This is a genomic window from Brumimicrobium salinarum (assembly GCF_002844555.1).
GTDB classification, from domain to species: Bacteria; Bacteroidota; Bacteroidia; order Flavobacteriales_D; family Crocinitomicaceae; genus Brumimicrobium; species Brumimicrobium salinarum.
The window spans coordinates 1-57,671 of the sequence record NZ_PJNI01000016.1; the positions used below are offsets into that span (position 1 = coordinate 1).

52 protein-coding genes and 1 tRNA gene (1 of these 53 running past the window's edge) are annotated in these 57,671 nt (G+C 34.7%); 23 read left to right on the forward strand and 30 right to left on the reverse strand.

Annotated elements, in window-relative coordinates; genetic code table 11:
• The 4 genes from CW751_RS12425 to CW751_RS12440 all read right to left on the reverse strand — a co-directional run.
• Window positions 1-513, reverse strand: a 513-nt coding sequence (locus tag CW751_RS12425; protein WP_101335354.1) for a carboxypeptidase-like regulatory domain-containing protein, incomplete at its 3' end; no start/stop codon positions are given.
• A gap of 46 nt (window positions 514-559) precedes the next feature.
• Window positions 560-1,192 carry a carboxypeptidase-like regulatory domain-containing protein gene (locus CW751_RS12430; RefSeq protein ID WP_101335355.1) on the reverse strand — a complete coding sequence of 211 codons (633 nt, stop codon included), beginning with the start codon at window positions 1,190-1,192 and terminating at the stop codon, window positions 560-562.
• Window positions 1,189-1,305, reverse strand: coding sequence for a T9SS type A sorting domain-containing protein (locus CW751_RS16010; RefSeq protein WP_101335356.1), 117 nt, complete (start codon window positions 1,303-1,305; stop codon window positions 1,189-1,191). The genes CW751_RS12430 and CW751_RS16010 overlap by 4 nt, the downstream gene beginning before the upstream one ends.
• 35 nt (window positions 1,306-1,340) lie before the next feature.
• Window positions 1,341-1,976: a carboxypeptidase-like regulatory domain-containing protein gene (locus tag CW751_RS12440; RefSeq protein ID WP_133122213.1), complete on the reverse strand. Its 636-nt coding sequence runs from the start codon at window positions 1,974-1,976 to the stop codon at window positions 1,341-1,343.
• A gap of 394 nt (window positions 1,977-2,370) precedes the next feature.
• Here CW751_RS12440 and CW751_RS12445 point away from each other — a divergent pair, with 394 nt between their 5' ends.
• Together CW751_RS12445 and CW751_RS12450 are read left to right on the forward strand one after the other, a co-directional pair.
• A complete protein-coding gene (locus CW751_RS12445) occupies window positions 2,371-2,703 on the forward strand; it encodes a PadR family transcriptional regulator (RefSeq protein WP_101335358.1) in 333 nt (110 codons plus the stop codon).
• Window positions 2,700-4,238: a PspC domain-containing protein gene (locus tag CW751_RS12450; RefSeq protein WP_101335359.1), complete on the forward strand. Its 1,539-nt coding sequence runs from the start codon at window positions 2,700-2,702 to the stop codon at window positions 4,236-4,238. The genes CW751_RS12445 and CW751_RS12450 overlap by 4 nt, the downstream gene beginning before the upstream one ends.
• A 90-nt stretch (window positions 4,239-4,328) precedes the next feature.
• Here the strand turns inward: CW751_RS12450 and CW751_RS12455 are convergent, their stop codons facing one another.
• The 9 genes from CW751_RS12455 to CW751_RS12495 all read right to left on the reverse strand — a co-directional run bounded on the left by CW751_RS12455 (window position 4,329) and on the right by CW751_RS12495 (window position 11,433).
• A complete protein-coding gene (locus CW751_RS12455) occupies window positions 4,329-4,946 on the reverse strand; it encodes a leucine-rich repeat domain-containing protein (RefSeq protein ID WP_101335360.1) in 618 nt (205 codons plus the stop codon).
• 548 nt (window positions 4,947-5,494) lie between these two features.
• Window positions 5,495-5,569 (reverse strand) — tRNA-Val (locus CW751_RS12460).
• A gap of 94 nt (window positions 5,570-5,663) precedes the next feature.
• Window positions 5,664-5,897: a hypothetical protein gene (locus tag CW751_RS15575; RefSeq protein WP_133122214.1), complete on the reverse strand. Its 234-nt coding sequence runs from the start codon at window positions 5,895-5,897 to the stop codon at window positions 5,664-5,666.
• The gene (locus tag CW751_RS12470; RefSeq protein WP_101335362.1) at window positions 5,882-6,865 is read right to left on the reverse strand and encodes a bifunctional folylpolyglutamate synthase/dihydrofolate synthase; all 984 of its coding nucleotides are present in this window, start codon (window positions 6,863-6,865) and stop codon (window positions 5,882-5,884) included. Before CW751_RS12470 ends, CW751_RS15575 begins: the two co-directional genes overlap by 16 nt.
• 1 nt (window position 6,866) lies before the next feature.
• Window positions 6,867-7,589: a hypothetical protein gene (locus tag CW751_RS12475; RefSeq protein ID WP_101335363.1), complete on the reverse strand. Its 723-nt coding sequence runs from the start codon at window positions 7,587-7,589 to the stop codon at window positions 6,867-6,869.
• A gap of 12 nt (window positions 7,590-7,601) precedes the next feature.
• Window positions 7,602-8,036: an ExbD/TolR family protein gene (locus CW751_RS12480; RefSeq protein ID WP_101335364.1), complete on the reverse strand. Its 435-nt coding sequence runs from the start codon at window positions 8,034-8,036 to the stop codon at window positions 7,602-7,604.
• A gap of 8 nt (window positions 8,037-8,044) precedes the next feature.
• Window positions 8,045-8,749: a MotA/TolQ/ExbB proton channel family protein gene (locus tag CW751_RS12485; RefSeq protein WP_101335365.1), complete on the reverse strand. Its 705-nt coding sequence runs from the start codon at window positions 8,747-8,749 to the stop codon at window positions 8,045-8,047.
• Between the two features lie 30 nt (window positions 8,750-8,779).
• Entirely contained in the window at window positions 8,780-10,171 is a 1,392-nt protein-coding gene (gene nhaD, locus CW751_RS12490; RefSeq protein WP_394335964.1) for a sodium:proton antiporter NhaD, read from the reverse strand.
• A 191-nt stretch (window positions 10,172-10,362) separates the two neighbouring features.
• Entirely contained in the window at window positions 10,363-11,433 is a 1,071-nt protein-coding gene (locus CW751_RS12495) for an anhydro-N-acetylmuramic acid kinase (protein WP_101335367.1), read from the reverse strand.
• 149 nt (window positions 11,434-11,582) lie between these two features.
• Here CW751_RS12495 and CW751_RS12500 point away from each other — a divergent pair, with 149 nt between their 5' ends.
• The 5 genes from CW751_RS12500 to crtD all read left to right on the forward strand — a co-directional run bounded on the left by CW751_RS12500 (window position 11,583) and on the right by crtD (window position 18,850).
• Entirely contained in the window at window positions 11,583-12,725 is a 1,143-nt protein-coding gene (locus CW751_RS12500) for an acyl-CoA dehydrogenase (RefSeq protein ID WP_101335368.1), read from the forward strand.
• Window positions 12,726-12,952: 227 nt separating this feature from the next.
• Window positions 12,953-13,504 (forward strand): cob(I)yrinic acid a,c-diamide adenosyltransferase, encoded by a 552-nt coding sequence (locus CW751_RS12505; protein ID WP_101335369.1) that lies wholly within the window; start codon window positions 12,953-12,955, stop codon window positions 13,502-13,504.
• A gap of 112 nt (window positions 13,505-13,616) precedes the next feature.
• Window positions 13,617-13,838: a DUF2795 domain-containing protein gene (locus tag CW751_RS12510; RefSeq protein ID WP_101335370.1), complete on the forward strand. Its 222-nt coding sequence runs from the start codon at window positions 13,617-13,619 to the stop codon at window positions 13,836-13,838.
• Between the two features lie 191 nt (window positions 13,839-14,029).
• A complete protein-coding gene (gene secA / locus CW751_RS12515) occupies window positions 14,030-17,362 on the forward strand; it encodes a preprotein translocase subunit SecA (RefSeq protein WP_101335371.1) in 3,333 nt (1,110 codons plus the stop codon).
• A gap of 6 nt (window positions 17,363-17,368) precedes the next feature.
• Window positions 17,369-18,850 (forward strand): 1-hydroxycarotenoid 3,4-desaturase CrtD, encoded by a 1,482-nt coding sequence (gene crtD, locus CW751_RS12520; RefSeq protein WP_101335372.1) that lies wholly within the window; start codon window positions 17,369-17,371, stop codon window positions 18,848-18,850.
• A gap of 24 nt (window positions 18,851-18,874) precedes the next feature.
• Here the strand turns inward: crtD and CW751_RS12525 are convergent, their stop codons facing one another.
• The 3 genes from CW751_RS12525 to folK all read right to left on the reverse strand — a co-directional run bounded on the left by CW751_RS12525 (window position 18,875) and on the right by folK (window position 22,503).
• Window positions 18,875-20,077: a sensor histidine kinase gene (locus CW751_RS12525; protein ID WP_101335373.1), complete on the reverse strand. Its 1,203-nt coding sequence runs from the start codon at window positions 20,075-20,077 to the stop codon at window positions 18,875-18,877.
• A 125-nt stretch (window positions 20,078-20,202) separates the two neighbouring features.
• A complete protein-coding gene (locus tag CW751_RS12530) occupies window positions 20,203-21,906 on the reverse strand; it encodes a tetratricopeptide repeat protein (protein WP_101335374.1) in 1,704 nt (567 codons plus the stop codon).
• A gap of 93 nt (window positions 21,907-21,999) precedes the next feature.
• A complete protein-coding gene (folK, locus tag CW751_RS12535) occupies window positions 22,000-22,503 on the reverse strand; it encodes a 2-amino-4-hydroxy-6-hydroxymethyldihydropteridine diphosphokinase (protein WP_101335375.1) in 504 nt (167 codons plus the stop codon).
• 141 nt (window positions 22,504-22,644) lie between these two features.
• Between folK and sppA the strand changes: the two genes are divergently transcribed.
• The gene (sppA, locus tag CW751_RS12540) at window positions 22,645-24,426 is read left to right on the forward strand and encodes a signal peptide peptidase SppA (protein ID WP_101335376.1); all 1,782 of its coding nucleotides are present in this window, start codon (window positions 22,645-22,647) and stop codon (window positions 24,424-24,426) included.
• Window positions 24,427-24,529: 103 nt separating this feature from the next.
• On the forward strand, window positions 24,530-26,896 hold the full coding sequence (locus CW751_RS12550) for an LTA synthase family protein (protein WP_133122216.1): 2,367 nt from the start codon (window positions 24,530-24,532) through the stop codon (window positions 26,894-26,896).
• On the opposite strand, the gene gldD is transcribed toward CW751_RS12550, so the two are convergent.
• The 4 genes from gldD to mutY form a co-directional block, all read right to left on the reverse strand.
• Entirely contained in the window at window positions 26,866-27,435 is a 570-nt protein-coding gene (gldD, locus tag CW751_RS12555) for a gliding motility lipoprotein GldD (protein ID WP_133122217.1), read from the reverse strand. The genes CW751_RS12550 and gldD overlap by 31 nt on opposite strands.
• 2 nt (window positions 27,436-27,437) lie before the next feature.
• Complete coding sequence (gldE, locus tag CW751_RS12560) at window positions 27,438-28,781, reverse strand: gliding motility-associated protein GldE (RefSeq protein WP_101335380.1); 1,344 nt, start codon at window positions 28,779-28,781, stop codon at window positions 27,438-27,440.
• Window positions 28,782-28,793: 12 nt separating this feature from the next.
• Entirely contained in the window at window positions 28,794-29,246 is a 453-nt protein-coding gene (locus tag CW751_RS12565) for a single-stranded DNA-binding protein (protein ID WP_101335381.1), read from the reverse strand.
• A gap of 221 nt (window positions 29,247-29,467) precedes the next feature.
• Window positions 29,468-30,349, reverse strand: coding sequence for an A/G-specific adenine glycosylase (gene mutY / locus CW751_RS12570; RefSeq protein ID WP_240612581.1), 882 nt, complete (start codon window positions 30,347-30,349; stop codon window positions 29,468-29,470).
• A 40-nt stretch (window positions 30,350-30,389) separates the two neighbouring features.
• On the opposite strand from mutY, the gene CW751_RS12575 reads away from it, so the two are divergent.
• From CW751_RS12575 to CW751_RS12600, 6 genes are all read left to right on the forward strand, one after another.
• Window positions 30,390-30,746 (forward strand): HU family DNA-binding protein, encoded by a 357-nt coding sequence (locus CW751_RS12575; RefSeq protein ID WP_262484535.1) that lies wholly within the window; start codon window positions 30,390-30,392, stop codon window positions 30,744-30,746.
• Window positions 30,747-31,065: 319 nt separating this feature from the next.
• Window positions 31,066-32,613, forward strand: a complete 1,548-nt coding sequence (locus CW751_RS12580) for an Rne/Rng family ribonuclease (RefSeq protein ID WP_101335383.1) — start codon at window positions 31,066-31,068, stop codon at window positions 32,611-32,613.
• 1 nt (window position 32,614) lies between these two features.
• On the forward strand, window positions 32,615-33,097 hold the full coding sequence (locus tag CW751_RS12585) for a regulatory protein RecX (protein ID WP_101335384.1): 483 nt from the start codon (window positions 32,615-32,617) through the stop codon (window positions 33,095-33,097).
• A gap of 106 nt (window positions 33,098-33,203) precedes the next feature.
• On the forward strand, window positions 33,204-33,917 hold the full coding sequence (locus CW751_RS12590; protein WP_101335385.1) for a polyprenol monophosphomannose synthase: 714 nt from the start codon (window positions 33,204-33,206) through the stop codon (window positions 33,915-33,917).
• On the forward strand, window positions 33,911-35,251 hold the full coding sequence (locus tag CW751_RS12595; protein WP_101335422.1) for a dihydroorotase: 1,341 nt from the start codon (window positions 33,911-33,913) through the stop codon (window positions 35,249-35,251). Before CW751_RS12590 ends, CW751_RS12595 begins: the two co-directional genes overlap by 7 nt.
• A gap of 1 nt (window position 35,252) precedes the next feature.
• Window positions 35,253-35,609 (forward strand): DUF4296 domain-containing protein, encoded by a 357-nt coding sequence (locus CW751_RS12600; RefSeq protein ID WP_101335386.1) that lies wholly within the window; start codon window positions 35,253-35,255, stop codon window positions 35,607-35,609.
• A gap of 463 nt (window positions 35,610-36,072) precedes the next feature.
• Here the strand turns inward: CW751_RS12600 and CW751_RS12605 are convergent, their stop codons facing one another.
• From CW751_RS12605 to gap, 3 genes are all read right to left on the reverse strand, one after another.
• Window positions 36,073-37,623 carry an FMN-binding glutamate synthase family protein gene (locus CW751_RS12605; RefSeq protein ID WP_101335387.1) on the reverse strand — a complete coding sequence of 517 codons (1,551 nt, stop codon included), beginning with the start codon at window positions 37,621-37,623 and terminating at the stop codon, window positions 36,073-36,075.
• Window positions 37,624-37,797: 174 nt separating this feature from the next.
• On the reverse strand, window positions 37,798-38,256 hold the full coding sequence (locus CW751_RS12610) for a CYTH domain-containing protein (RefSeq protein WP_101335388.1): 459 nt from the start codon (window positions 38,254-38,256) through the stop codon (window positions 37,798-37,800).
• A gap of 1 nt (window position 38,257) precedes the next feature.
• The gene (gene gap, locus CW751_RS12615) at window positions 38,258-39,250 is read right to left on the reverse strand and encodes a type I glyceraldehyde-3-phosphate dehydrogenase (protein WP_101335389.1); all 993 of its coding nucleotides are present in this window, start codon (window positions 39,248-39,250) and stop codon (window positions 38,258-38,260) included.
• 273 nt (window positions 39,251-39,523) lie between these two features.
• On the opposite strand from gap, the gene CW751_RS12620 reads away from it, so the two are divergent.
• Genes CW751_RS12620 through CW751_RS12630 form a run of 3 tightly spaced genes read left to right on the forward strand, consistent with a single transcriptional unit; the run spans window position 39,524 to window position 43,292 of the window.
• Window positions 39,524-40,831 carry a Kelch repeat-containing protein gene (locus tag CW751_RS12620; protein WP_101335390.1) on the forward strand — a complete coding sequence of 436 codons (1,308 nt, stop codon included), beginning with the start codon at window positions 39,524-39,526 and terminating at the stop codon, window positions 40,829-40,831.
• Between the two features lie 13 nt (window positions 40,832-40,844).
• Window positions 40,845-42,944: an ATP-dependent DNA helicase RecG gene (gene recG, locus CW751_RS12625; RefSeq protein WP_101335391.1), complete on the forward strand. Its 2,100-nt coding sequence runs from the start codon at window positions 40,845-40,847 to the stop codon at window positions 42,942-42,944.
• A gap of 9 nt (window positions 42,945-42,953) precedes the next feature.
• Window positions 42,954-43,292, forward strand: coding sequence for a hypothetical protein (locus CW751_RS12630; protein ID WP_133122218.1), 339 nt, complete (start codon window positions 42,954-42,956; stop codon window positions 43,290-43,292).
• A gap of 102 nt (window positions 43,293-43,394) precedes the next feature.
• Here CW751_RS12630 and CW751_RS12635 read toward each other — a convergent pair whose 3' ends face one another.
• The gene (locus CW751_RS12635; protein WP_101335393.1) at window positions 43,395-45,161 is read right to left on the reverse strand and encodes an AMP-dependent synthetase/ligase; all 1,767 of its coding nucleotides are present in this window, start codon (window positions 45,159-45,161) and stop codon (window positions 43,395-43,397) included.
• A 164-nt stretch (window positions 45,162-45,325) separates the two neighbouring features.
• Between CW751_RS12635 and CW751_RS12640 the strand changes: the two genes are divergently transcribed.
• The 5 genes from CW751_RS12640 (at window position 45,326) to CW751_RS12660 (ending at window position 50,602) form a co-directional block, all read left to right on the forward strand.
• Complete coding sequence (locus tag CW751_RS12640) at window positions 45,326-45,808, forward strand: RNA polymerase sigma factor (protein WP_101335394.1); 483 nt, start codon at window positions 45,326-45,328, stop codon at window positions 45,806-45,808.
• Entirely contained in the window at window positions 45,805-47,505 is a 1,701-nt protein-coding gene (locus CW751_RS12645) for a type IX secretion system membrane protein PorP/SprF (protein ID WP_101335395.1), read from the forward strand. Before CW751_RS12640 ends, CW751_RS12645 begins: the two co-directional genes overlap by 4 nt.
• A gap of 16 nt (window positions 47,506-47,521) precedes the next feature.
• The gene (locus CW751_RS12650; RefSeq protein ID WP_101335396.1) at window positions 47,522-48,484 is read left to right on the forward strand and encodes a PorP/SprF family type IX secretion system membrane protein; all 963 of its coding nucleotides are present in this window, start codon (window positions 47,522-47,524) and stop codon (window positions 48,482-48,484) included.
• Window positions 48,485-48,633: 149 nt separating this feature from the next.
• A complete protein-coding gene (locus tag CW751_RS12655; RefSeq protein ID WP_101335397.1) occupies window positions 48,634-49,713 on the forward strand; it encodes a hypothetical protein in 1,080 nt (359 codons plus the stop codon).
• Window positions 49,714-49,960: 247 nt separating this feature from the next.
• Window positions 49,961-50,602 (forward strand): superoxide dismutase family protein, encoded by a 642-nt coding sequence (locus tag CW751_RS12660; RefSeq protein WP_101335398.1) that lies wholly within the window; start codon window positions 49,961-49,963, stop codon window positions 50,600-50,602.
• A 70-nt stretch (window positions 50,603-50,672) separates the two neighbouring features.
• On the opposite strand, the gene CW751_RS12665 is transcribed toward CW751_RS12660, so the two are convergent.
• The 6 genes from CW751_RS12665 to CW751_RS12690 all read right to left on the reverse strand — a co-directional run.
• Window positions 50,673-52,676: a TonB-dependent receptor plug domain-containing protein gene (locus CW751_RS12665; protein ID WP_165779306.1), complete on the reverse strand. Its 2,004-nt coding sequence runs from the start codon at window positions 52,674-52,676 to the stop codon at window positions 50,673-50,675.
• 55 nt (window positions 52,677-52,731) lie between these two features.
• The gene (locus CW751_RS12670; RefSeq protein WP_101335400.1) at window positions 52,732-53,529 is read right to left on the reverse strand and encodes a FixH family protein; all 798 of its coding nucleotides are present in this window, start codon (window positions 53,527-53,529) and stop codon (window positions 52,732-52,734) included.
• A gap of 156 nt (window positions 53,530-53,685) precedes the next feature.
• Window positions 53,686-54,054 (reverse strand): hypothetical protein, encoded by a 369-nt coding sequence (locus CW751_RS12675; RefSeq protein WP_101335401.1) that lies wholly within the window; start codon window positions 54,052-54,054, stop codon window positions 53,686-53,688.
• A 283-nt stretch (window positions 54,055-54,337) separates the two neighbouring features.
• The gene (locus CW751_RS12680; protein WP_101335402.1) at window positions 54,338-55,240 is read right to left on the reverse strand and encodes a DMT family transporter; all 903 of its coding nucleotides are present in this window, start codon (window positions 55,238-55,240) and stop codon (window positions 54,338-54,340) included.
• A 723-nt stretch (window positions 55,241-55,963) separates the two neighbouring features.
• A complete protein-coding gene (locus CW751_RS12685) occupies window positions 55,964-56,638 on the reverse strand; it encodes an outer membrane beta-barrel protein (protein ID WP_101335403.1) in 675 nt (224 codons plus the stop codon).
• 195 nt (window positions 56,639-56,833) lie between these two features.
• On the reverse strand, window positions 56,834-57,671 hold the 3' portion of the coding sequence (locus CW751_RS12690; RefSeq protein ID WP_101335404.1) for an MraY family glycosyltransferase. The gene runs 260 nt beyond the window's last position; only the last 838 of its 1,098 coding nucleotides appear in the window; its start codon lies off the right edge, out of view; it ends in the stop codon at window positions 56,834-56,836.

Genomic DNA, 57,671 nt, shown 5'->3' on the forward strand with positions numbered 1-57,671 from the left:
GAATGGCGAAGCACTTGTATAAGAATAACATCCTGTTCTAGGTGTTGAATAGGAACTTTCAAAACCCGTATAACCCAACCATTTATTTCTAAACCATATAGTGTCAGTTACTCCTTGACAATTAACGTTATTAATATCTAATTTCAACTCCCCATACGGCACCGCGTAAAAATCTGCATGCATGGTTTTGCCTTTATCTTTGACGGGTAACTGACCAGGTAGGATTTCACCATTTTGATACCAGCCTATGTTGTAATAACCTTCTTTATATACTGAAAAGTCATATCCTGACTTTTTAAATTCTAAGACAAAATCTCCATTTGTGTCTGAAGTGGTCTCTCCTACTGGTTTTGCGCCTCCGGGCAATTCCCAAGTGTCTGCGCTAACAGCAATGGTAAACCCTTCTATTCCTTGGTTGGTAACGGGGTTTAAGACACGTCCTTTTAGTGTAACTTTTTTGTTGCAACCTATCAAAATAATAGTTGCTAAAATAAATAATAATAACTTTTTCATTTGATCAATAGTTTTCTGTTAAACACTCTTCCTCCTGAGGTGATTTTTAATAGTCAATATTATAAATTGCCTGCCCATTACCAGGAACGCTTAAAATATGAGAATAGGTATTGCTGACACCACTTCTTATTACCGTCCATTCCAATTTGTAGTCTCCACTCGGAACTTTTGCAAAAGCACCATAATTATCATAACAACCTGTAAAAGTAAAAGGTTGAAATACAGAGTTATTTGGGTCGAGCTGATAAATTCGTTTAAAGATCAAAGTATCTGTTGAACCACTACAATTAATATTATGCACACTTGTTTTTATTTCCCCATACGGCACCGCATAAAAATCTGCGTGCATGGTTTTGCCTTTATCATTGACGGGTAACTGACCAGGAAGGATTTCACCATTTTGATACCAGCCTATGTTGTAATACCCTTCTTTATATACTGAAAAATCATATCCTGACTTTTTAAATTCTAAGACAAAATCTCCATTTGCGTTTGAAGTGGTTTCTCCTACTGGCTTTGCTCCTCCTGGCAATTCCCAAGTGTCTGCACTAACAGCAATGGTAAACCCTTCTATTCCTTGGTTGGTAACGGGGTTTAATACACGTCCTTTTAGTGTAACTTTTTTGTTGCAAGAAATTAATACAATAGTTGCTAAAATAAATAATATTAGCTTTTTCATTTGACTACTATTTTTTTGTTAAACACTCTTCCTTCGGAGGTGATTCTTATGATATAAATACCTGATTTCAAATCGCCAAGGTCAATCTCAATTGAAGTTTCCTGTCCCCCCAATTAACTTCTAGAAGCATTGACCATTTCCTCGAATATCAATAGTATATATTCCAAACTTCTGTTTCCCCAGCCCCTAAATAGATGCTATCCTTAATCGTTGTTTCAATACCATTTCTTATAACCTTACCTTTATATTTATACCAACCCATAGGAGATTTATTCATATTTCCTATGTTATCAATACATCCCACATAGATTGCAGGATTAGGTACATCATCATAATAGTCAGGTATAGAGTGTGTACGAAAAATACTCAAAGTATCACTCTGATTGAAACAATTTATGTTTTTAACATTTATCTGTAACTCCCCATAAGGCACTGCGTAAAAATCTGCATGCATGTTTTCGCCTTGTTGGACAGGTAAATAATATCCATTTTGAATTTCACCATTTTGATACCAACCGATGTTGTGATAATTACCTGTAGACACTCCAATACTTGAGGCAGATTTTTTAAATTTTAAAAGAAAATCCCCATTTGTATCTGACGTGGTTTGTTCAACTGTTTTATATCCTCCCGGTAATTCCATGGTTATTTTACTTGCTGAAATGGTTGCTCCTGCAATACCTTCACCAGTTATGGGATTCATAACCCGTCCTTTCAAAGTGGTTTTTCTGTTGCAAGACATTAAAACAATAACTACTAAAATAAATAATATTAACTTTTTCATAAGGCTATGATTTTTTGAGTTTCCGTGTGTATTCCATTTAGGATTGGCTTGTGAAAAGCCTGCATTGCTGTTCATAAAAATGGCGGTTTATAGCACGAGAGCTAATCGTTTAAGGGTTGGCATGTATGCGTGTTTCATAATAGTTGGTTTTTTAGTTTAAAGTAAATATAAAGCCATTTGTATTTAAAAACCAAATATTTAACAAATTAGACTTAAAGAGAAAACAGTTCGACCATAGAATATAGCGGTCAGAAAAAGAGGGAAATAATACATTTAAGTGATTTAAATCTGTTAACTCATTTTGGTTTCAATCCTAATAATTTAAAAAAATACAGTACCATGCATTACCTAGTACTATATAATTACTTATATTTGTGAAAAAATTTATTGAAATATGAAGATAGAAAACACAAAAGCACAAATGAGAAAAGGTATTTTGGAGTATTGTGTTTTATCTATACTTTCAAATAAAGAATGTTATCCTTCGGAGATTATAGCAAGTCTCAAGGAAGTCGAACTAATAGTAGTGGAAGGAACGCTCTATCCATTATTGACAAGATTAAAAAATGCAAAACTACTGAATTATCGCTGGGAAGAATCAAATACGGGTCCACCAAGAAAGTATTACGCCCTTACAAATGAAGGAATGAAGTTTTTAAAAGAATTAGAACAGACTTGGGGCATTTTAAAATTAGCAGTAGACAAATTAGAAAATAAAAACTTATGAAAAGAACAACGACAATAAATTTAGCTGGAATGGTTTACCATATTGAAGAGGAAGCATTTCAGATCTTAAAGCAGTATGTTACCGATATTAAAAAAGTTTTTTCAAAACAAGAAGGGGTAGAGGAAATGATTGCTGATATCGAATTAAGAATCGGTGAACTCTTTCAAGAACGTTTAAGTAAAAGCAAAGAAGTTATTACAGAAAATGACGTAAAAGAAGTGATGACTATAATGGGTTCACCTCATCAATTTGATGAGGATTATGAGCCTGAACAAGATTCTGACTTCTACTATAATTCCACAGAAAATAAAAATAAAAAACAGTTATTTAGAGATACAGAAGAAGGTATGTTAGCTGGAGTCTCCGCAGGTTTAGGGCATTATTTCAATATTGATCCTGTAATAATTCGGGTACTTTGGATAATCCTTGTAATTATGGGAGGCTCTGGTGTTTTGGTTTATATTATTGCCTGGATTGCCATTCCTGAGGCAAAGACTACAGCACAAAAACTTAAAATGTACGGTCAATCTGCTAATCTAGATAATTTTAAAGCCTTTGCTGATTCAGTAACCAAAGAGGCCAAAACAGGATTCAAAAGAGCATCAAATTCAGTTAAAAACACCTTTAAAAAAAAAGATAATACCTTCACAAAACTCGTAAGGGTCATTGCAAAAGTCTTTGGATTTATAATGTTCTTCGCTGGACTAATGGGAACTGTTGCTTTAGTGCTGATCTTTCTGACAGATTTGAGTTTTTTATTTTTTCAAAAGGAATTTCTAAACACAAATTTAGACGGAATACTCAGCCTCTTCTTTGTTGATTCCATTTTGGCTATTTGGTTGATTTTTACAATTGTGCTCATCCCTACTTTATTCTTAATTATTGCCGGTGGAATGTTACTATTTAATCAAAAGCCCAAATCACGCGGTTTTATTCTAACCTTATTAATCATTTGGTTTATCGCTTTAGTTGGCTTGTCGTTTCTGGGCGTAAAGACAGGTTTGGATTTTAAAGAAAGGTATCAAAAAGAAGAACAATTAATAATTGAGGATTCAATTCAGCGTTTAACGATTAATCTGCTTGACAATGATAATTTAATCAACAAAATGAATGACTATGATTACGATTCACATTTTTCAGTCCAAAACAACCGTGTAACAATGCGACACACTCCTATTCATGTTCACCCTACAGAAGATTCATTGTACCGTGTCATTATAAAAAAGAAAAGCAATGGCGCAACGATAAAAGAAGCGAAGCAACGCACAGAGAAAATAATATATAAATTTGAGAGAGATGGTAAGGTATTAAATTTACAAAGTCATTTTTCATTTGCAAATGATCAAAAGATACGGGGGCAACAAATTCATGTACATATTTATGTGCCAATCGGGAAGCAATTACAGTTAAATGACAATTTAGATGAATATCCAATTACCATTCAATCAAAATCAAAGTTCCCGAGTGATTTGCTGGAGCAAGCAACAATTTGGCAAGCAACAGAAGAAGGAATGAAGGTTTTAAAAACGCTTTAAAAAGGCAAGACTGCAGATTCATTTTTTTATATGGAGGATATACATCTACAAGTAAATCAACAAATAATTATCAGTTAAAACCGTCATTACCTACTTTATAACATGCAAATATTCGGCGTTTTTTAATTGCCAAGGAATATCAGAAATATTTGTATTTCTAATCACAATTCTACGCAAAGATGCGCAATGTTTTAACTCCCAAGGAAGCCTTGCTATTGGATTAGACGAAACATTCAAATAGACCAAGTGTGAAAGATACCTAAACTCCCAAGGTAGGTACTCTAGGTTGTTATTGCTGACATCAAGTTCTTGCAAGCTTTCCATATATCTAAATTCCCATGGCAATCTTTTAATATAATTATATGATATGTCCAGCTTTTTTAATTTCTTTAAATGCCTCATTTCCCATGGCAGAACGGTTAATTTGTTGTTTGAAAGAATTAAAACTTCCAGATTTTCAAGTTTTTTTATTTGCCATGGTAATCTGGAAAGGTTTTGATTACTTAGGTCTAGGACTACAACCTTTGAAGGATTTCTCAAAGCAAAATCAAGGTCTGTAAAATAATGGTCATAATAAGAGTTGTTATATTGACTATTAAAATCATTATTGTTGTGATTACAATGATGGCGAGCATCACAACAGTAATTGAATTGACCAATTCCGATGAATGAAATTAGAGAAAAGCAGAATAGTAAAATTGTTTTCATATTAAAGGTTTTTGCTCTGATTTACAAAATCGAGACCAAAAATATAAACGGAATCAAATTTATGTTTCTGCCTGTAGTTTAGAGGAGTTCGAAATGTTGAACATTTTTTATTCAGATTGACAAATATTTATGCTTAATCCCCAAAAATTAGTCTTGATCCACAAGATCCTTTTATATTTGAAAATTAAGATTTTCAAATATGATCAGGATGACAGTCGAGGGTGTTGGAAAGCAATCGAGAGAATAGAAGTAAGAACGATCTAGCGTTCTTACTTCTATTCTCTCGATTGAAATATACCCCTATTCTAATGTCATCCTGAAGTGAATTTCTCTTTTCAACTAGTTGGAAAGAGAAATTTGCGAAGGATCTTGTCAGTTAACCGTTTATTCACATGATTGACAGCTTAGATATATTTACCGGTAAAGTTTCCGATACGCATCTAGATTTAAACGAAATTGCTTATTGCGATTTAGTCTTAATCCAACAAAACCGAAATATTAGAATAGCAAAAAAGCACCTACATTTCTGTAAGTGCTTTTCATTTAAGTGGGCCCTACTGGATTCGAACCAGTGACCCCCTGCTTGTAAGGCAGGTGCTCTAAACCAACTGAGCTAAGGGCCCTTTTTTAATTGTTTCTGGAGTTTCGTTTAACCCCGTTGCGGGTGCAAATATACGTACAATATTTAAATCTAAAGCAACTTTTTAATAAAAAAATTTAAATTATTTCTTCTAACAGAAAAAAACTCCCAAAAACCAAAAGCATATCTTCTTTATTATTAAGTTTTTGCGCTGCTTCAAAGGCTTCTAAGGTGTCCGAAAAAAAATGTGATTTATTTTTTATCAGTTTTACTTTTTCCTTAAAAACATCAATTTTTGTTGAACGATTGTTTTTGAATTCCGTAAAAAAGTATTCCCATTCAAGCGGGAACAATTTTATAATTTGATCCAAATCTTTGTCATTTGAAGCGCCATATAGCACCCGTACATTTTTATCGAGGTATTTTTTTGAACATCCTCAATTAACCGTTCAATTCCCATTTCATTATGTGCGGCATCCATAATAATTAGCGGTGAAGTTGAATAAACTTGATTTCGGCCCAACAACCCTGTATTTTGATACAAGTTTTTAATTCCTTTCTTTTTAATAGTTGCTTTCTCTGGATAATCCTTCATAAAAATATCGACAGCTTTAAAAGCCAACCGCTGATTCTTCTCAAAAGTTGTTTCATTAGAATTTGGAGGAAGAAAATAAATATTTGAATGTAATTTATTCGCTACTTCATTAAAAACCTTCTCCGTTTCACTTGTATATTCACCAACAATCACGGGAGTTTTTGTTTTAATGATACCTGCTTTTTCTTTAGCAATTTGAACCATATCATTTCCTAGTATTGCAACATGATCTAGTCCAATATTTGTAATGACAGATAATTCAGGTTGAATGACATTGGTTGCATCTAAACGTCCACCTAATCCGGTTTCTACAACAACTACATCACAGTTCTGTTTGTAGAAATGTGACAAAGCTAAAACCCATGTTATCTCAAAAAAAGAAGGAGAGAAATCGAACTGTGCTTCTTGAATTTTCTGAACAGCATTTACCACCTCTGTTTCAGATATCATTAATCCATTTACTCTTATTCTTTCCCTGAAGTCTTTAATATGTGGAGAAGTAAAAAGTCCTACTTTTAAATCTGCACTCTGCAATGTACTCGCTATTATAGAACAAGTTGTACCTTTCCCATTGGTACCTGCAACATGCACAAACCTCATTTCTTGAAGAGGAACTTTAAATAGCTTGATTAAAGATAAAGTGTTTTCTAATGTCGGTTTGTAGGCTTTATCTCCTACCTTTTGAAAAACGGGGAATTGATTGAATAACCATTCAATTTTTCTTCTATACTCTTGATTGTCCATATTATCCAGGCTGAACAGTGACCGTATAAAAAGCTACCTCATTTCTTGCTCCCGGCTTTTCTTCATACCGCACTTCTTTTTTAACCAAATCTATTATTTCATCAATTAAAAGTTGATTGTTTGAGGTAGTTGCATTTCTTACTACATCTGCCCGAACGACTTTTCCTTGAGAATCGATTGTCAATTTCAAAGCAATCTGAACGCGTTCATCATTTTCTGTTGTTGGTTTAGATTGAATGTTTGTTTTTCTAATTCGGTCTCCAGCACCTCCTGTACCTTCTTCACCGTCTCCACTTCCAGGTCCTTGGTCATTTCCAAAGCCACCTCCTGAACCATTTTCACCTGTGCCTCCATCTCCATTATTTGAAAATGGATTCGAAGCAGCTTCTTCTTGCTCAGATGAATTTTCACTTTCTGTATCACCAGTCCCAGAAGCGGTCTCCACTGGCGACTCTTCTTGAGTGGGTTGTTCTTGCGGGTTCTCATTTGGAGTAGGTGTAGGATTAACAGTTTCGCTTGGCGAACCACCACCTGCATTATGTATTTCAAAATCTTCTATTCCACTCTCACTCATTGTTATCGGAATAGGAACAGTAACTTTGGGTGGATCTGGCTCACTGTATTTTATAAAAAATAATAGGAAAAGAGTAACCAATAGGAACGCAATAGCTGCGACAATTCCTTTACGATTATCCGATTTTCTTACTACAGGTACTTTTGCCATTGATAATAAAAATTAATCGTATGCTAATACTGGTTTCCACCCTTTGGCTTTTGACAGTGCTAGAATTTGAAAAACAGCTTCGTAGCTTGCTTTTCTCGCTCCTGCAATTTTAACTTTCATTTCAGGTGTTTTTTCAACTTCTTGAATTAAAAAATCACGCATTTCATCATAGCTCACGCCGTCTGTTTTCACTCCAAATGGATTATTCGAATTACTGGCGTCACTCAACATAATTTGATACAGATCATCTTCTGTAATAACTACAGTTGTCGTTGCATTCTCTTTTGAAGTATCCAATTTTTCAGTGGGCTGTGGCAATTCTACGGGCGTATTTTTCTCCGCCATGGTACTCATAATGATGAAAAACACCAACAATAAAAACACCAAGTCCGTCATGGAGGCCATACCTCCTTCAATTTTTACTTTATTTTGCGAACTAAATCCCATGTTTTAAATTATTTTGAAGGTTTATGAAGAATATCCATGAATTCCATGGCGTCATTTTCCATACGGTAAACCACTTTTGAAATCTGAGAAACTAAATAATTATAACCCATATAGGCAATAATCCCAACAATTAATCCTGCTACCGTTGTAATCATGGCAGTCATAATTCCTGGAGCGATCGTCCCTAAATCAAGAGAGTCTAGATTTTTCATATCGTTAAAAACCCTAACCATTCCAATTGTCGTCCCCAAGAAACCTATCATTGGTGCAACACCTGCTGCAGTAGCTAAAAAACTCAACCTTTGTTCTAAGCGCGAGATTTCTAATTTCCCAGTATTATCAATCGTTGAAGCAACAATATCAACAGGCTTTCCAAGGCGATCAATTCCTTTTTCTAGCATTCTTGCGGATGGAGAATCAGTTCGTACACAAAGTGTTTTTGCTTCATCTATCTTTCCTTCGGTGAGGTATCGTTTCACTTCAGAAAGGAAATTAGGACTTTTCTTAGACGCACGTTTTAACGCCAATAATCGTTCTACAAAAACATACACTGCATAAATAGACATGATGGCCAATGCCAGCAAGATTATGAACCCCATTACACTATCAGCTGCTTCAGCAATAGCTTGCCAAATGGCTACTTCTTTAAAATTCTCTTCAGCACCTACTGCTGTAGAATCTTGTACTACCTGTAATAAAAACGATCCTTTCATAGTTTCAATAACGTATTAATTTAAATTTTGTTACAATACTCTTTCTAATAAATAAAACCCTGCGCCGGCAAGATAACCAATTAATGCCAACCAAGATATATTTTTTAAATACCAAAAGAATGAAATTTTTTCCATTCCCATAGCTACAACTCCAGCTGCAGAACCAATGATCAGCATCGATCCCCCTGTACCTGCAGAATAAGCAATAAATTGCCAAATGTGATCGTCAACAGGAACATTAAACATTCCCATACTCGCTGCAACAAGCGGTACATTATCTATTACCGCAGATCCCGCTCCCAATAATATCACAAAGACATCGTCATGCATACTATTCTGAACTGATTGACCAAAGTTAAATACTAAACCGAGTGATTCTAAAGCTGCCACAGTCATCAAAATACCTAAGAAAAATAAAATTGATGGCATTTCAATTTTAGTTAACGCCCTAAAAGTAGGACTTTCATGTTTCTCAGCAGGCTTTTCTTGAATATAATCTGGATTTTTATCTTTTTTAACAATTCCTACATAGGCCATTTTAAATTGTCGAACACTTATTGTTTCAGCGAATAAAGCAACAACACCAAGCGATAACATCATTCCTACATAAGGCGGTAATTCAAAAATTGTTTTGAAGATAGGAACAAAAACAATCATTCCTAAACCTAAATACAACATTAAGGAAGCTTTAGAGTTTGCTGCCACCTCTTCTTTTGGCAACTCAAACGTTCCTTTAAACGGCTTCATAAAACTTGCAACAAAAGTTGGTATTAACATGCAAATCAATGACGGAATTAATAAATACTCCATCAGTTTTATTGCCGTTACCTTCCCTCCCATCCAAAGCATAGTTGTAGTTACATCACCAATTGGAGACCAAGCACCACCAGCATTAGCACAAACTACAATTATTCCTGCAAACCAAATGCGGTCTTCTGATTTACTCAATAACTTCCTTAAAATCGTTATTAAAACAATTGTTGCTGTTAAATTATCTATAATTGCTGAAAGAATAAAGGCCAAGAAAGAGACAATCCATAACAAAGTGCGTTTCTTATTGGTTCTAATAAAATTTTTAATGGCTGAAAAACCATGGAAATGATCAATTATTTCAACGATTGTCATTGCACCAATTAGAAAAATAAGTATTTCGGCTGTTTTCCCTAAATGATGCAGTAGCGTTTCATCCATCAAATCCCCTTTAGCTTCAATACTCATTCCAGATATATCGATTAATTCATGAGCAGCAGAGTTAAACCATGAAGTAAAATCATTCAAACCTATTGAAACTCCTGCCCAAGCAAAAGCCATCATCAATAAGGATGGAATTAACTTATCCACTTTCAGACTATGCTCTAAGGTAATTCCCAAGTACCCTAAAACAAATACAATAATAATAAATAGTTCCATAATAAATAGTATATACTCACAGCGTTAAAGTTACTCCCTGCAAGTTATTTCTTAGCATTTTTAGTTGTGTTAACATAACATTTCATAAACACAATAGACACCTTCAAAACTTATTAATGTTGAAAATATCACCAAACAAATATGAAATTCACAACAAAAGTAAAAAACTATTTAGAATCCACACTTTATCAAAAAAATTAAATTTATGGTCGTATGATTACTCCAGACGAAGAGTCACGTTTTGAACCAGTTACACTCGACCAAACATTGTTTTCCTTTCTCCACCTCAACACGCCCAAAAATGCAAATCCAATAGCTTCTTTAAAATCAATCAATTGTTCATCGGGAACAATTATTTCTTTTGAAGTGTTGTTTTTAAGGCGTTCTATGAGGAAATCATTCTTTGCTCCGCCCCCAGTAATCAAGATGCTATCTCCGTGAATATCGTTCAGTGCACGACCAATTTGAAAAGCAATATGTTCATAGATTGTTCTAACACGATTGACAATTTCTTTTTCTTTTTGAATTATTGGAACAACATTTTCTTTTACCCATTCCCATCCAAGTGAACGTGGCCCTGTAGATGTATAATAAGTCAAATTATTTAGCTCCTTAAACACCTCTTGATTAATTATACCATTTTTCCCGAAACCACCTTGATCATCATACGTTTGCCCAACCTGTTGCATTAAATCATTAACAATAATATTTACAGGACAAACATCAAATGATTGAACTACATCTTCGTTTTTATAAGACAAGTTACTAAACCCTCCTAAATTTAAGAATGCCTCAGCCTTATCAGAAAAAAGTAAATAATCTGCAACAGGAATTAAAGGCGCACCATTTCCACCAAGGGCTACATCTTTAGATCTGAAATCAGTTACAGAAGGTAAATTTGATACAACTGATAATTCAGGACCGTTACCAATCTGTAAGGTATATCCTTTATCCGGCTGATGAAAAATAGTTTGTCCATGACTCGCAACAAAATCAATTGTATTTCGTGGAATGTTAAACGCATCAATAAATGAGTTTACTGCTTCACCATAAAACCTACCCAAATCTGCACTTAATCTTGACATTTCTTCTGCTGTCAATGAGAAAGCTGAATTTAAACGCTTCTGCATTTTAGGATCAAAAGGAACGAGTTCTGAAGAGTTTACATTAAAGCTCCAACATCCCTGTTCGTTGCGTTCAAAATTCACATCAACGATATCTAACCCATCGAGTGAAGTACCAGACATTAGACCTATAACACGAAAAGATATCATTTCTTTAAATTTACCCTGAAAAATATGAATAATTACGTTAATTTTGCAACTTCAATTATAAGTAATTAAAATAAGATATTGTTTAATTAAAGCAGTTAAAACTAAAATGACTGTAAACTGTTTTTAATTCAATACTAAAAAAATAAAATATGAATTTTGAACTTACCGAAGAACAAATAGCTGTTCGAGATGCGGCAAGAGACTTTGCTCAGAATGTATTAAAGGAAGGCGTTATTGAAAGAGATAACGAACAACGCTTCCCGAAAGAAGAAATCAAACAACTTGGTGAATTAGGTTTTTTAGGAATGATGGTTGACCCCAAGTATGGAGGTGGTGGTATGGACACCATATCTTACGCCTTGGCTATGGAGGAAATCTCAAAAGTTGATGCTTCAGTTTCTGTATGCATGAGTGTAAACAATTCATTAGTTTGCTGGGGTCTTGAGACATATGGTACAGAAGAACAAAAACAAAAATACCTAGTTCCTTTGGCAAAAGGTGAAAAAATAGGTGCTTTTTGTTTATCAGAGCCTGAAGCTGGATCAGACGCTACTTCTCAAAAAACAACAGCAATTGACAAAGGCGACCACTATTTATTGAATGGAACAAAAAACTGGATCACCAATGGTTCAACAGCTTCGACATACCTAGTTATTGCGCAAACTGACGTAGAAAAAGGTCACCGTGGAATCAATGCTTTTATTGTTGAGAAAGGCATGGAAGGATTTGAGATTGGCGCCAAAGAAGACAAGTTAGGCATTCGTGGGAGTGATACACACACCCTACTATTTACTGACGTTAAAGTACCGAAAGAAAACAGGATTGGCGAAGACGGATTTGGATTCAAATTTGCCATGAAAACCTTATCGGGTGGTAGAATAGGAATTGCTGCACAAGCTTTGGGGATTGCTTCAGGAGCTATGGACTTAGCAGTGGCTTATTCAAAAGAAAGAAAAGCGTTTGGTAAGGAAATCAACAAGCATCAAGCAATTGCATTCAAGATAGCAGATATGGCTACAGCTGTGGAAACCGCTAGATTAATGGTGTTAAAGTCAGCTTGGGAGAAAGATAATGGCTTAAACTATGACCAATCTGGAGCAATGGCTAAATTATATGCCTCTTCAGTTGCCATGGCACAAACAGTTGAAGCTGTTCAGATTCATGGTGGATATGGATTTGTAAAGGAATACCATGTTGAAAGATTAATGCGTGATGCAAAAATCACTCAAATTTATGAGGGAACTTCAGAAATTCAAAAAATTGTGATTTCTAGAAGTGTATTAGATGCTTAAAACTTAAAATAAATTATAATCAAAAGAGGTGCGTTAGATTTTCGTTACCTCTTTTTTTTGAACTAATTTTTCAACTTTTAAAGAGGTTTAACTGATCTATACCACGCTTTATTTAATTAATTAAAACTCTAATTTGAAACCTTTTTTAATGATTTATGTTCATCATTAAAAATTGTTCAATATTTTTTATATATTCTATAATTAAACAATAAGATACAGAAAATAATATGAAAGTATATACAAAAAAAGGCGATGAAGGTCAAACTTCGTTAATAGGTGGTAAAAGAGTTTCTAAGAACGATTTACGAATTGACAGCTATGGAACGGTTGATGAATTAAATTCTTGGATTGGATTAGTAAGAGATCATGAAGAAATTCCTAAAAATCAATTTGAACAACTGATAATAATACAGGATCGTTTGTTTACTATTGGGTCACTTTTAGCTACCCAACCTGAAGGCACAAAGATGAAGCTTCCTTTAATTTTTGAGAAAGACATCGTTTTTTTAGAAGAAGCAATAGATGAAATGAACGAAAGCCTTCCCCCAATGAAACATTTTGTTCTTCCGGGCGGGAAACAGATCCTATCACATTGTCATATAGCAAGATGTGTTTGCAGAAGAGCGGAGAGACTTGTTGTTGGCTTGCATGATGATAGTGAGCAATACAAAATGGCGATGAAATATCTCAATCGATTGAGTGATTATCTATTTGTACTTTCTAGAAAGGTTGCAAATGATTTAAACATTGAAGAAATCAAGTGGAAACCAAAGGTTTAAGTCATGAATCTATCCTGATTTAAAATTAAATTTGGAATTACGAAAAATAAATCTACTTTTGCGCTTTGTAGAAACAAATTAGAAACAATAATAAAATTAAAATATATATACTATGTATTGGACATTAGAGTTAGCTTCATATTTAGAAGATGCCCCATGGCCGGCAGCCAAAGATGAATTAATTGATTTTGCTATTCGAACTGGAGCTCCCCTAGAGGTAGTGGAAAACCTTCAAGATATTGAAGATGAAGGTGAGATTTATGAAAACATTGAAGATATTTGGCCAGATTACCCCTCTAAAGAGGACTTCTTCTTTAATGAAGATGAATATTAATAATTAATTGATTATCAAAGCCTCGACAATTATGTCGAGGTTTTTTTATCAGTACACAACGACAGTTTGTCAGTTTTTCATAGATGGAATAATTTGTGATAAACCAATTTATCTGGAATACAACACCCCAAATAAAAGTATAAAGCTTATTTTTGGAGTATAAATAAGAGCATTATAATGATCGGAGGACTATTAAAAAAATACTAGGTGATAAATCGGTAAAAGACCGAAAGACTTTTCAACCTATTATAGATAAAGTAAACGAAATATACGCATCTATTCACGACATCAGTGATGATGAATTAAGAGGGAGAACAACTGAATTCCAAAAACGTATCAAGGAAGGAACTGCTGAAATTGAAAAAGAAATTCAAGCATTAGAAGATAAAGCGCACCATCCTGACACTGTTGTTTTAGATAAAGAAAATATTTTTGAAAAAATAGATCAATTAACGGAAGAGGTTGATAAAAAGTTGGAGGTTATTCTTGAAGAAATTATGCCTGAAGCCTTTGCAACCGTAAAAGAAACTGCTCGAAGATGGGCAGAAAATAAAGAATTGGTTGTTACTGCTACAGATTTTGATAGAGAAATAGCAAAAACCCATGATGGTTTAACCATTGAAGGTGATAAAGCCATTTGGAAAAACAAATGGACAGCTGCTGGAACTGATGTTGAATGGAACATGATTCATTACGATGTACAAATCATGGGAGGTGCTGTTCTACACGGTGGAAACATTGCTGAAATGCAGACAGGTGAAGGTAAAACTTTGGTAGCTACATTACCTGTATACCTTAATGCAATTGCTGGAAAAGGAGTTCACTTGGTAACGGTGAACGATTATCTAGCGCGTAGAGATAGTGAATGGATGGGACCACTTTATCAATTCCACGGACTTTCTGTAGACTGTATTGATAAACATAAACCAAATTCTGAATCAAGACGAAAAGCATATAAATCAAATATTACTTTTGGTACAAATAATGAGTTCGGATTTGATTATTTGCGTGACAACATGTCAAGTGATATTGAAAATCTAGTTCAAAAGAAACATCATTATGCAATCATTGATGAGGTCGATTCTGTATTAATTGACGATGCAAGAACTCCATTGATCATTTCAGGCCCAACACCAAAGGGAGATCAACAAGAATACGTAGCACTTAAACCGCTTATTGAAAAAGTGGTTAGTGCACAAAAAGCATATATCAACAAAGTTCTCGCTGAGGCTAAGAAAGACCTAGCAGTAATCAACGACCCCATTGAAGATAAAAAAGAACAAAAAAGGAGGTTAGATGAAGGAGGTCAAAAATTATTACGTGCCTTCAGAGGGCTCCCTAAAAATAAGGCATTAATTAAATTTTTGTCAGAACCTGGAGTAAAAGCACATCTGCAGAAAGTAGAGAACTTCTACATGGCTGAACAAAATAAGCAAATGCCAATTATTGATAACGAGCTTTACTTTGTTATCGATGAAAAGAACAATACCATTGATCTTACAGACAAAGGGATAGATTTAATGTCGGGTACAAATGATCCGAATTTCTATATCATGCCTGATATTGGAACAGAATTAGCTAAATTAGAAGAGGGTGGCTATGACAAAGAAGTTTTAGCTGATAAGAAAAATGAATTGATTCGTGACTACTCTGTTAAGTCTGAACGAATTCACAGTATTAACCAACTCTTAAAAGCATACACACTTTTTGAAAAAGAAGTTGAATACGTAATCGTTGAAGATAAAGTGAAAATTGTAGACGAATCAACAGGACGTATCATGGAAGGTCGTCGTTATTCTGATGGTCTTCACCAAGCAATTGAAGCAAAAGAAAACGTAAAAGTTGAAGCGGCTACACAAACGTATGCCAGCGTTTCCTTACAGAATTATTTCAGAATGTACCACAAACTTTCAGGAATGACAGGTACAGCAGAAACAGAGGCAAAAGAGTTCTGGGATATTTACGAACTAGATGTAGTTGTTATTCCGACAAATAAACCGCTTTTACGTAAAGACTTACAAGATAAAGTTTATAAAACGGGAAGAGAAAAATACAATGCTGTTATTGATGAAGTTGAGCGGCTTGTAAATGAAGAACGTCCTGTACTTGTTGGTACGACAACTGTAGAGATTTCGGAATTATTGAGTAGAATGCTTAAAATGAAAGGCATTAGACACAATGTGTTGAATGCGAAGCAACACCAAAAAGAATCTGAAATTGTAGCTGAAGCAGGTACAAAAGGAACGGTAACTATTGCAACCAACATGGCTGGTCGTGGTACGGATATTAAACTTCGTGAAGGCGTTAAAGAAGCTGGCGGATTGGCTATTGTAGGTACAGAACGCCACGATTCTAGACGTGTTGACAGACAGCTCCGTGGTCGTGCTGGTCGTCAAGGAGATCCAGGATCATCGCAATTCTTCGTTTCTTTAGAAGACGATTTAATGCGTAAATTTGGTTCTGAGAGAATCGCCAAGTTAATGGATAGAATGGGGCTAAAAGAAGGAGAGGTTATTCAACATAAAATGATCTCTAAGTCTATTGAAAGAGCTCAGAAAAAAGTAGAGGAAAACAACTTTGGTAATCGAAAACATTTGTTGGAGTATGACGATGTAATGAACGCACAACGTAAAGCAGTTTACCGTAAACGTAAAAACGCTTTATATGGTGATCGTTTAGATTTAGATATTGCCAACATGTTCTATGATACTGTAGAAAATATAGTGTCAAAATACAATGGAAAAGATGACTTTGAAGAGTTCGAATTAGAATTATTGCGAGTTGTTGGAATTCAATCTCCTGTAACTACTGATGAATTTGTTAATCAAAGTCAGGTTGACACAATTAACACAGTATATAATGCTGCGCTCGACCGCTATGAAGAAAAGAACAGTAAAATAGCCAACTTAGTTTTCGAAAATGTAAAACCACATTACGAACAACCTGAAAATAGAGTTCGTCACATGCGTGTTCCATTAACCGATGGAAATAAAGGAATCGAAATTTCAACAACCATTCAAGACGGTTACGAGACACATGGAAAGTCAATCATTAAAGAATTTGAAAAAGCGATTGTATTAGGACTTATTGACAATGAATGGAAAGAGCACTTGCGTGAAATGGATGATTTAAAACAATCTGTTCAGCAAGCAAGACATGAGCAAAAAGATCCTTTGTTGGTTTATAAGTTAGAGTCATTCAATCTATTTAAAAATATGATTGACAGGTTAAATCAGGATACGGTTGAGTTTTTAGTTAAAGCGAGTATTCCGGCACAACCAGATGCAGCTTCAGTACAAAACAAAGCTTCAAAACAAAATGACAATTATGCCCAAGCTCAAGTAAACGAAGGAGAGAGAGGTCAACAATTCCAAGGAAGTGAAGGTTACGATCAGGCGATGGCACAATCACAACAACAAAGCGCACCAAAACCGCAACCTGCTGTGGCAGAGAAAAAAGTAGGACGTAACGAACCTTGTCCATGCGGAAGTGGTAAGAAGTACAAACAATGTCATGGAAGATAAATAAAAGTGGCAAAAGTAGCAATCATTGGAGCTGGTGTTGGTGGTTTAGCGGCAGCTATTCGCTTTGCCAATGCAGGACATCAAGTCAATGTGTTTGAGGCCAATAGTCACCCTGGCGGTAAAATAAACAATTTGTCATTAGGAGATTATAGGTGGGATATGGGACCTTCCGTATTTACGGCACCTCATTACATTGAAGACTTATATGATTTATGTGGAGTAGACTTTAAAACTTTTAAATACAAGAGGCTTTCTAATACGTTTAATTACTTCTTCAATGACGGTCATTCATTCTCTTTACCTGCAAAAAAAGAGAAAATGCTCGATGTTTTTGAGTTTGAATTAGGAGAAGATAGAAAAACAGTTGAACAGTACCTAAAAAAATCGGGTGCGAATTACAATCATATTTCTCCTTTATTTATTGAGAAATCCTTGCACAGATTTAGGCACTTATTCACCAAGGATTTGTTTAAAGCACTGAGCAGGCTACCGAAATACAAGCTGAATTCGACCATGAATGATGAGAATACAGCGGTATTCAAAAACAGTAAAACAACGCAGTTATTTAATAGGTATGCGACATATAATGGGTCAAGTCCATTTAAGTCTCCAGCTATGCTGAACATGATTCAACATTTAGAATTAAATGAAGGCGTTTTTCTTCCTCAAAACGGGATGGTTCAAATTGCAAAGTCACTACACCAATTAGCAAAAGACCAAGGCGCAAAATTCTTCTTTAACACAAAGGTAACTAACATTTTATGTGACGGCACAAAAATCAAAGGCGTTCAAACAAAAGAAGGTACAGAAGACTTCGATGTAGTGGTCTCAAATATGGACGTCACTTATACATACGAGCGCTTACTTCCTAAGGAGTTACCACGACCAAAAAAGATTTTAAAACAAGAAAAGTCCTCATCTGCAATTGTTTTTTACTGGGGAATTAAGGACACGTTTCCCCAATTAGATGTACATAACATGTTCTTTTCCTCCGACTATAAGAGCGAGTTTAAAGAAATATTCGAAACAAAAACTTTAAGTTCAGACCCTTCGATTTATGTACATATAACTTCCAAAGAAAAACCTGAAGACGCACCAAAAGGAAAAGAGAATTGGTTCGTAATGGTTAATGCACCCATCAACGTTGGTCAGGATTGGGAGAAAATGGTAAATAAAGCAAAGCGAGACATTGTAAACAAATTAAATAAGCAATTAGACACACAACTTGAAGATAAAATAGAAGAAGAGTTTGTAATGGATCCTGTTTTTATTGAGAAAACTTACTCAGGAGCTCAAGGCTCAATTTACGGAAATGCGTCTAACAATAAATACGCTTCATTTTATCGTCATCCCAACTTCAGTAAAACAATAAAAGGATTGTATTTCACAGGAGTAACTGTGCATCCTGGCGGTGGAATACCTTTGGCGATTAATAGTGCTAAAATTGCGTTTGAGTGCTATAATGAAGATGTCAAAAAAGCAAAGTAAAACAAAACACTATATCCAATTCTTTTATTTGTTGAGCGGAAAATGAATACTAAAAAAAACGCCTACATTTTGCTTAATTTCAATCGATCCATCCAGTTGTTCCACTAACCCATGAACAAGTTGAAGTCCTAAAGAACTTGAAGTTTCTACATCAAAGCCTTTGGGTAAACCACAGCCATTATCCCCTATTTCTAATGTGCATTCACCATTATTTTGGGTAAAATTGAGATACAAAATCCCATTATTCATATTTGAAAAGGCATAACTTACACTATTAGAAACCAATTCGTTTACGATTAGTCCGCATGGAATTGCTTTTTGTAAATCTAGACTTACTGAATCAAGATTGTGAACAATATTAATTTCAAGCGTTTCATCACTTTGATAAGTAGTAATAATTTCACGGGTTAATTCTAGTAGATAATCAGAGAAATCAATTGAAGAGAAGTTTTTAGATTGATATAAAGTTTCATGTATCTTGGACATGCTTTTTATACGATTCACACTTTCATTGAGTACCTGAATTGTTGCTGCATCTGAAACATAATTTCTTTGCAGTCTTAAAATACTAGAGATGATCTGCATATTATTTTTAACGCGATGGTGTATCTCTTTAAGTAATGTATCTTTTTCTTTTAGGGATTGCTCAAGAGTTGTATTAAGTTGTTCAATTTTTTTAGTCTCTTTAATTTTCTCTGCTATTACCGCGTCTCTCATCACACCTTTAAACCGTAGTATACCAACACTTGCCATTACTGCTAAAACAGTTAGATAAACAAAACCGCCATTAGCCAAAATAAAAAAGAAATCAAACGGACTAAGCAAAACAATTAATCCAAAGCTAAGTAGAGATATTAAAGTATATAAAAACAGTTCTAGTGGTCGAAGAATTAGGATAATATACATAAACATAAGTACCATAGCATAGCCTATAAAGTAAATATGTAGTGCATTATTGTCGACCTTAATAATCATAAAGGTGATGATAAAACAATAGTAAAATAATTTACAAACATGCAAAACATACAGTGGCAGAGCTTCACGTTGGGTAAGTTTAAGCATAAGATAAGAGATCAAAGCACCTCCAATTCTCAAGGGTAAAAAAACGTAAAAATATTCTGGAGCAAATAAGTAATCAAAAATTATCCAGATTAACCAAAGCGGAATTGCCATAAGGCAAACATAAACTAGATGTTCTTTCGCCCGTTTATCAATTATATCATTCATTATCAATTATATCATTGCACAATAAGGTGAAAAAAATGAAATAGGACGAGTAGGAAAAGTAAAGATATAATAAAAAAGGGTTCATCACAATGATGAACCCTTTTTAGAAAGAATTAATATTCTAATTATTTTACAACTGTAGTAAACGAAGCGTTGTCTAAATACTTGATAAACTCACGATCTTTAGCAGCTTTTGCTTTTAAAGATGCATCTTCAGCAAATGCATTTTTCAAGTTAGAAACGATTTCGTCTAATTTATCTTGACGTGCTCCAACGATTGCTTTCAAGTAGTAACCTTTAGCAGTTTCAGCGCTTTCAGATTCGTCAATAGTTGACTTTGCAGCTGATTCATCTTTGTTTACTAATTGTGCTAATGCTTTATTGAAAGTTGCTTCACCTCCAAAGTTTGAAATTGCATCATCATAGTTACCATCTTGTATATCTAAGATACCTTTGTTATAGTTAACCTCATCACCAGCTCCTTCAGCTTCACCTAAAAGATCTTTTGCTTTTTGACGTTCACCATTTACACCAGCAATTGCTGCAAGGTTATTTTTAGAAACAGGATTTTCTTGAATTCCGTTAGCTTTTTTGAAGTGTGTTTTAGCTTCATCCAACTTGTTTTGCATGTACAAAACAGCACCAACATTATTTGTTGTACGGTAATCTTCAGGGTACAAACGCTCAGCTTCTTTGTAAAGGCGTAACTTTTCGTTTAAATCATCAGTTAGAGTTGCTGTAAACAATATTTCTTCTACAGTCAATGTATCAATGTTTGACTTAGATAAAGACTTTAATTCTTCATCAGAATAACCTGTTAATTCGTAGTTAACAACAATTTCTGCACGACGTTGTGCTGGGAAAATGTTTTTATCTAAGTAAAGGTAAGTACTTAAATCACGGATTGCTTGCTCTCTAGCAGCAGGAGTTTGTTGCATTTCAAGAATTCTTAAAATACGGTCTTTGTCTCCTTTATCCATTTCAGAAGCAATTAAAGCTTTTTTGAAGCCTTTGTAATCTTCACCTTTTCCAACAGTTGAATAAGAACCATCTTCTTGAGCTTTTTCGTTAGCAACATTTCTTTTCGCTGCTACTTCCATAGTTGCTTTCTTTGCAGACGCGGCACGATCACTAGAAAGCGTGTTGTTTCTGTCTTCTTCACCTTCAATAGAAGCGAAAGCCTCGATATTAACACCTTTCAATTCTATCTTTGGATTTGTTTGAGCTGCTGCCAAAAACGCTTCCATTTCTTTTATGTCTTGGTCTCTCTTTTCTGAAGAACGAACAACAGGACTTCCTTTTAGATAATTAATCTCTGCAATTTGTTTTTCTTGTGTTACTCTTTGAAATTGATCTGCAGCGATGATCACTCTGAAATCTTTTTCAACCATATAAGGAGTGATGATTGTTGCATCTGCAATTTTCATTTCTTCAACTTCTCCTTTTTCCTTTCCTTTTTTATATATTGTTCCAGTAACTTTCAATTCTGAAACCTCCATATCTGGACTATAAGCGATAACGTCTTCATAAACCACTTTTCCTCCTGGCTTATAAGGAATTACTGTTCCATTTGCAGTTGCTTTTTCACCAACAATAGTTACTGTTTCTAGCGCATGAGACCCTAGCATTGGAGTAACTTCAGCGTATGCTTTTTTGTTGATACCTTTTTCTGGTATGGTTACATCGATTTTAACTCTTACACTATCTCCGTGCATTTCTAATGGATCGGGAGTAACGGCGTAATCCACGTCTTTTAGTAAATCACAACTGGTTGTCATTAAACCAGCTGCTGCAATGAATGCTAAACTTTTAATTCCTTTTGTTTTCATTATCATTATATTATTTCTTTCGGTGTTATGATTGCAATAATAATAATTTTTACGACTCGAAAGAAGTTTTAACAATAATTAAAATGTTAATCTCTATTTATTATACAATAAGACATTGTTTTCATCGTTGCAGCGGTCTAAAAGCTCCTTAACTGACTGATTACACAAAGGATCTACGAAATTTGGAAGAATTTCAACTAAAGGTCTTAAAACAAAATTACGTACATACATTAAAGGGTGAGGAATCGTTAACTTCTCAGTTTTTATAGTAGTATTACCCATATAGATAATATCAATATCGAGAACACGAGAAGCATAACTCCCATTATTTGATTTGAGTTCTCTTCCAAATTCTCGTTCTATTTCTTGCGTTACTTCTAAAAGTTCTTCCGGTTGTATGGTGTCATCAAAAATAACACAACAATTTAAAAATAAATTTTCTGTTTCGAATCCCCATGGAAGAGTTTCATAAAATGAAGACTGCTTAAAGTTTCTTGGGAAGCGTCTTGTTAATTTATTGATGGCTTTTTCCAAGACCTGTAAACGATCACCAAGATTACTTCCTAAACTTAAAACAACCTTTCTCATCGTTTCCATCTTAAATACATTTACTTTGAATACTTCACTTTCTTTGATTTAAAATCATATACATAGTTTTAAAACTGTATTTTATTTTAATTCTCGAAAATAAATCATTTACTTAGCGTAAAATTTTATTACTACAAATTAAATTAAATTATGACGAACAAAAAAGTTTCTTTCTGGCGAATATTTTGGCCCAGTTTAATAGCAGGAATTGTATTATTCATTATTACGATGATTGTAATCACTGGAGTTTTAGGATCACTGCTCAACACAAAACCAGTCTACACTGTTGAAAACAAAACGATATTGCACCTAAAACTCGACGGAGCAATTGGTGAAATGGGTGAAAACTCAATTGATGTCGCCAATTTAGGGGTTACGAACACCATCGGATTAGCAGATCTCCAATATGGATTCAAAAAAGCAGCAGATGACAAACGTATAAAAGGTATTTTTATAGAGCTTAAAAATACCCGATGTGGATACGCAACAGCCTCAGAACTTAGGGAACAAATTCAAAAATTTGAAAACGAAACCGATAAATTTGTGGTTACCTATTTCAGTGGTGAAGCAGTAGGATTAAGACAATACTACATTGCCTCTGCAGCCAGTGAAACGTATGGATTTCATTCCTCTATGTTTGAATTCCTAGGACTTGGAGCAGAATTAATGTTCTACAAAGGATTATTTGACAAACTCGATTTAGAAATGCAAGTCATTCGAGGATCAAACAATGATTTCAAAAGTGCGGTTGAACCTTACTTTTTAAAAGAAGCAAGTGATTCGAGTAGACTTCAATTACAAACCTATCTTGACAATATATGGTCTACCGTAAAAAACAATATCGCTGAAAATAAAGACATTTCTGTTGCTGATTTAGAAATGATTGCAGATAGTGGATTAGTAAGAAGAGTTGCTCAGGCAGCCAACCATAAAATGATTGATAAAGTAATGTATCGTGACGAGGTGATGCAAATTTTAGCCGATAAAATTGGTGCTGAAAAAGTAGAAGACCTCACGTTTAAAAGTTTTGAGAAGTACAGTAGAAAAAAATTCGAAGACAATCAAAACAAAGTTCACAACTCGAAGGCAAACATCGCAGTGGTTGTTGCTGAAGGAGCTGTTGTTGTAGAAGGTGAAGGTCTGGCAAGTAATAAAATAACAAAACTACTCAGAAAAGCCCGCAAGGATGAGGACATCAAAACGATCGTCTTTCGAATTAACTCTCCAGGAGGAAGTGCCTTAGCGAGTGACGAAATTTGGAGAGAAGTTAAACTTGCAACTGAACAGAAAAAAGTAATTGTTTCAATGGGAGATGTGGCTGCTTCTGGTGGTTACTACATTGCGGCACCTGCAAATAAGATTTTTGCACAACCCAACACCATCACAGGATCAATTGGTGTATTTGGCGTTATTCCCTACACTGGAGCAATGTTAGAAAACAAACTAGGGTTAACTTTTGACCGCATTAGTACAAATCCGCATGCGGTATTGAGCACCAATAAAAAAATGACACCCAAAGAGTACAACATGGTTCAGAAAGAGGTAGATCTTATTTATAAAGAATTTTTAAATCGTGTTGCTGATGGACGAAGTATGTCTGTTGAGGAAGTTAATGAAATAGCCAGAGGACGTGTTTGGACAGGAGAAGATGCCTTAAACGTTGGTTTAGTAGATACATTAGGTGGAATTCAAGATGCCATTGCATACGCGGCGAAAGATGCAGGCATTGAGAAACCTGTTGTTAGGTATTATCCTAAAATCAAAAAAGAGCCATGGGAAGAAATTCTTGAAATGGTGAATGAAGAGAATGAAAATGGAAATAAATCAGCGAAAATTATTCCAGAAGAATTGCTCGAGACATACAATCGTATAAAAAAGATTGAACAAATGACAGGAATTCAAGCACGTTTACCGTATGAAATAATTTGGTAAATAAAAGACAAATGTTTTATGAAAGGAGAGGCAACTCTCCTTTTTTTTTACTTTTAGACACCCATAACTACATCAAGTCTAAAACTAAACTGATTGCTAAGGATTGAAAAAACAAACAACATACCTACTTTCATTTTTTATTACCCTGCTCATCACATGGAGCCTTGCCCTACTATTAATCGACAACCACCATTTTATAGAAAAATCTTGGATAATATGGCTTACTGGATGCATTAATGCTTTGCTTATTACAGCAGTTGCCGCACTTTTATTATTGCCCTTACAAATTTTATTAAAAAACTGGAAAATCATAAAAGTGATTACACATTTCCTGCTATGCGTTATTATTACCATGGAAATTATTTCATTGTTTTACTTTGATTTAACACTAGCAGCGATTGATCAATCAATTCTAAACTTCTCATGGGATCAAGCTAATTTAATCCTAGATAATTATTTTGTTTTTATGTGGTATTACCTGCTCATCCCCTTGCCGATAATCACCTATTTTCTTTTGGTCACCCTTCTCCAACCATTTAACAAAAAAATTCATTTTTTAATTCTACCCATTATTGGATTAATCATTCTTATTTTCAACCTTCAATTTACAGTTCCAGCAGGCAGTTTCTCTTCTTTACCCATCAATAAAACGTATTTTTTCATTCACTCATTTTTCACGAAGGATGAAAATACAAGTCAATCATTAACCGACGAAGAGATTGCTTTTTATCAAAAAACAGTAAATCTAGATCTAAATAATGCTGACTACCCACTTTATCACAAGGTTTCAAACAAGAATACGCTTAAACCATTTTTCGATCTCCAGGAAACACCTCCTAACATTGTATTTCTTGTTGTAGAAAGCTTATCCTCGTCATTTAGTGGTCCCGAAGCAGACGAAATAAGTTATACTCCATTTTTAGACTCCTTGGCGCAACACAGTTTATATTTTGACAATTCTTTAGCTACCTCTGAACGTTCATTTGCTGTTTTACCTAGTATGCTGGGAAGTTTACCACACGGCAAAATGGGGTTTACGAATAATCCAACAGGCTACCCGAATACAGAAACTTTAGCGACATGGTTGTTTGACAATGGTTATGAGGGGAATTTTCATTTTGGAGGATACGCACGCTTCGACTACATGGAGCAATTTATCAAAAACCAAGGGTTTAAAAATGTTTATGACCGCAAAGAATTCAATTATGAAGGCACCGGCTTAAAAACAAGTGTAGATTCGATCCCATTTGGAATACCCGACAAAGCATTTTTGAAATCTGTTTTATCTAGAACCGAGAACAGATCAACCCAAATCCCATTTATAGATGTTTACCTTACACTTTCTATGCATTACCCATATATGATTGAAAATCATGAACAGTATTATAAAAAGGTAAGACAGATAATTGAGGCAGCAAACGTTAAAAAGAAAGTGAAGCGCAAACACAAAAAATACATTTCAGAGTTAGCCACATTTCTATATACCGACGATGCATTAGCCAAATATTTTCAAGTGCAAAAACAGCGAGAGCATCATAAAAACACGATTTATGTAATTCTAGGTGACCATATGATGGGAGAAATAGCCCAAAGTAGCGCAATAGAAAAATACCGATCTGTATTAATGATATATTCTCCGCTTTTAACAAAATCAACGCATTTTAAAGGAGTAAATTCACATTTAGACATTGCTCCATCATTTTACAACCTGATTTCAAATGAGTATAATTTCTCAAAACTTCATTCAGTTGCTTGGCTGGGAGAACCTTTTGATACCTCTTCTACGTTTCAATCCAATAGAACCATTTTATTCATGCTTAACAATAGAAAAGTGAAGGACATTTTACACGAAAACTTCTACCTATCTAATCAATATGTATTTAAACTTAACGATCGTTTAAACCTAGAAGATTCACATGATAAAAAGAAAAAAAAGGAATTAAAAAAATTACTTGAAGTATCTAGAAAGGTACATAGAGATGTAGTTCAACAAAATATAATCATTCCCAGTAATCGTGCGTTAGACACTATTTCTACTGTTAGAAAAAACATAATCTTTAACGAAAAGAAAGAATTTTACAGCATTTTCAGCAAACAATTAGAAAAATCCTATTCTAGCTTTCACTTTAACTTAAAGCTCAGGTTAATTGGTGATTGGCAAAAAAACATCGATGAAAATCCATCTTTTGTATACACCTTGATGAGGAATGGTGAGAATCTAATTTGGGCGTCATTAGACCTCAAACTCCAAGATAAAGACGTCAGAAAATACAGAGAATTCCATTTTTCCATTCATGAAAATCTAGATTATCGACCAGAACCTGGAGATGAAATACGCATTTTTTTCTGGGATAAATCAAAATCAAATAAAAACTCGGTGGCCGAAATCAACAATTTAACTATTGAAGCGGCGCCAATTTCAGAAGAGGAAATGAAACATCACTCCCATTTTAAGGATTCCATTAATTGAAATATATCATCTTTCAAAAAATCCAGCGTAGGTCGAATTGAATCGTAGTTGGGTCGGGTATTAAAATACACCACACCACTCAAAAAGCGAGAAGTACTATCCGTGAGATAAAACTGGAATGGTGAAGCAACATTTCCCTGAAGTTCAAAAAATGTTCCGTAAACCTGATCATCATTTCTTATAAATGACGAATCATAAATCGCTGTTGCCATAATTTTATGTTCCTCAACTTTATCAATTGCATAGTTAATGTACACACCAAGAGAAGTGTCTACATCGATGCGACTCAAGTGCAAGGTTCCATTTAAAGAAGATAAATCCACATCTCTATTACAAGCTGAACCTTTTACGTTTTTCACATTAAAATAATTTGGCTTTAGATAAGTGTATCCACATTTATCGGTATAAGGTTCTGCATCTTTCTCTGGCAGATTAAGCTCCAAATACGTAGAAGGCTTAGGCACATAATCCCTTTGGTTATTGCACGATATAAATACAAACAGAACAGCAAAAACAAGGAAAAAATTAACTTTTATCATATCTATAAACCTTTTAGCTTACTCACTTTAACCATTTTAATTCTTTTCTTGTCGGAAGACTCAACAACAAATTTATAGTTTTCAAAAGTGTAATGCTCATTATTTTTGAGGATTTTTCCAGCATGTTCAATCAGAAAACCACCTATAGAATCCGACTCCCCCTTTACCTCTTCAAATGATTTCCCATCAATATCCAGGACTTTGTACATGTCAACCAATGAGGTTTTTCCTTCAAATAAATAAGTCGATTCATCTACTTTCGTGTAGACAATATCTTCATCGTCAAATTCATCGGTTATTTCTCCAATAATCTCCTCCAGAACATCTTCTAAAGTTACAACACCTGAAGAACCGCCATACTCATCTACTACGACTGCCATGTGCATTTTCTTCTCTCGAAACTCTTGAAGCAAATCGTCTATCTTTTTATTTTCTGGAACAAAGAAAGGTTGACGAATAATCTCCTGCCACTTAAAAGTGTTTGGTGCATTGAGGTGACCCAACAAATCTTTAACGAACAATATTCCAGTAACCTGATCAAAAGTATCTTTAAAAACAGGAATTCTAGAATATCCTGAACTAAGAATTATATCGTTTAGCTCATCAAAATCAAGATCTTCATTCACCGCTACTGTATCAACCCGCGATCGCATAACCTGTTTTACATCTGTATTTCCGAAATTTACAATTCCTTCCAAAATACGTTGTTCGTCCGCTGTTGAACTTTCCTCACGCGTTAATGCTATCGCATTTTCTAAATCGTCTGTAGATACATCTATTTGTCGCTTCCTGGCATATTTCAAAATAATCTCTGTTCCATTCACAAGGAAGTTTTTCAACCATGAGAATGGTGGTAATTTCTCGAATAGACGAAGCGGATTTGACATTATTTTTACCAATTGCAAGCTATTTCTATTGGCATAAACTTTTGGAACCACCTCTCCTATTAACAATAACACGAAAGTTATCCCTGCGACTTCGATCGTATTTCTTAAATAATCAATCCCTTCAATAGAAAGGTTTTCAGGATAAACCTGATCAAAAATATAGCTCGACAAAATGACAATGGCAACGTTTACAAAATTGTTGGTTATCAAGATAATGGCAAGCAAACTTTTTGGGTTATTCAATAACCTATTGGCGGTTTCTGTGTATGGCTCATTCTGATCATGAATCTCTTGTTTTTCTTCAGGAGACAATGAAAAAAAAGCAACCTCTGAACCTGAAATTAGCGCAGAGGAAATGAGCAAAACAACTAAAACGAGGAGTGCTATCCAAAAACCGAAACCAATATCGATATTTGGGGTTGAAAGCAAGAAAAAACTTAAGGGATCCGTGTCATCCATCAAATAAAAATATTAAAATGGTAAATCATCGTCATCCTCCTCTGACAAACCTCCGGTCATGGGCTTTGGCTTTTCAGGAGTATCTGAGGTGCTATAATTCGGTTGATTTTGTGCGGGTGAGTTTTCACTCTTAGCAGAGAGCATTGTCATGTTATCTGCAACCACTTCGGTGCTGTATTTTGTAACACCAGCTTCATCTTGCCAAGATCGGGTTTTTAACTTTCCTTCGATATAAACTTTCTGCCCTTTAGTGAGATACCTTTCCACTACATCGGCCAAACCTCTCCAGATAACGATATTATGCCAATCTGTAATGCTTTTTCGTTCGCCTGTGGTTTTATCCATGTAGTTTTCTGAGGTTGCGATAGGAAAACGCGCAAGTTTAGTCCCGTTTTCTAACACCCTAATTTCAGGATCTTTACCCAAATTACCAATCAATATTACTTTATTTACACTTCCAGCCATATATACAAAATTAAAAATTTTTACTTTAAAAAAACATACACTACAATTAAAAGCAGAAATTCATTTTAACTATTGAAAAAGATTAACATTGTTTTCTATAAACCGAGACATTAATCTCGGCAACGGAAACTTTTCCAACTGCGCTAAGTCTGCCTCTACGATTTGCGAAGCTTCTATTTTTTGATCTATTTCCCAAAAAACAGCATGTATGTGCTGATGTGTCAAAATATGCTTTTCCGCAAACAATTGATCAAGCGCATTAACTTCATATTTTTTTGAAGTTGTTTATTAATTTCATTTTTCCCCATAGCACCCGTTGTTTCGATCACAGGAAATTCGTACATATTTTTCCAAATCCCCTGATCATCTCTTTTAATCAATTGAAGATACTCAGATGGATAAATAAAATAATGAAAATATTTTTTTGTCACTTTAACCTTCTTTGCTTTAACAGGTAAAGTCAATGGATTTCCTTCGTTGTATGCTAAACAACTCGAATTGAGTACGCAATTCTCACAATCAGGATTCTTAGGTTTACAAACCAATGCACCCATTTCCATAATCGCCTGATTAAATGTAGCAGGATCATTAACATCTAACAGTTCATCAACATACTGCTTAAAAGTTTTTTTACCGATAGTTGTATCTATAGGCGTGGGATCATTAAAATATCGTGAAAGTAATCGAAAAACATTCCCATCCAAAACGGCATGAGGCAAATCAAATGCAAAGGAGGCAATTGCTGAAGCTGTATAATCGCCAACACCTTTTAAGCTTAAAATATCTTTAAAGGTACAGGGAAAAACACCTTCAAAATCATTGACAACTTGTTTCGCTGCCGCATGCAAATTACGCGCTCTACTATAATACCCCAATCCTTGCCAAAGTTTTAAAACTTCTTGTTCATCGGCAGCTGCTAACATTTCTACTTTTGGAAATCGTTTCAGTATTTTTATATAATATGCTTTTCCTTGTTCTACCCTTGTTTGTTGCAAAATAATTTCGGACAACCAGATTTTATACGGATTTTTGGTTGCCCTCCAAGGAAGTATTCTTCCATTTTGTCGATACCAAACCTGAATTGATAGAGAAAAATGATGCATTTGGGTAAAAGTTTAAATTTATTACTGAAAACACAAAGATATAAGGAATAAGGTAACTACCTTTGTATCTGAAAATCATTATGTTGTTAACAATCAAAAAAAAATTATGACAAAAGCTGATATTGTTGCTAAAATAGCAGAGGAAATTGGATTAGAGAAGAATGAAGTTCAAAAAACAGTAGAATCTTTCATGAGTACGGTAAAAACATCTTTAACAGAGGGTGAGAACGTTTACTTGAGAGGATTTGGTAGTTTTGTAGTGAAGAAAAGAGCTGAAAAAACAGGTCGTAACATTTCAAAAAATACGACAATCATAATTCCAGCGCACAACATCCCTTCTTTTAAGCCAGCTAAAACATTTGTAGAAGATGTAAAAACAAATGTTAAAGTAAAATAATTGAAAAATCGTTCTCTTATTGGGACTTATAAAAGTTATTTTTATCTTTGCACTCCTGTTTTATTTCCTATAAAGCAGGGGTGTTTTTTTTTGAACATCTAAAACATTGAATATTAATACTTAAAAAATATAATTATGCCAAGTGGTAAAAAGAAAAAGAGACATAAAATGTCTACGCACAAAAGAAAGAAACGTTTAAGAAAAAACCGTCACAAAAAGAAGAAGTAACACCTTCTCTTTTTATTAGACAGATTTAACAAATAACTTGGCATAAAAACATGCTAAGTTATTTGTATTTTATAAACTTAAAACGGCTTCCGTGAATTATGAATTAGTAGTTGACTCCCGAAAAGGAGGCGTTTGGCTTGCACTACTAAAAGATGGAAAGCTTATTGAACTGCACGAAGAAAAAGAACAGTCTGATTTTGCTGTTGGTGATATTTACCATGGTAAAGTAAGAAAGGTTGTTCCAAGTCTGAATGCTTGTTTTGTAGATGTAGGATATGAAAAAGATGCTTTCTTGCATTACCTAGATTTAGGTCCGCAATACAAATCCCTCAATAAGTTCACCCAACACACATTGCAAGGTAAACAAAACGTAGCCGATCTATTGTACTTCAAAACAGAAGAAGATATTGCGAAAGATGGTAAAATAACAGATGTTGTTTCATCGTCTCAACACATTATGGTTCAGGTTGCAAAAGAACCAATTTCGAGTAAAGGACCTCGATTAAGTGCTGAAGTTACATTAGCCGGCAGATATTTAGTGCTCGTTCCGTTCTCTAACAAGGTTTCTATTTCGCAGAAAATAAAAGACCCTGAAGAACGCGATCGTCTGCGCGACATTATGAAAAGTATAAAACCAAAAAACTTTGGAGTTATCATTCGTACTGTAGCGAAAAACAAAAAAATTGAACAATTAGACCAGGATTTAAAAAACTTGCTCGATAAATGGAAAAAACTTCATGGGAATTTGATTAATTCAAAACCACCCAGAAGAATATTAGGTGAAATTAATAAAGCCTCTTCATTATTGAGAGATTTACTCAATGCTGAATTTACGAATATCCACGTAAATGACGATGCATTACATGAGAAAATGAAGCTATATGTGGCTTCAATTGCTCCTGATAGAGAAAAAATTGTAAAACGTTACAATGGCAAACTAGACATCTTTGAAAAGTTTGGAATCAATAAACAAATCAAAACCCTCTTTGGAAAAAAAGTTCCATTACCGAGTGGAGGTTATTTAATTATTGAACATACAGAAGCTATGCACGTCGTAGATGTGAATAGCGGTAATAGAAAAGATGCTAAAGGTCAAGAAAGTAATGCGCTTGCAACAAACCTCGAAGCGGCTGAAGAGCTTGCGCGTGTTTTACAGCTTAGAGACATGGGAGGAATTGTGGCAGTGGATTTTATTGATATGCATGAAAAAGAAAACAACCGTGCATTATTTGATAAAATGAAGACTTTCATGAAGCCAGATAGAGCAAAGCATAACATTCTCCCTCCTTCGCGTTTTGGTGTAATCGAGATTACACGTCAACGTGTGCGACCAGAAACAGACATTGAAACATCGGAAAAATGTCCGGTGTGTAATGGTACAGGAGAAATAACGGCAAGCATACTTTTTGCTGATGAAATTGAAAACAATTTAACTTATCTGTTAGAGGATAAAAAAATGAAGAAAATTTCATTAGAAGTTCATCCATATATAGAATCTCACTTTAAAAGAGGTTTGATTTCTAAGCAAGTTCAATGGTTTTTAAAATACAAGAAATGGATTCGCGTGACTGGAGTCACAAACTTCCACTTGCTTCAATATGCCTTTAAAAATGAAAAAGGCAAAAAAATAAAAATATAAAATGGAAGGGAATAAAAAATATTCCTTTTTAGAAGCAAAACATAAAATAGAAGCTTGGTGTGCTTATCAAGACAGATGTCATAGTGAAGTGTATAAAAAACTTCGGAACTATGGACTTGATGATGAGGACACCAATGCTTTAATTTCTCACTTAATTTCTTATCAATTCCTTGACGAGCAAAGATTTGCTGAAAGCTTTGTGTCTGGAAAACACAGAATAAAAAAATGGGGCAGAAATAAAATTGTCGCACATTTAAAACAAAAAGGAATTCCGCAATACTGTATCAATAAAGGTTTAGAAACCATTGATAAAGAGGAGTATTTTGAATCTTTGGTTCATATAGCAGAAAGAAAATGGGCCGAAAAGAAAGGCACCACTTTTGAAAAGAAAGTAAAAACACAACGCTATCTAGCCAATAAAGGTTATGAATTTGATCTTATTTATTCAGTTTTATCAGATTTGGAAAACCAAGAATCAACCTAAAGAAAAAGCATAGTTCGGAATATTAAATGTTTTTCAAAACTTTCACATGATTGTGCTAATTGGTCTATAAATTTTAAATTATATTAGCACTTATAATTTTTTAGAAGTGTCAGATAGCATAATTATAATTCCAACGTATAACGAAATTGAAAACATAGAACGAATTATTCGTAAAGTTTTCAGTTACGAAAAAGAGTTTCATTTACTTATTGTAGATGATAACTCACCAGATGGAACAGCTAAGAAAGTAGCCGAACTTCAAGAAGAATATCCAGCTCGTCTACACTTACTAAATCGCCCGAAGAAAGATGGCTTAGGAAATGCCTACAAAGCAGGGTTCGACTGGTCGTTAGATCAGCAATACGATTACATATTTGAGATGGATGCAGACTTCTCTCATAATCCCGATGATTTAATCAGATTATACGATGCATGCGCTCAAAACGATGTACATTTATCAATTGGATCTAGATATTGCAAAGGCGGAAAGGTGAAAAATTGGCCTTTAATGAGAATTCTTATGTCTTATTTCGCTTCGATTTATGTGCGCATGATTTTAAACATCGGTATAAAAGACACTACAGCAGGATTCAAATGTTATTCTAGGGAAGCATTAGAGAAAGTAAATTATGATGTCATCCCTTTTAAAGGTTATGCATTTCAAATTTGCATGAAATATGGCGTAAGAAAACATAACTTAGGCATCGTTGAGGTTCCCATAACTTTTGTAGATAGACAAAGAGGAACTTCTAAAATGAGTACAGGAATATTTAAAGAAGCACTTGTTGGTGTTTGGAAAATGAAAAAAATGAAATTATGAAATATCTTTTGAAACAAGCGACACTTATCAATGAAGGAATATCTGAAGTAAAAGATGTTTTAATTGAAAAAGAACGAATTCAAAAGATTGGTCAATCTATTCAGGCAGAAGGTGCAATAGAAATCAATTGCGAAGGTAAATACCTTGTTCCTGGAAGTATTGATGATCAAGTTCATTTTCGAGAACCTGGATTGACACATAAAGCTGATATTCAAAGTGAAAGTCAGGCAGCTATTGCTGGTGGCATTACTTCTTTTATGGAAATGCCCAACACTGTTCCCAATGCCCTAACACAAGATCTACTTGAAGAAAAATATCAAATTGCGGCCCAATCAAGTGCAGCAAATTATAGCTTTTTCATGGGGGCTTCAAACGACAATATCGAAGAAGTACTTCGCACAGATCCTAGAAATGTATGCGGAGTAAAGGTATTTATGGGTTCAAGTACTGGAAATATGTTGGTAGATGAACCATCAACGCTTAACAAGATATTTAGTGAAGTTCCTATGTTGATTGCCACTCATTGTGAAGATGAGCAAACAATAAGAAAAAACATGCAACAGGCGCGAGAACAATACGGAGAAGATGTTCCGATTCACTTACATCCTGAAATTAGAAGTGAAGAAGCGTGTTATCTTTCTTCATCTTTAGCAGTTTCCTTAGCAAAAAAGCACAACGCAAGACTTCATGTTTTACATATTTCAACTGAAAAGGAATTATCTCTTTTTGAAAATAAAACACCATTAAATAAAAAACGAATAACAGCAGAAGCTTGTGTTCATCATTTATGGTTTTCCAATGAAGACTACTCAGAAAAAGAGACGTTAATCAAATGGAATCCTGCGGTAAAAAAGCCCAGTGATCGTGAAGCCTTATGGAAAGCAGTTTTAGACAACCGAATAGATGTTATTGCAACAGACCATGCTCCACATACTTTGGAAGAAAAACAACAATCCTATTTTAAAGCACCATCTGGTGGACCGCTGGTTCAACATGCTTTACTGGCGTTGTTAGAAAAATCAATTCAAGGAGTGATTAGTAAAGAAAAAGTTATTGAAAAAACGGCACATGCTCCTGCTCAATTATTTGGAATTGAAGATAGAGGTTTTATCAGGGAAGGTTATTTTGCTGATTTAGTTATCATAGACCCACAACAAACAACAACCGTAAATAAAGATAATATTTTATACAAGTGCGGATGGTCTCCTTTTGAAGGAGTTCAATTTAACCACAGTATTGAGAAAACTTTTGTGAATGGTATTTTAGCTTATGATAAAGGTGAAATCGTGCATGTTAAAAATGGGAAAAGATTAACTTTTAACAGACGTGATTAACATGAAGAGAATAAGATTAGCACTGTTCATTTCTGGAGGTATTCTGTTGAGTAATTGTTCTTACCAACTCGAATCGAATCAACCACCAAGTGATTTAATTCCAAAGGATTCATTTAAGCTGATTCTTACTGATATTATGATTGTAGAATCTTTTTATAAAAGTCAGCACGTTAATGTAGCTGATTTCTCTAAAGTTTTACCCAAAGCAATTCAACCAATTTTTGAACAGTACAATATAGATAGCACACGATATGTAAACTCCATGAATTATTACACGACACAACAGGAAGTTTTAAAAGGAATTTACGAAGAAATTCAAGACAGTATCACGTTGAACACCGTTGACTTAACAAAGTAATAACGCTAAAACTGAAGAACCGTTGCTACAGGATAATATTCTACGTTGTTTATCATGCAGTTTAACCCGTATTATTAACAAATTGACTACGTTACTAAAATCAGCTATTTTATATCACAAAAGCCCCGCTACTTTAGAATACAGGTAATATTTTGATTCACGATTTTTTTTGTCATCATTTTTGTTTTGCTACGCGACAAAAATGCCGCCAAAAAGAATTATACCGATATTTATAGCCCTGCGTTGCGCTTTGCTTACACGGGGCTATAATTACTTGACACCTTCAGCGTCAGGTGTAATTCAATCTAAAAAAATCTGACGTAGTCGATGAAGTTTGCTATTTTATGTTACAAAAGACCCAGTCTTAGAATCCGGGTTAATTATCCGAACAGTTTATTTCGTCAACATAAAAAAAGGCACTCATTAAAAACAAGCGCCTTCTTTTTATTCAGTTTTATGCTTATCAAACATGGTGCAATTGATTCTCCTTTAATAAAGAACCTACCTCTGTAAGCGGATAAATTTCGTTGTACTTCTTCACTTTATCCATTTCTACTCTTCTATTGATATGAACACGTTTAAGTTCTTTTGGCGTCACAACGCCACTCGCTGCCATTAATTCTATAAAGCTATATACACTTTGAGAATGGAAATTGGCTACACGTTGTGCTTTATTCTCGACATCTAATCCTTTCATTAAACGTTTGTCTTGTGTAGCAACACCAACTGGGCAAGTATTTTTGTGACACTGCAAAGCTTGAATACATCCCGTAGCTAGCATCATTGCTCGAGCACAAGCGACTGTATCAGCTCCAATGGCAATTAATCTAGCAATATCAAAACTACTAAATACTTTTCCTGAAGCAACTATACTGATATCTTTTCTAAGGTCATAACCACGTAAAGTGTTTACAGCGAAAGCCAATCCATCCCTTAATGGAATTCCGATTGCATTCGAGAATTCTACTGGAGCTGCTCCTGTTCCGCCTTCACCTCCATCTATTGTAATGAAATCCGGTTTTATACCCGTTTCAACCATTGCTTCACAAATATCAATGAACTCTGATTGTTTACCGATACACATTTTAAAGCCTATTGGTTTTCCATTTGAAAGCTCACGCATTTGTTTTATAAAGTACATCAATTCTGTAGCGTTTTTAAAAGCAGAATGTGTATTTGGTGAATGTACTGTTGTATGCGGTTCAACGTGTCTAATTGCAGCAATTTCCTCTGTGTTTTTTGACGCTGGTAGAATTCCTCCATGACCAGGCTTTGCACCTTGAGAAATTTTCAGTTCAATCATCTTAACACTAGGCGTATTCGCATTTTCTTTGAAGGTAACTGGATTAAAGTTTCCTTCTTTATCTCTACATCCGAAATATCCTGTTCCTATTTGCCAAATTAAATCTCCGCCATATTGCAAATGATACGGACTAATTGCTCCTTCTCCCGTATTTTGAGCGAATCCACCCATTTTTGCACCTTTATTCATGGCCAAAACAGCGTTTTTACTCAAAGATCCAAAACTCATCGCTGAAATGTTCATAATACTTGCTGCATAAGGCTGTAAACAATCTGCTCCTCCTATCAACACCCGTGGATCATGATCTATTTCTTTTCGATTTCTTGCATATATTGAATGATCGATCCATTCATATCCCACATCATAAGTGTTCAACTGAGTACCAAATGGCGTGGTGTCATTTACTTTTTTGGAACGCTGATAGATAAGTGATCGATCTAAGCGGTTGATTGGTCTTCCATCCGTATCATTCTCCACAAAATACTGCATAATTTCTGGACGTATGGATTCTAGGATAAAACGTAAGTTCCCTATAACTGGAAAGTTACGCCTAATACTATGCTTACGTTGGAAAATATCAAAATACCCCACAAGAATAAGTGGCCCTAAAACAACCATAAACCACAAAACATTATTCCAAAACGGATAAATTGCAGCAACTATTCCTAAGATTAGGATAGATAATAAAATAAAAATTTCTCTCGCCTTCATGACTTACTTTAATTATTATTTTCTATTTATTGTAATCTAAATTTTTCACAAAAATATGGGGCAAAGTTAAATTAAAAAAGACATTTCCAAGATTCATTTCAAAGTTAAATTTGATAATTGAAAAGTCTAATTTAACGAATGCCGAATTACATTATTATTCAGACATATACAGCTTCACAACATATTGGCATTGTAATATTGAGCTTCTCCTGTAACTTCCTTTTTCAACCATTTTGGACGACCGAAAGATTGTGCTTCGTTAAGCAACTCTATTTCGGCTAGTATTAAACCTGATTGTGGAGATTCGAACTCATCTACTTCCCAAACAAATTCATTTAACTTAAGTTCATACCTGGTTTTAATTATTTTCTTAGGACAAAACTCAGCAAGTAATTCCTCTGCTTCTGAAAAAGGTATTTCATATTCATATTCTAGGCGAGAAAACCCTTCTGTTGCTCCTTTAATGGTAATGAAACCCTTGGAATATTGAGCACAAGTTTTGGTTCTAATACGCACTGTTTTTTCTTTGGATTTTAATAAATATCCCTGACAAATACGCACGCCTGTTTTTGGCTTCTCATCAGCCCAAATAGCTTCGTCAACCAAAAATTTTCTTTCTATTTCAACTCCCAAACTACATCGTTTTTATTAAATCCAGCAATCGATTTGAATATCCTGCTTCATTATCATACCATCCAACTAGTTTCACAAGATTTCCAACTACTGAGGTTAGTCGACTATCAAAAATACAACTTGCAGGGTGACCAATAATATCGGAAGAAACAATAGGATCATTTGTATAATCCAGAATACCTTTCAACTCTTCTTCACTTGCTCTTTTAAACTCAGCATTGATTTCCTCAACAGTGGGTACTTTTCCTGAAACGGTAATTGTTAAATCCGTTAAAGATCCATCAGGAACAGGAACACGAATTCCACATCCTCCAATTTTACCATCTAGCTCTGGAAAAATTTTAGTCAAGGCTTTTGCTGCTCCTGTTGTTGTAGGCACGATAGACTCGGCAGCAGCCCTTGCTCTTCGCAAGTCTTTATGAGGCGCATCATGAAGTTTTTGATCAGATGTATAACTGTGAACAGTTGTAATATATGCACTTTCTATGGTACACATTTCAGCAAATAATTTAACCATTGGCGCTGCTGAATTTGTGGTACAAGAAGCATTACTCACTAAAAGATCTTCAGGTTTCAATTTTTCTTCATTCACTCCTAATACAACAGACTTTATATCTCCTCCTTTACCTGGCGCACTAATTAATACCTTTTTAGCGCCGCCTTTTAGGTGTGCCTTTGCTGTTTCTTCGGTTCTAAACAAACCAGTTGATTCGAGTACGATCTCCACTCCATATTTGGCCCATGGAATGTCTTCTGGATTGCGAAATTGCGTGAAAATAATTTTATTTCCATTCTCAAAAACAATGGAATTATCTTCTAAATGAAAATCTACTTCTAATTTCCTGTGAACAGAATCGTATTTTAAAAGATGTGCCAGGGTTTCAATATCTGCCAAATCATTTACAACTGCTACCTGAACTTTATCTTGCTGAAGACTCATTCTAGTAAAATATCTTCCTATTCTTCCGAAACCATTAACACCTATCTTTTTCATACGCTATTTTTTTTTCTATTAACAAACTTAAATAATATCGGAACTAATAAAAAGTAAAAGACAATTTCATATTAGAAATGTTTTAAAAAACTTCAAAAGCAATCAAACAACATAACCTTGAAGCTCAACAAGCAAAAGAGTTAATAGACCGTGAAAACAACCTTTGTTAGGTATTATTTTTCTCATTAAAAGTGATATCATTATCGTTTTAAGGTTCAAATTTGCTTACTTTCCACTTCATCAATTGTAGAATTTCATTAAATTCGTAATGTTATGATGCGATGGTGGATAATTTCTTTCCTTACAATTTTATCATTTGATAGTATAAGTCAAAGTGATTGGAAATGGGCTGCCCTTTCTCCATTGCCCATATCGACTACAAACAACGCTGTTGTAGCTTCGCTAACAAATGAAGAAAAATTTATCTACAATTTTGGAGGAATAACCGATCCAACTGATTACAACACCATTCATCAACGTGTTTTTAAATATACTGTGAGTAGTGATAATTGGACGGAAATAAATTGCTTGGCAGACACATTAGCGAAGATTAGCAGCGCCACAAGTTATGTTAAAAATAAAATATATATCACTGGCGGAAAGCATCTAACAAGTGATAGCACGGCAGTTTCCTCAAATAAAACTCATATTTTCAATCCTTTTATTGACACATTTGAAGTGAATGGAAATGATATGCCCGTTGCTGTTCACGATCATGTTCAAGCCGTTTGGAGGGATAGTTTGATTTTTTTAGTTGGCGGAATGAACAACAATCAAATTCTACCTGATGTGCAGATTTACAATCCATCTTTCGACTCATGGTCACAGGGAACACCAGTCCCCGACAATTCGCAATTCAAAAGCTTCGGCGCGACTGGCTATATTTTGGGAGATACGATTTTTTATTTTGGTGGAGCTCACAACGATTCAATAATCCAAACGAATAATTATTTTAGAAAAGGAGTTATCAATAAAAATGACCCCACTCAAATTGAATGGTCTTTCATATTTACTGATTTGGGAGAACCAATTTACAGAGGGGCTTGCTCAGGTCATAACAAGACTTTATTTTGGGTAGGCGGATCAGAAAAAACATATTTAACCGCTCCAAACGACATCAACACCAATTTACCTGTTTTCCCTAATCATCGGCTTGTGTCCTACAATTTAGAAACGAAACAAAAAACAGATTATTTAAACACACCTTATCATGTAATGGACATCAATGGAATTGCTAAACTAGGCGGTGGAAACTGGATCATTGCTGGTGGTCTTGACTCATTAAATAACGTTTCAAATCGAACTATTCTTTTGCACAATCCTGCGTTATCAGATCTCAACAAAGCAATAAAACCTCCTTTTTTCAAAGTAAATGAAACAGAAAACAACTACATTGTAATAACAAAAAACATTGGAGAGATAAGCGTATATGATGTTTCCGGAAAACTCCTTTATCGCTCTGCTAAACAATTGGCAGATTTATATATCTCGCGATCAAAATTGAGTAACGGCATATTACTTTTTGTTTATAATGATGGACTAAATTTACCTGTTCACCGCAAGCGAATAAAATCAAAATAAAGCATATCCTAGGATGGACAATCTATTTAAAACCCCGATTGAATACCTTAAAGGAGTTGGACCTGAGCGTGGAAGTGTTTTAACATCTGAAGCAGGGATAGAAAACGCTTGGGATCTTTTAAATTACTTCCCATTTCGTTATGTTGACCGCTCAAAATATCATCAGATCATTGATATTCCCGCAATGGAAGGACGCGCAGTCCAATTAAAAGGCACGATTACGGGGGTTCGAGAAACAGGAGTTGGCCGAGCAAAAAGACTACAAGCCACATTTCAAGATCAATCTGGAACCATTGATTTAATTTGGTTTAAAGGAGCAAAATGGATAAAAGACAAATTAAAACCAGGTGTTTTATTTCGATTATATGGAAAGCCAACCCTATTCAAAAGCACATATAACATTGCTCATCCTGAAATTACTCCTTTTAATGGTGTTGCACACGAAAAAGGACTCCAAGCGGTCTACAACAGCACAGAAAAGCTTACAAAAAAAGGTTTACACACCAAAGGCATTGAAAAGTTAACCTATCAATTAGCATCTGAAATTAAAGGTAAAATACCTGAGTTTTTACCGCTTTCAGTTTTACAGCAATATAATTTGATATCAAGGGAACAAGCCTATCGAAATATTCATATTCCACCAAGTTTTGAAGCGGTACAAAAAGCACAAATTCGCATAAAATTTGAAGAGCTTTTACTTTTACAAATGGAATTGTTATTGCGTAAAAATATAAACCTTCAAAAATCATCAGGGTATGTTTTTAGACAAACAGGTGCTTACTTTGATGAATTTTACGCAGCCCATATCCCTTTCGAATTAACGAACGCCCAAAAAAGAGTTACCAAAGAAATTCGTAAAGATTTACGCAGTGGAAAACACATGAATCGACTTCTACAAGGCGATGTTGGAAGCGGAAAAACGCTTGTGGCTGTATTGAGTATGCTTTTTGGAGTAGGGAATAATTTCCAATCTGCCTTGATGGCACCAACAGAAATTTTAGCAAAACAACATTATCAAACCATCAAGGAACTGTTGGCTCCATTAGATATAGAGGTTGCCTTACTAACGGGATCAACAAAAAAATCTGAACGGAAGATATTATTTGAAGCCTTATCCAAGGGAGAAATTCATATCTTAATTGGTACGCACGCTTTGTTAGAGCCAACAGTTGTATTTAAAAACTTAGGCTTGGTCGTTATAGACGAGCAACACCGATTTGGAGTAGCACAACGGGCCAAGTTATGGAAAAAAAACACCAAACCTCCTCATGTTTTAGTAATGACAGCCACTCCGATACCTAGAACACTCGCCATGACATTTTATGGTGATCTAGATGTCTCAGTGATTGATGAACTTCCTCCTGGCAGAAAACCAATTAACACAATGCATTTTTTTGAAAAAAGCAGGTTAAAAGTATTCGATTTAATTAAAAAAGAAATTGCATTAGGACGACAAGTATACATTGTTTACCCACTCATTCAAGAATCTGAAACCATGGATTACAAAAATCTCATGGAGGGATATGAAGCTATTTCCAGAAGTTTCCCCCGTCCTAAATATCAAATGAGTATTGTTCATGGACAAATGAAAGCAGATGATAAGGCTTATGAAATGGAACAATTTGCAAAAGGACACACAGATATAATGGTAGCAACAACGGTTATTGAAGTTGGAGTTAATGTTCCTAATGCATCTGTAATGATTATAGAAAGCTCGGAACGTTTTGGTATTTCACAACTGCATCAGTTACGTGGTCGTGTTGGTCGAGGCGCAGAAAAATCATACTGTATTTTAATGACTGGAGAAAAGCTTTCCCAAGAAGGTAAAAAGCGACTTCAGACTATGGTGGCTACAAACGATGGCTTCAAAATTGCGGAAGTAGATCTTGAAATAAGAGGTCCAGGTGATATTATGGGAACACAACAGAGCGGCATCCTTAATCTTAAACTCGCTGATTTAGCCAGAGATGGTCAGCTGGTAAGCGCCGCAAGACAAACTGCACGAGATATTTTGGAAGAAGATCCTTCTCTTGTTCAATCGGAGCATCAAAATTTAAAAATAGAACTTAAAAGACATTTAAAATCTAAACCAAATTGGAGTAAAATCTCTTAAAATTAATTCATGAAAAAACTAACATTTTTATTACTCGTTTTATGGTCATCAACAATGGCTATTGGTCAGATTAGTGGTGACATTGTAAATGATAAAAGATCCTTAACATCTGATGCTGCTTTCGTTATTGAAAGTCATTTGAATGGTAAAGTTGTTTTCAATATTGCTGTCAACAGCAAGGGAGAGGTTACTTCCACAACAGTTGTAGAAGAAGAAACTACGATTAGAAGTACACCCGCAAAGATAAAAGCTAGAAATCACGTTGCAAATTTCAAGTTCAGTCCTGGAACGTGGTATCCAAAACATCACCAAGCTAGAGTTGCCATCACCTTAGTTCAGAAAAAGTAATCTATAAAAAGTTCCTTTTTAAAAAACTACATAAAAAAAGCGATTGCAGGAATTTCACTACCTACAATCGCTTAAGTTTATATAAGCTTCTATTTTGAGGTTTTATTGATTCCCGTATATTTTTTCTACTAAGTCAGCGTGAATCTCAAGAATTTTCTTTCTTTTAAATTTCAACGTTGGAGTTATTTCTCCTTTTTCAACAGAAAATTCCTCAGGCAACAATTCAAACTTTTTGATTTTCTCAAATTGTCCGAACTCTCCATTGTATACTTCAATTTCTTCTGCTATACGTTCAATTACATCTGGATGTTCAACCAAAGATTTATTATCATCTCCAACTTTCACACCTTTTCTATGCGCCCATTCCCGCACGAAATCATACGCTGGAATAACAAATGCGGCAGGATGTTTCTGTCCTTCTCCAATTACCATCAACTGTTCAATAAAACGTGACTCTTTAAATTTATTTTCCATCATTTGCGGAATAATATATTTCCCTCCTGATGTTTTAAAGATTTCTTTCTTACGGTCTGTAATTTTCAAAAACTTACCGTCAATCATTTCTCCAATATCTCCAGTTGAAAACCATCCATCATCGGTTAACACCTCCTTGGTCTTTTCAGGCTGATTGTAATAACCCATCATTACACTAGGTCCTTTTACAATGATTTCTCCATCTTCGGCAAACTTAACTTCAACGTTATCGAGCAATGGGCCTACGGTTCCGAATTTAATTCCATTTTTAAGACAATTTACTGAAATAACAGGCGAGGTTTCCGTCAAACCATACCCTTCTAAAATTGGAATTTCTGCCGCTAAAAATATACGAGCCAATCTAGGTTGAAGAGCCGCTGCACCAGAAGCAATGGCCAATACCTCCCCTCCTAATGCTTCTTGCCATTTAGAGAAAATTAATTTTCTCGCTATTTTAAGTTTAAATTTGTACCATCCTGATTTTCCAGTTTGCTCAAATTCTTCTCCAACAGATACCGCCCAAAAGAACAATGCTCTTTTGATTCCTGTCAATTCATCTCCTTTCGCTATAATCTTAGCGTAAACCTTTTCAATTAATCGTGGAACAGCTGTAAAAACATGTGGTTTCACTTCTTTTATATTTTCGCCAATCGTATCTAAACTTTCTGCAAAATGGATTGAAAAACCGACATGCATGTATAAGTAATGAAGCATGCGTTCGTAAACGTGACAAACAGGTAAAAATGTTAAACATCTACTGTTTGAATCACCAGGAATTCTTGGCAAACTACCATAAACATTAGATAAAATATTATTATGAGACAACATTACACCTTTTGGATTACCAGTTGTTCCAGATGTGTAAATCATAGTTGCTAAATCTCCATTTTTAATAACTTTCGAACGATTTTCAACTTCAGTAATGTCAACTTTTTCGGCCTCATCCATCACTTTTGACCAATGCGTTGCACCTTCCACCTCATCAAAGCAGAAGATTTTATTTAAAGTTGGAAGCTCTGCTTTTATACTGTGTATTTTATTATATAGTTCTTCATCGCCAGTAAAACAAACCTTGATATCTGCATCTCCAAAGATATACTTGTAATCTTTTGTTGAAATATTGGGATAAACCGGCACACCAATTGCGCCAATCTGCTGAATTCCAATATCCATAATGTTCCATTCAACGCGATTTCCTGATACCATCGCCACTTTCTCTCCAGGCTCAACGCCTAAAGCAATTAAGCCGCGCGAAACCAAATTAACTTTTTCAACGAACTCTTTTGTGCTCGTTGAAACCCATTTACCATCTATTTTAGTTGAAAACATAGTTTCTTGAGGAAAATTCTCAAGCTGGTGATACACTATGTCGAAAAGTCTTTCTTGTTTTTTCATAGTTTGTGATTTAATACACTAAATCTAATAATTTTTGTCGTATCAAGTTCTTTTTAACAAATGAATTTTTTTTAAACAACAAAAATTTAATTACTTTAGACATTAATTGAGTTGAGGTGTAACTTTTACCCTCCTTAAATTGTTTTACTGTTAAACACGCGTTTTTGAATCGAAGAGAATACAATATAGCTGTCAAACTACATGCTTCCAATTTATATGGATATGTGTTTGGGTTCCTCAGAAATAGTGAGGACACACAGGATATTGTACAAGACGTTTTTGAAAAATTGTGGAAAAATAGAAAGAAAGTAGAAGTTGAAAAATGCAAAGCTTGGATGTTTAGAACTGGGCATAACGCATTAATTAATTTCTCGAAAAGGAAAAATCGAACAGTTTACAACACTGAATTAGTTCCCGAAAAATCGAAAATCGACAACCGATTTGAAACTCAGGAAATAATAGATTTAGCCCTTTCCCTTCTTCCTCCCACTCAAAAAAGTATTGTTCTGCTCAGAGATTTGGAAGGATATTCTTACAATGAAATATCAGAGATTTTAGATTTATCTGATAGTCAAGTGAAGGTTTATCTTTACCGGGCGCGAAAAAAAATTAAAAAACAGTTAGGCGATTTAATATTAACTCAATGAGCAGACCTTCTTTTGAAAATATAGATCAATGGCTTTTTGAATACACAGAAGGAAATCTTTCTGTGGAGCAAGAAACGCAATTAATGGATTTTATTCGCTTAAATCCAGAGGTCGTTTCTGATCTAAAAGCATGGAATCAAGCCAAAGTGAAACCGCTTGATACATCTGGTTTTTCTGCTGCAGGATTAATGCGTCCCACGCCTTTCTTTATGCGTCCAGTAACCTTAATCGCATTAGGTGGTATTATATTGATGCTTTCTTTAGTTGGACTAGAATTTTATCCTGTTACTCCCCAATATTCGAAATCGGAAATTGATATTGATCAAATAACAACAAATGAAACAGATTTCGTAACACCAAAGTTTACCACTAAAAACAAAAAGAACATTAAGCCCATCATACAAAAGAGAAAAGTAAATGATTTCTCTAAGTCAATTCAGTCTAGGTCAGTTCAGAAAAACGATAATCGAGCTATTGAAACCGATTTCAATAATTTAGCTGCTCAAGGTGAATTGAAAATAGTCGACCAAACAAGTGAAAAAGATCGCCTTGAAATAGTGAAGAACACTGAAAAAACAGTAGGCGATATTTCCACAGCTCTTACAACCAACATCAACGCCCCTGATTTGAATAAAATTAAAGACTACTTGAGTGGAAAAACTGACATAGAAAGTAATGATGTAGCTGAAGAACGCTCCCAAAAGGTAAAAGTCATTTCAACAAAAGGAAGTTTTAAAAAGTCAATAAAAAGTACTTTAAGAAAAATAAAGCGAATGGCAAATCAACCAGTTGCTTTGAGAAACACAAAGAACCCGAATTTCCATGCCCCCATGATGAATGGTTTTGCTGCTAATAGTGCAATGGTCGGTTCTGCACCTGGTAATAGAATTCAAAACACTACACGTCTGCAATGGTATGAACAAAAAAATGCACAATTAAAGAATGCCATTTCATGGGATGGTTATGTATATGGATTAAGAGGAGGTTTAGGAATAGATGCGAGTTTTAACACTTACAATAAAAACGATATTAACAATTATCAAGTCGCAATAACCTATTCTCCAAAGTTTTCAATATCTTCAAAAGTTTCATTTGAACCAGCGCTTAGATTCAAAATGGGCGTGATTAATTTAGATACAGAATCCGACTTAATTTCTTCAAGAATTGAATTAAATAGACACCAACTAATTCCCCTTTTCGAAGATAAAAATCAAGTAAATGGTAATCAACTTTGGTACAGAGATATTGGACTTGGATTTATGCTCAATACCGAATGGTTTTACCTTGGATTCGAAGCTGATAATTTAGGGAGACACAATAACAATTTTTATTCAAGTGACTTAAGTAAAAACTACAAAAGTAATATCCATTACACGGCTGTATTTGGAACCGAATATCAATTTTTCAACCGAGATATACGAATTAGTGGATATGGTCTATATCAAAACAATGGTTACCTAAATGAATTATGGTTGGGTGGAAATGCACAGTTTAATTGGTTGCAATTTGGTGCAGGAATTAATACACAAGCCGACGTTGGCGTATCGTTGGGGACCATATTTAAGCAATTTTCAATTCATTATAATTTAGATTATTTACAAAGTCAGTTAATGGAAAAGAAGTTATTATCACACCAAGTCTCAATCAAACTTATGCTAAAACCGAGTCGCTTAACATCTAAATTTTTAAACTTATAGAAAGGAGAGAGTTATTATGAAAAAATTATTGTTGTTTGTATTTTCAGTTCTATTACTCAGCGAGGTTTACGCTCAAGACCCGCAGTTTTCGCAGTTCTATGCCAATCCAATATATTTGAATCCGGCTTTTGCTGGAAGTCATGGTTGTCCAAGATTTGCTGTTAACTATAGAAATCAATGGCCTGCGCTTTCTGGAACTTTTGTCACTTATTCTGCATCTTATGATCAATATTTGAAAAGTATTTCGGGAGGAATTGGTGTGATTGCAACGCATGATCAGCAAGGTAAAGGTACCATTAACCATACTACTTTGAGCTTGATTTACAATTATCATTTAAAAGTAAACAGAAAGTTTACGATGATGTTTGCCGGTAAAGCAACATGGAACCAAAAGTTTCTTGATTGGGACAAACTGACATTTGGAGATATGATTGACCCAAGAAGAGGGTTTATTTATGGAACAAATGATGTACCTCGTGGAGGTTCTCGTGGTTTCTTTGATGCATCTGCAGGAATGGTAGGATTTACAGAAAATTTCTTTTTCGGCGTTTCAGGACATCACTTAAACATGCCCAACGAATCGATGATTAATGGAGATGATAGTCCAATGCCTATTCGTATAACAGGACACATGGGAGCGAAAATTGGACTTGGTGGAAAATCACAATACTCTAATGAAACTTCTATCATGCCCAACCTTATCTATCAATACCAACAAGGTTTTATGGAGTTAATGCTAGGAACATACGTTAAATATGGCGCATTTACAGCTGGAGCATGGTTTAGATCAAAAGATGCATTCATCCTTTCACTAGGAGTAAATACAGGAACGATAAAAGTAGGATACAGTTATGATGTAACCGTATCAAAATTAAATAATGGTGTTTCAGGAGGTTCTCACGAAGTTTCGCTTGGATTTGACTTAAATTGTAAAACAAGACAACCAAGTTTTAGAACTGTTTCGTGTCCTTCTTTTTAAGGTGTTTTTATAGAGGAAGTAGTTTTAATGGTTTAACAACTACTTTATTTATTTGTTGTAAAGGAATCTCATTTTGAGGTTCCTTTACTCTTTTAATACTACGAAATTCTAGTTATATTTGAGATATTCTCATAAATCAGCAGCAAAAAATGGACATTTCCAAAAAGAAACAACCCTTTCCCATCAATCAAGGATTACGCAAATATCTTAGAAAATATGGGCGTGAAGATTCTATTGCCATCACCTATGAAGATATGTTACGGTGGAACGATAGTGCTCCTGTGTATGACGCCAACGGAGAAAACACACTGTGGGAAAGCGTGATTTATGATATGGCCCTACAAGATGAAATTCTACTAGGGTTAAAAGAAATTTATGCAGAACTAAAAACAGGTGGTGACACAGGAATTATTAGCCATTTATCTGTTGGACAAATTGATTATTGTCTCTTTGGAAATTCAAATCCCTTTAGAATTAAAATTGTAAACAAATTAAATGATCATCATGATTATTTTTATATCAAAAAAGCTGACGCCTCAAGGGTTTATGGTTTAGAATTGGAACATATTCTTTCTCCCAACAGAATTGATTACATGGTAGATGGAAACACGCTCGTTGAAGCCCATATTGCGGGAATCCCAGGTGATCAATTCATGAACCACTATATGGATTCGCCTAACTTTTATCCTACTGGAATGGCGAAAGAATTCGTGAAGTTTAATGAAAGGTGCTTCGTTATGTTATTGGGCGATATGCGTTCTTATAATTATGTTGTTGCCATTACTCCAGATTTTGACAAAGAACAATATCGCGTGCGACCCATAGACTTTGATCAAACAGCTTATGAGGGACGAAAAAACCACTATTTACCGCAGTATTATAAAGAAAACAATAAGATTATCGATTTCTGTATACAATTATTGACACCGGAAACCGTGGAACAATATAGGTATGAAGAACGAACTTTAATGAAAAGAAGGTATAAATTAGCTTTAGCCCGATTAAATAGGCTCTTGGATTCCATGCTCTACCAAGAACTGTCTACCCCTGAAAAAATCGCATCTTTAGCTGCCGACTTAAATGCCTATCACAATACAAAGCGATTCTCCAAATACAAACACATGGGAAGAATTTTAAAATCACACCTTTCGCTTATGTTAGGAAAGCCTAAACCAAAAAAGCTTTCTGGAAAATCAAACTACAAAGATAAAAGAAGGCAATCCCATTAAAAGTCAAGCAAATAGGATTATCCTTTTCAAGTAAATCATGTAAAGTTGAATACCTATTCCAAGCTTTACCAGCAAATATATTATCCATCAAGATTAAGTTTTCTACAAACAAGATCCTTAGCAAATTTCTGTTTTCAATGAATAATCACATTGGTCGCGAACAGCTACTTTAACATTTCTTATAGATGCAGTTCTCGAAATATCGTACACATTTTTATAATTTGAATGGAAACTAAAAAAATTAAACATGAAAAACTTCAAACTCTATTTATCAATTATCGCTGGCGTTGGAATAATTACATTTGGATGTAAAGATGTAATTCAAGATGAAGACGGAGACAATAAAAAAGACGGAATCACAATCGATAAGGTAGAAAAACAAAAAAGTGATGCTGTGGAAATGGCTGATCCCGACAAAGTGAAAACTAAAGTTATTAAAATTGAATTACAATCCAAAAGTGAAAGTGACGCAACTGGAACAATTAAGTTTGAAGAAAAAGCAGGTCAAGTAGCCATGGAAGCTGATTTTGAAGGATTAAATCCTGGCACTCACGCTATTCATTTACATGAAAATGCAAACTGTTCTTCCGCTGATGGAAAAACGGCTGGAGGTCATTGGAACCCAACTAACGAACCGCATGGGAAATGGGGTGATGCTGAAGGATATCACAAAGGCGACATTGGAAATTTTGAGGTTGGTGAAGATGGAAAAGCTTTAGTTAATTTCGAAACCAGCGAATGGTGTATTGATTGTGACGATGAAAACAAAAATATTATCGGTCGTTCTGTGATTATTCATCAAGGTGGAGATGATTTCACTTCTCAACCCTCTGGTGATGCAGGAAAAAGAATTGGCTGTGCCGAAATAAAAGATTACGCAACAAAGTAATCAAATAAAAGTACTCACGTTAAACAATAGTAGTAAAAAGCCCTGAATTTAACTTCAGGGCTTTTTTCCATTAAAAAACAAACGTTGTGCGAATCACAAAGTTTAACCCTTGACGTTGAATCTCCATCACATCTAAATGCTCATAATATGGCGTGTCAAATATATTTTCTACGCCAATCTCAGCATGCAATGCCCTTTGATTTTTAAACGAAAAGTGTTTTTGAACTCCGAAGTTTAACAAATTAAAAGCCGGAGTAGGGTTTTCTCCATACCGTTCTGTACTTACATTGTTTTGAGCCATTGCTCCAACATGTTCTAATTTAAAATGCCATGTACTCAAGTGATATTGAATCGAATTCACTGATTTAAATGGCGGGATATAAGGTAGATAACCTCCTGTTTCGTCTACTCCGTAAGTAAAACTATTGACTGAAGAGATCGATAATGCAGAAATTGGATTCCACTTGATTGTAAATTCACCTCCAGTGAGTAGCGCACGATCAATATTATCAAATTGCTTAACTCCATCTGCTCCACCAGTCATATTACTATAACTCGGCAAAACAATTCCTGTAATATAATTTGAAAAAGAATTGACGAAACCTTCCACAGAAACAGCCCATTGCTCATATTTTAGATCCAATCCTAAATTTCCATTGATAGAAGCTTCGTTTTCAATATCTGGATTCCCAATATAATCATGATTATCAACACGATTAAATAAATAAAACCCATAGATTTCTTGCAATGAAGGAGGACGCTGTGCATAATTTACGCCTCCAAACAAACTCATGTTTTTAGACATTTTATAAGTTGCTTGAGCAAACACATTCCCTGAAAATCGTGTTTGAGCAGCGCTTCCATTGTAGAAACTTGTCAATGTTTGCTCACCGATATCAGTCGTAATATCCGAAAAGTTCATTTCCGCTCGACCTCCAAAAGAAATCCGTGTTTTTGAATTAACCAACCAAGTATCCGTCAGGTTAAGACCTGCTGTTCTACGTTGTCCGTCAGGAATAGTAAGCATAAACATTTCTGATCCTACATCTGGATACATTGTCATTTCAGCATGTAAATCATTTTGATAAGCATTAACTTGAACATTAAGAATGTGCTTTCTACTCAGCAAATATTTTGCTTTACTGAACATTCCAAACGTTCTTGAAGTTCCAGGCATATCCATGTGCATAGAAATCATTTCTGCTGGCCGTTTGGTATCATCCATAGCATGGTCAACATAATTAAAGTAAAATTTGGTTTCAACACTCCTTAATCGATTGGAACGATGGGTATAATTATGTGTTACAGCAGAAATATAAGCTTTTGCAAAGCCTACATCCATCGTTAAAGCAGGATAGCCAATGTCATATCCTTCATCTTGAATATAATCTAAAGAAAGCGTATTTCGTTCATTGAGTGCGATCCTTAAATTTGCACCAGCATTCCATTTTTCAAATTGAGAAAATAAAATCTCTCTCCTGTTGGCCGCATAGTAGTTATCAGCTTTTCGATATATTCCATTTACCAATAATGCCCAACGTTTTGTACTGTATTGAAAAGTTCCAAAGGTTTGAATATTATTGGCATTGGTTTGATAGCCCGCTCCTACTTTACCACTTATGCTCTTTGGAGCGTTAATTTCTGCTTTCATTAAAGAAAAATTAATCCCGCCTCCTACTGAACTACCTGTTTGATCTCCATTGGGAGCAGTACTCAATTGAATTTTCTCCAAATTGGTAGGCTCAATGTAAGAGCTAATTGGATCCATTCTGTCTGTACAAGCACCAAACATTTGCATCCCATCAATTGTAGTGGTTATTTGTCCTGCACTCAACCCTCTAATTGTGGGTTCTAATGCAAAATTCCCGCGTTTAATTAATGTTATGCCTGGGGTTGTGCTCAACAATTTATCTGTTGAAACTTGTAACTGTTCAGCAGTTTGATCTTTATTTTTCTTTTGTTGACCTTGAATTATAATCTCCTTATAATTCTGCTCATTTGATAAGGTATCTTCCTGAGCAAAAGCCAAAGAACCACCCAATAAAAAAGCGCATATTATAATTGATTTTTTCATCTCATCTGTATTTATTGAAGAACTCACAAGATGTGAGTTCTTCAAATGCTTATTCTTAAAATAATATGTCAATGTAAGCGCCAGAAACAATAGTATCTCCTTCATCAATCAAATCGAAGTTCAATCTCCAATCTCCTGACATGGTATAGTTTACTTTCCCATTATAATATCCTTCTCCCGCATTAGATGGCGAAATATTATTAGGTGAACCGTGTCCCATCGACGTCATCTGAGGATCCATTACAATAGTAAGGTCTTCAACAGCTGGGAAGTCCATCATCGTTTGCTTTTTATGCACCATTATGGAGAAATCATTCATTCCTACCTTCCAGTTAAATGGCTTGACAAGGGTTACAATATATTTATCTGCGCTATTGGCTCCATAACCAGAATACGAACCTACATATTTGGTTCCTGCTTTTGAATCTAGCACATTTACTGGAAAAGCAACTGAATCTCCATCAACCATTACGGTTAACTCCCAATCTCCTTGACCAGAGTGCATTGTAAACACAACCATTCCTTCATATAATTTAGAAGTTGGATTATATTCAGGCTGCTCTACAGGGCTGCTGTGTTGCATGTTCCCCATGTCCATCATGGGCATAAAACCAACTGTTGCGTCATCTACAATATTTCCTGCAAAATCTTTTACCCGAACAAATAAATTAGAATACCCAATTTCAAGGGTTGTTGTTTTGGAAAGTAATTCTACCACTAAATCATTCGCTGTAGTATCTTTCTTGATTAAGGTATATTCAGAACCACTTGTAGGTGTTTCTTCCTCTTTGTCTTTTTTACATGATGCTAATAAAACAACACCACTTAATGCTAAAATAAATATCTTTTTCATTTTTCTATTTGTTAAAATTTCTTGTAGGATATTACTTTACTACCACGCCTCAAAGCATGCGTAAAATCCTATCATTTTTTATGTAATAATTTGGGTAGCAAGCATCATTAAACTGAATCAATCAGTTCAAAACTTGCTGAATACGGAATAGAAAAATTATGCGCGTGGTGGCTGAAAAATCGTATTTGAAATTCCTGATCTCAAATTACTAATGAAGTAAAAGTTATTTTCTACTTCAAGAAAACACTCAGGTGCTTGAACAATCTCAATTCGGTTTGGAGCTTGATATAAGAGAATTTCTGTTGGTGTTTGTAATTCTTTATTTTGCTTTTGCTCTTCATTTTCTGCTAACTGATCTGCAAGATGACATTTACCATTACACTCCATTTCTGGCTTGTCTTTATTCTCACAATACAATTCTGTAAATCTTTCCACATCGGAAATGTACTCAATGAAAACACCCAACTGATTAAATGCATAACTCAGCATGAGGGTTAAAAGTGATATGGAAATTATTCGTTTCATTTACACTACAAATATAGCACGACTATTCAAATAGATAAAATACATTTTTATGACTTTAATCATTTTACAAGATGAAAAGTAACTACGTTCCTTGAACCAGCATAATGTTTGTAAAAAGAGCCCCCGTCAGTTCGAGTGATTTTATGCAGTGATAACGCAATAAAATTTTATCGAGAACTGATGATAGCACATACTTCTAACCTCTCCACACCGTTCTCGATACGCCTTCATTTCATTGCGGCCTCGAACTGACGTGCGGATTATACTGTTTCGTTTCGTCAGTTTATTGTTTTTGCCTACGACTTCGGACCAAGGTATTTCCTAAAACGCCTACAATGATTAGGAACATTCCGGCGATAGCATATAAAGAAATTACCTCATCGAAGAGAAATAAGCCAAGTACAAAAGCATAGATGGAACCTAAGTATTTAAAGGGTGTAACCGTAGCTGTGTTGGCTGCATGTAATGACTTTGTGGCAAAAATTTGGGCAATATGGGTGAAAACGCCAATAATTAAAATAATTCCCCATTCCTTGCCTTGAGGAACGACGTAATCAAAAGCGGTGAGCACGCTCATTACAGGAATGGCTATTAACGGAAAGTACATGACAACAGTGATAGGAGCGTCTGTATCTCGACATTTTGCAATAGCATTGTAGGCCATACCAGCAAAGGCAGCAGAACAAATCCCAACGATGATCCACCATGGATTAACATTAGAAATAGTGGCATCTTCACTTAAATATTTAGAAAAACTAATAAAAACAATGCCTAAGAAAGCGATAAGGAAAAACAAACCTTGTAACAGTTTCACCTTTTCTTTTAAGATGAAAATAGCCAATAAAACAGTGAAAATCGGACTTAAATATTGAATGGTCGCTGCAATCGCAATAGGAAGATTGTTTAGGGTATAAAAATAAAGTGTTAAGGCAATCGTTCCTGTAATTCCACGAATTATTAACCATTTTTTATTGTTGCCGAATAAAGGAATACCCTTACTTTTAATCACTGCGTAGCAAATTGTGAAAGTAATGATAGATCTAAACAAGATAATTTCTGGAATGGGATACTTCTGCAAACCTGAAATAATGGTTTGATCAGGACCTTGACCTAAGATTTTCACTAGGACATTTACCACAATGTAGCAAAGGCCAGAAAGAATCATATACAAGATACCTTTATTCATGGCCGCAAAGATACAATTAGCCCGGATTATTCACCAATCTTAAAGTCTAAGAATATTAACATCTGTAAGTCAATAATTTAACTATATTTCCTATAAACTTTGAGATTGGTGAATAATTTGGGGTAGATTGAATTACACCTGACGCTGAAGGTGTCAAGTAATTATAGCCCCGTGTAAGCAAAGCGCAATGCGGGGCTATAAATATCGGTATAATTCTTTTTGGCGGCATTTTTGTCGCGTAGCAAAACAAAAATGATGACAAAAAAATCGTGAATCAAAATATTACCTGTATTCTAAAGTAGCGGGTCTTTTGTAACATAAAATAGCAAACTTCATCGACTACGTCGAATGTTTTAGATTGAATTACACCTGACGCTGAAGGTGTCAAGTAATTATAGCCCCGTGTAAGCCAAGCGCAATGCGGGGCTATAAATATCGGTATAATTCTTTTCGGCGGCATCTTTGTCGCGTAGCAAAACAAAAATGATGACAAAAAAATCATGACTCAAAATGTTACCTGTATTCTAAAGTAGCGGCGCTTTTGTGATATAAAATAGCTGATTTTAGTAAATTAGTCAATTTGTTAGATAAGGTTAATAATCCGGGTTAATCTATCGTCAGGGATTGAAACTGACTCAACAAATACCAGAAGTAAAAATTAAATTGAACAAAAAAAAACAGAGCCCATAAGCTCTGTTCTTTTATTATGCTTTAAAATGTTTTCTAAAGTCGCACAGTTAAACCTAATGACGTCACAAAAACACCTGTAGGCCCATCTGCCAATTCTTTGCTAAAAACATCGTATGTTCTGTGTTGACCAAATTGGATAAAATGGGATATATCAAGATTCAATGAAAGTTTAGAATTAAAATGGTACTCTGGAGTAGCTCCAATTACAATATGAAACATGTCATCTGTTCCTTTAAATCCGCCATCTTCGAACTCTTTTCCAAGATCGTTTCTAACATAATCTCTTAATTCTGGATTAATTAAAGAGTTCCCTCCTATTCCACCGTGAGCTACGACTTCAAAAGCACGATTTTTAACTCCTCCAAAAGCATTTAACGTTCTTAAAAGTGCTTCTGCTGATAAACCAATTGAATACGAAGAATTACTACTATTCACAGTTTCTGTATTAAATCCTTGATAATCTAATCTTCCGCGAACTCCAAATTGTTCATTTATGAAGTAACCTACTCCACCGGTTAAGGACAAACCTGGTTTCATATCAGCTTGTTCTGATGTTTTCCCTAACAAACGCATTCCTCCATTTGCTTCGAGAAACCAACCGACTTTGTGCCAATTAACATTCAAATGTTTGGCATTGGTAGATTTATGCTGAGAAAAAACAAAGCTACTGAAGAATAAAGTCAATGATATGATGATAATTTTTTTCATGATTATGGTTTTTTTAACGCTGTTAATTGCGTATATTTTGTAAAAGTAATTATTTTATTTTAAACCACAATCCTTAATTGTTATTTATTTTAATGACAGACCTTTATCGGTCATTTTTAACAAAATTAACAAGACACTTTTGGGTTTATAGTTCTACCTTTTCGTATTTGTGTTTTACAACTCTATGTTGTGGAGTCATATTTTCACTTCTTCTTCTTTTAATTTCTTTCTACCGATAAGCCGACCTAAAAAATAAAAGAATGAAATTCCTACGATAATTACTAGCAAAAAGACGACTAAAAGTTGCCATTGCGTTGTTCGCATAGCCAAAAATATAAACAACGAAAGCAGGATAAAGTTAACCACTCCAATATAAAAACTTGTTCTTCTGTGGGAGACTTGAAAATGATCTATAATTAAATGGTGAATATGATTACGATCGGCGGTAAAAGGACTTTTGCGTTGCATAATGCGTATGAAAAAGACCCGACCTGTATCGAAAAGGGGGATAATAAGTATGGCAGCAACAACATAAGGCAGGTTTTCAAAATTAAAAGGAAGCCTTGATAAGTCAGCGGTATCAGTGGCTAATAAATCTACTGCCATAACCCCGATTACAAAACCAATAATCATTGAGCCTGTGTCTCCCATGAAAATTTTTCGTTTTTGAGATAGGTTAAAACGCAAAAAGCCTAATAACATGCCTACCATAACAACAGCGGTTAGCATTTGGAAATAATCTTTGAGTAGAAAAAATAGAATTCCAAATGCACTACTCATAATTACACCAACCGTTCCTGCCAAGCCATCGATCCCATCTATTAGATTTATTGCGTTCACTACAACAATAATTATTAAGACGCCTAAAATCCCTGACACAAAAACAGGCATATCCTCTATCCCCATAAATCCATGTAAACTGCTTATGTTTTCCTTTCCGTGAAATACCAAAAATAATGCAGCTGAAATTTGACCCAATAACTTTGAAAAGGGAGACAAAATGACCAAGTCGTCTTTAAGGCCCAATAAAAAA

Coding starts and splice junctions, on each gene's coding strand:
- CW751_RS12430 (WP_101335355.1), bottom strand. CDS start 1,192: ATGAAAAAGCTAATATTATTTATTTTAGCAACTATTGTATTAATTTCT.
- CW751_RS12440 (WP_133122213.1), bottom strand. CDS start 1,976: ATGAAAAAGTTAATATTATTTATTTTAGTAGTTATTGTTTTAATGTCT.
- CW751_RS12445 (WP_101335358.1), top strand. CDS start 2,371: ATGAAGATAGAAAACACAAAAGCACAAATGAGAAAAGGTATTTTGGAG.
- CW751_RS12450 (WP_101335359.1), top strand. CDS start 2,700: ATGAAAAGAACAACGACAATAAATTTAGCTGGAATGGTTTACCATATT.
- CW751_RS12455 (WP_101335360.1), bottom strand. CDS start 4,946: ATGAAAACAATTTTACTATTCTGCTTTTCTCTAATTTCATTCATCGGA.
- CW751_RS12470 (WP_101335362.1), bottom strand. CDS start 6,865: ATGGACAATCAAGAGTATAGAAGAAAAATTGAATGGTTATTCAATCAA.
- CW751_RS12475 (WP_101335363.1), bottom strand. CDS start 7,589: ATGGCAAAAGTACCTGTAGTAAGAAAATCGGATAATCGTAAAGGAATT.
- CW751_RS12480 (WP_101335364.1), bottom strand. CDS start 8,036: ATGGGATTTAGTTCGCAAAATAAAGTAAAAATTGAAGGAGGTATGGCC.
- CW751_RS12485 (WP_101335365.1), bottom strand. CDS start 8,749: ATGAAAGGATCGTTTTTATTACAGGTAGTACAAGATTCTACAGCAGTA.
- CW751_RS12495 (WP_101335367.1), bottom strand. CDS start 11,433: ATGATATCTTTTCGTGTTATAGGTCTAATGTCTGGTACTTCACTCGAT.
- CW751_RS12500 (WP_101335368.1), top strand. CDS start 11,583: ATGAATTTTGAACTTACCGAAGAACAAATAGCTGTTCGAGATGCGGCA.
- CW751_RS12505 (WP_101335369.1), top strand. CDS start 12,953: ATGAAAGTATATACAAAAAAAGGCGATGAAGGTCAAACTTCGTTAATA.
- CW751_RS12510 (WP_101335370.1), top strand. CDS start 13,617: ATGTATTGGACATTAGAGTTAGCTTCATATTTAGAAGATGCCCCATGG.
- CW751_RS12525 (WP_101335373.1), bottom strand. CDS start 20,077: ATGAATGATATAATTGATAAACGGGCGAAAGAACATCTAGTTTATGTT.
- CW751_RS12530 (WP_101335374.1), bottom strand. CDS start 21,906: ATGAAAACAAAAGGAATTAAAAGTTTAGCATTCATTGCAGCAGCTGGT.
- folK (WP_101335375.1), bottom strand. CDS start 22,503: ATGGAAACGATGAGAAAGGTTGTTTTAAGTTTAGGAAGTAATCTTGGT.
- sppA (WP_101335376.1), top strand. CDS start 22,645: ATGACGAACAAAAAAGTTTCTTTCTGGCGAATATTTTGGCCCAGTTTA.
- gldD (WP_133122217.1), bottom strand. CDS start 27,435: ATGATAAAAGTTAATTTTTTCCTTGTTTTTGCTGTTCTGTTTGTATTT.
- gldE (WP_101335380.1), bottom strand. CDS start 28,781: ATGGATGACACGGATCCCTTAAGTTTTTTCTTGCTTTCAACCCCAAAT.
- CW751_RS12565 (WP_101335381.1), bottom strand. CDS start 29,246: ATGGCTGGAAGTGTAAATAAAGTAATATTGATTGGTAATTTGGGTAAA.
- mutY (WP_240612581.1), bottom strand. CDS start 30,349: ATGCATCATTTTTCTCTATCAATTCAGGTTTGGTATCGACAAAATGGA.
- CW751_RS12585 (WP_101335384.1), top strand. CDS start 32,615: ATGGAAGGGAATAAAAAATATTCCTTTTTAGAAGCAAAACATAAAATA.
- CW751_RS12600 (WP_101335386.1), top strand. CDS start 35,253: ATGAAGAGAATAAGATTAGCACTGTTCATTTCTGGAGGTATTCTGTTG.
- CW751_RS12605 (WP_101335387.1), bottom strand. CDS start 37,623: ATGAAGGCGAGAGAAATTTTTATTTTATTATCTATCCTAATCTTAGGA.
- gap (WP_101335389.1), bottom strand. CDS start 39,250: ATGAAAAAGATAGGTGTTAATGGTTTCGGAAGAATAGGAAGATATTTT.
- CW751_RS12620 (WP_101335390.1), top strand. CDS start 39,524: ATGATGCGATGGTGGATAATTTCTTTCCTTACAATTTTATCATTTGAT.
- recG (WP_101335391.1), top strand. CDS start 40,845: ATGGACAATCTATTTAAAACCCCGATTGAATACCTTAAAGGAGTTGGA.
- CW751_RS12630 (WP_133122218.1), top strand. CDS start 42,954: ATGAAAAAACTAACATTTTTATTACTCGTTTTATGGTCATCAACAATG.
- CW751_RS12635 (WP_101335393.1), bottom strand. CDS start 45,161: ATGAAAAAACAAGAAAGACTTTTCGACATAGTGTATCACCAGCTTGAG.
- CW751_RS12645 (WP_101335395.1), top strand. CDS start 45,805: ATGAGCAGACCTTCTTTTGAAAATATAGATCAATGGCTTTTTGAATAC.
- CW751_RS12650 (WP_101335396.1), top strand. CDS start 47,522: ATGAAAAAATTATTGTTGTTTGTATTTTCAGTTCTATTACTCAGCGAG.
- CW751_RS12655 (WP_101335397.1), top strand. CDS start 48,634: ATGGACATTTCCAAAAAGAAACAACCCTTTCCCATCAATCAAGGATTA.
- CW751_RS12660 (WP_101335398.1), top strand. CDS start 49,961: ATGAAAAACTTCAAACTCTATTTATCAATTATCGCTGGCGTTGGAATA.
- CW751_RS12665 (WP_165779306.1), bottom strand. CDS start 52,676: ATGAAAAAATCAATTATAATATGCGCTTTTTTATTGGGTGGTTCTTTG.
- CW751_RS12670 (WP_101335400.1), bottom strand. CDS start 53,529: ATGAAAAAGATATTTATTTTAGCATTAAGTGGTGTTGTTTTATTAGCA.
- CW751_RS12675 (WP_101335401.1), bottom strand. CDS start 54,054: ATGAAACGAATAATTTCCATATCACTTTTAACCCTCATGCTGAGTTAT.
- CW751_RS12680 (WP_101335402.1), bottom strand. CDS start 55,240: ATGAATAAAGGTATCTTGTATATGATTCTTTCTGGCCTTTGCTACATT.
- CW751_RS12685 (WP_101335403.1), bottom strand. CDS start 56,638: ATGAAAAAAATTATCATCATATCATTGACTTTATTCTTCAGTAGCTTT.